Source organism: Pseudoalteromonas sp. c7(2019), assembly GCF_011378625.1.
GTDB lineage: Bacteria > Pseudomonadota > Gammaproteobacteria > Enterobacterales > Alteromonadaceae > Pseudoalteromonas > Pseudoalteromonas arctica.
The window spans coordinates 57672-102604 of the sequence record NZ_WTKS01000016.1 but is presented as its reverse complement, the minus strand read 5'-3'; the positions used below and the strand labels follow the sequence as shown (position 1 = coordinate 102604).

The window sequence follows — 44933 nt, the reverse complement described above, 5'->3', positions numbered from 1 at the left end:
AGTTGGTGCCAATGCTAATGAAACAATTAACGTATCATTGAACAACATAGCTGCAGATAATCTAGGTCAGAATGCTATTAAAGGTGGTGGCACTGTATTCAATAATACGGTAGCCGCAGGTACGGCTTTTAGCGACTCTACAGCAGGCTCTGCTGCGGTTGTTTTATCTGGTCCAAAAGGTAATACAACTGAAGATTTAAGTCTCATAAATGCCCAGGAAACAGCAGACGCAATCAATGCAGCGGCAACTGGTATAAAAGCTCAAACATCAGTGACAGCAACAATTACAGCGTTGTCATCAGCTGATACGGGAACACTGACTGTTGGTGAGAAAACTTTTGATTTATCATCATATAACGGAAGCGCGTCTGATTTAGCATCTGACCTTGGTAAAGCTGGGATAAACGCAACGTATGACGCTGATGCTGGCAGCATATTAATTGAAGAAACTGACGTAGCAGGTGTATTACTGGTTGGTGATGGTGCAAGTACTGCTACATTAAACGGTACACTTGGTGATGCAGCTGGTGCTGTAGTAGACTCTCAGGTTAATCTGACGTCATCAGATAAGTTTACTGTTGGTGCTACCGGTGGTGAGATAGCAACCGTAGGTAACTCTACATTAGATGAAGTAGCAAAAATTGATTTAAAAACAGCAGTAGGTTCTCAAGATGCACTTGCAGTTATTGATGCTGCGTTAGCAGATATCGACTCGCAAAGAGCTGACTTAGGTGCTGTTCAAAACCGTTTTGACCACACAATTAGTAACTTGGCTAATATTTCTGAAAATGTATCTGCTTCACGTAGCCGTATTCAAGATACAGACTTTGCAACTGAAACTGCACAAATGACGAAAAACCAAATCTTGCAACAAGCAGGTACGTCAATCTTGTCGCAAGCGAACCAGTTACCACAAACAGCACTTAGCTTATTAGGTTAATAAGTTAGAGTAATAGCTTAATGGTTAGCTAACTAATACATAAAGTCAGTATTAGTATTTTAAAAAAGGAGGTGGCTTTAGCTACCTCCTTTTGTGGTTTAAGAATATAAACTAAGCTATTGTTGGTTTAATTAAGTACAAATAGGAATCTGTTATGAATACAATTACTTCAAATGCAGAAATTACAACATTACCGACTCCCATTGCTGGTGATGATAAGCAAGTAGGGCAAGCCGCTAGTTCTTTAACTGAGCGAGCGGTTGATGATGTAAAGCAAACGGAAGCGCTCAATCAACAAAAGCTACAGCAAAATCAATACAAAAATAATAATCAAGATGAAAAAGCTCAGCCGTTAGAGCGCGAACAGCTAGAACAAATGGCGCAACAATTGCAGGACTTTATGGGCGAAATGAACCGAAGCTTGCAATTTAAAGTTGATGAAGATTCAGGCCGCGATGTGATTAAAGTCCTAGATAAAAACAGTGGCGAAGTTATTAAGCAATACCCTTCTGAGGAAGTATTAAGCCTAGTTTCTAAACTGTCTGAATCTGCTGGAATTTTGATCGACCAAACAGTTTAGTGAGTGGTTTCAATTACTAACACTAAGTTAGTTTATTTTTGAGTATTTAAGAGGTGAAGTATGTCTATTACATTTAATGGGTTAGGTTCTGGATTAGCAGTGTCAGATATTGTTGATGCGCTAGTTAATGCTGAACAAGCACCTGCTGAAGCTCGCTTAAATACTACAGAAAGTAAATTAACTACGGATATTTCTGCTGTTGGAGCGCTAAAGTCAGCGCTTGAAAAAGTACAAACCTCAATGGAAGCATTGGGTGATAGCGACAAATACCAACAACGCAGTACATCAGGTAATGATGATTTTATATCTATAAGTGCGGACCAAGATGCTCAACCAGGTGGTTATGATGTAAAAGTTAACAACTTAGCCACGGAGCATAAAATACTGTCGCAAGCTTTCGATGCTGATACAGCGGTAGGTCAGGGAACAATGACCCTAACCTCTGGTGATAATAGCTTTGATATTGAAGTATCAGATACTGCGACACTTAGTGAGATTCGTGATGCGATAAACGACAGCAACGATAATGACAGCATTAATGCGACTATCATTACTGATGATAGTGGCCAGCATTTGGTTATGTCCGCTAAAAATAGCGGTGCAGAAAATGAAATTAAAATAGAAATTGCTGATATTGATGGTAATAACACAGATGTAAATGGTCTTTCTCGTTTGGCATTTGACTCTGCTGGTGTGCAAAATACGAGTGAAATAATTGCAGCAACTGATGCATCAATTACCATTGATGGCTCGCTAACTGTAAGTAGTTCATCTAATGAATTTGCCGGAGTGATTGACGGTATTACAATAACTGCTAAAAAACCGCACGATACAGATGACGACATAAGCGACATATCAGTTACCGAAAATAATAATAATATAAAAGCTGGTTTAAATAGCTTCATTACTAGTTACAATGAGTTATTAGAGCTTAGTAATAATTTAGGTGCATCTGGTGAAAGTGGAGCCGGAGTAATGGCTGGTGACTCACTACTTCGTGGTGTTATGTCAAAGCTCCGTAGTGAAATAACTGAATCAGTTGATTTAGGCGATGGTAATTCGTTATCGCTTTCGCAATTAGGTGTTGAAACAGACCGCTACGGTGTTTTAACCCTAAATACAGAAACACTAGATGAGCAAATAGACGCTAATGTAAATTTAGTGCAACAGTTTTTTGTAGGTGATGACGATGATGGCTTTGCACAGTCGTTTGATGAGCTAATGAGCTTTTATACAGATTCCGATGGTATTATTCAAAACCGAATAGACAGTAAAACAAATCAGCTAGACGATTTAGATGATGATCGCTTGGACCTTGCCAGTAAAATGGAGTCGCTATCGTCTCGACTATATGCTCAATATAATGCGATGGATTTATTAGTAGCGAGCCTTAATAACACCAGTAGTTATGTTCAAGCTCAATTAGAGAACATGCCAGGCGTAGTTAGGCAATCAAATTAATAACTGGGTTAAAAGTATTACGAGTCAATAAAAAAACCGCTAAGTTTAAATTTAGCGGTTTTTTATTGTGTACTGCTCTTTAATTCAAATAGTAAGCTATAGCCATGTATTTAGTTAAAATGAAGGCCATTTATTAAACCTTTTTACTAGATGGCTTTATAAGCTTTTATCGCCTTTCCTGATTTTTTATGTTTAATAATAGCTTTTGATGATTCGTTTTTTGCACTATTCGCTTTAACTAAAATGGTATTTATACGAAGCTGAATTAATTCTAATTGCTCTGTACTTGGACCTTCGCTACTTTCGCACCATTGCTTTAGTTCAGTATTTAAAGTGTCTAAAAAAGGCTGAGCTTCGTCTGCATTATCATCATTTACTAACACTTCAATTTTACTAAGCAACGTTTGTATGAGCTCAGAGTAGTTGGTTAGTGGCTCTGAAGATGTTGGCGATTCCATAATTAAAATTAAACTGCAGGGTTGCGTTGATCTAGCGGGATGTTATCCCAGCCTTCTTTAATTTCTTTAACAATACTTGATACTTCAATAATTGCTTCAATATCGTTGTTTATGTTCGCTTGCGTTAAACGGCGCTGGCAGTAATCGTAAAGTGCCAATAAATTGTTAGAAATACTAGGGTCTTGTTCTACTTCTAAATTGAGTGCGTCTTGCAGTGCACCAAATAATAAAACACAGGCTGAAATGTTTTCACCTTTTTTTTGTATTTCTTTGCGCTCAATAAACCCTTTTGTTGCTGCTAAGCGACCGATAATATTACTGAATATAAGGTTTATTTGTTCGTAAGGAGCCATTTCGGCAATACTACTAGCACGAACTTGACCGTATTTTTTTACTGAGACATGAGCCATGGGAAAATCCTAAAATTTAAAACGATAAAATTATGTGAAAGCTAATATAAAAACTTATATAAAAATCTAATAAAGCTTTTATACTTTTATAAAAACAAAGCAATATTAATGCCAAGCATTTTCACTTATTTATGTATCGGCATTTGTAACTTCAACTTAAATTTATAATTGAGTTTATTTACTAACAATAGCATTTTTATTGCCGAGTAAATTAATTTTTAAGGCTAAGTTGTATTTAGGTAATCATTAAGTAATCACCGAGTAATAACTAAGTTAAAACTACAACTCATACTTAATGATTAACTATTAAGTATGATTGACTTAACTAGCCCGTCTGTTTTTTGGCGTTTATGTCAAAAAACTGCCGCTATCACTTGCATCCATGCTGAACTGGCTTACAATTTAACTAATTATACAAATTAGTGAAAGTACGGCTCGCTAAATATGATCTTGATTTTAGATAATAATAACAACCGCGCAATAGGATTAAATGCTTCACTTGGCTTTATTGGTGAAGCTGTTCAACTATTAAGCGAAGACTGCTTTGAGCAAGAATGCAAAAAATATCAGCAGCAAGAATGCATGATTATTTTAGGAGCGTTGCAATCACTTGACCACGAAAGCTTAATTAAACGCTATCCAACATTACCGTTTTTATTAATTGGCGAAACGCTAAAACCACTATTAAGTATAGCTAATGTGGTGGGGCTTATTTGCGAGCCATTTAATCACGAAGTGACAACTCAGTTACTTCACGATTGCCAGCAGTATCAGCGTATGCTGCCTAATGAGCATAAGCATACTAAACCGCATAAAATTTTTGATGGGCTAGTTGGTGAAACAGATGCCGTAAAAGATGTTCGCTTTTTAATTGAACAAGTGGCAAAAACCGACGCTAATGTTTTAATTTTAGGCGAATCAGGCACAGGTAAAGAAGTGGTTGCCCGTAATGTACACCTGCTTTCAAAGCGTATTAATGGACCGTTTGTACCAGTTAACTGTGGTGCTATACCGGCAGAACTGCTCGAAAGTGAACTATTTGGCCACGAAAAAGGCGCGTTTACTGGTGCTATATCGGCTCGTAAAGGGCGGTTTGAACTAGCTCAAGGCGGGACGCTATTTTTAGATGAAATAGGCGATATGCCACTGCAAATGCAAGTTAAGTTGCTGCGAGTATTGCAAGAACGCAGCTACGAACGTGTTGGTGGTACAAAGGCTATCCAAGCTGATGTACGCGTTATTGCAGCCACGCATCGTAATTTGGAAACAATGATTGAAGAGGGTAGTTTTAGGGAAGATTTATATTACCGCTTAAATGTATTTCCTATCGAAAACCCATCACTGAGTGAACGTGCTGATGATATTCCGCTGCTTTTAAAGGAGTTAATGCGCCGAGTTAACGACCAAACAGGTTCTACCGCTAAGTTTACCGAGCGCGCAGTTGAGAGCTTAAAAGAACATGCTTGGCCTGGTAATATTCGTGAGCTTGCTAATTTGGTGGAGCGTATGGTTATTATGTTTCCTGAAAAAGTGGTCGATATTCCCGATTTACCTAATAAATATCGTTACATTGAAGTTGAAGCCTACGAGCCAGAATATCCTGAAGAGTTAATGGAAAAAGACGCCTTTAACGACATATTTAGCACCGGTTTTAGCGATTACGAAAGTGAGCCTGACGCTGAGTTTAGCCAAACGGGTAGTGGGTTATTGCCAGATGATGGTATTGAACTTAAAGATTATTTAGCCGAGCTCGAAATAAGCTTAATAACCCAAGCGTTAGAGCGCTATGATTACGTTGTAGCTCGCGCAGCCGAAATATTAGGTGTTCGCAGAACAACACTCGTTGAGAAAATGAAAAAGTATAATCTTTCAAGAGATTAAGGTTTAAAAGCAGCTGTCAGTGTTTAGTTATAAATTGGCCAAACACAGTAGATAAAGAACCCCTCGTTTTGTAGGTGCGGTTTTATACCACACTTTACTTAAAAAATATTAGCAAGAGCGCGAAGTAAATTCGCACCTACACGGTTTTTACTTTTGTTGTAGACGCTAGACTTGCTCGCGTGAAAAGCGTAGCTTTTAATCATTTAAATAAAACGTTATTTCACAAAGAGAAAAAACGAGGATAAATGAGAAACCATTGTCAACTTACGCGTTACTTCTCTAAAGCGCAGCGTCTCTTAACCTCTTTGTGAACAAATCACTTTTATGGCTTTTAATCACTTACTACTAAAAGCCTCAATAATTTCTTCTTTTCTAAAACAATCATTACTGTGATCGTTAACCATACCGCAGGCCTGCATATGAGCGTAAACCGTTGTAGGGCCTAAAAACTTAAAACCCCGTTTTTTTAAATCTTTCGCAAATGCGGTTGATGCTTCTGTAATTGCCGGGTAGTCCTCAGCGTTATTTAAATTACTTATAATCGGTTTATTATCGACAAACTGCCATTGGTAGTTACTAAAACTTTCAAATTCTTCTTGTATTTCTATAAAGCGTTTAGCGTTGTTAACAGTTGCCTCAATTTTTAAGCGATTGCGCACAATCCCCTCATTAAGCATTAATCTCTCAATATCATCTTGTGTGAATTGTGCCACTTTATTTACATCAAAATTAGCAAATGCTTTTTTATAACCGCTGCGTTTTTTTAAAATTGTATACCAGCTTAAACCCGCTTGCGCTGATTCAAGCGTAATAAATTCAAACAGCTTTGTATCATCATAAAGAGGCACACCCCATTCTTCATCATGGTAAATAACGTAGTCGGGTTTAGTGGTGTCGAGCCACGGGCAACGGCACTTTATTTGCTCACTCATTATTATTCCTTTTTGTGTGCGTCATTTTTATGTCGCTCAAATTATTGATGTAACTTAATGATAAATATGTAAATAAATTTTGGTATAAATCGTGCATTTAGACATGTATCTACATCAATTCGAGATTTGATTATGGCCCTTGCTAGCGTGCTAAAACCACAGTTTTTTTCTGCAAATCAGTATAACCCATGTTTACTTCAAGAGGAGTACATTGGTGAATTAAGCGATCTGCGCAAGCAAGCAAGTTGGCTTTCGCATTTGGTTGATACCATGCCAGCAGGCGTGGTTGTACTTGATGGCAAAGGGTTGATTGCAAAAGCGAATCAAATAGCGATTGATATGCTTGGCGAGCCACTTGAAGGCGAACGCTGGTTTAATGTTATTCAGCGCTCTTTTAGGCCACATCAAGATGATGGCCACGAAGTGTCTTTAAAAGACGGGCGCCTAATAAAGCTTGATATTACTGCTTTAGCACCAGAGCCTGGGCAACTTATTTTAATGACGGATTTAACCGAAACCCGCCGCTTACAAAAACGTGTTGCACATATGCAGCGATTAAGCGCGCTGGGTAAAATGGTTGCGTCACTGGCGCATCAAGTCCGTACGCCGCTCTCAGCCGCTATGCTTTACGCCGCTAATTTAGGATCAAAACGCTTACCCGAAGCATCTCGCGATAACTTTCAAACAAAGTTAATGTCGCGTTTAAAAGATTTAGAAACTCAAGTAAACGACATGCTGTTATTTGCTAAAAGTGGCGATCAGCAAGTTGTTGAGCAAGTTTCAATGCAGCAGCTTTTAACAGAAGTTAAAGCAGGTGCTGATGCGATGGTTGCACTTAATGAAAGTGAGCTGGATGTAAGCTTACCAGAGCCAGATATACAAATAGTCGGTAATAAAACGGCATTGGCCAGTGCTATTCAAAATCTTGTGCACAATAGTATTCAAGTTATTGGCGGCGGTGCAAAAGTAAAAATTAGCGCACAAAGAGATTTAAAAGATTTAGATATGGTTCGTATTAGTGTGAGCGACAATGGCCCAGGTGTTGATTTAAGCCAAAGCGATAAAATTTTTGAACCATTTTTTACTACAAAAAGTCAGGGCACAGGTTTAGGGCTTGCGGTAGTAAGTTCGGTAGCTAGTGCGCACCAAGGTCGTGTTGATGTGACTAATAATACGCAGGGTGGTGCCTGCTTTAGTTTGTTACTGCCTATTAAGGCAACATCTAAACTAGAGGGTTCATTATGAGTAACACTATTTTAGTTGTCGAAGATGACGCAGGGCTTCGTGAAGCCTTAATAGATACCCTTGAAATGTCGGGTATTGAATGTGTTGCAGCGAGCAGTGCTGAGCAAGCAATGTTACTGCTTAAAAAAGATCAATTTTCGCTTGTTGTAAGCGACGTGCAAATGGGCGCAATGAGTGGCCTGGATTTACTACGCAGTATTAAATTAAACCACCCTGATTTACCTGTATTGATGATGACGGCGTACGCCACAATTGACGATGCGGTAGAGGCGATGCGCCTAGGTGCAATTGACTACATGGCTAAACCATTTGCACCTGAAGTGCTGTTAAATATGGTGAGTCGTTATTTGCCTGAAAAAGCAAAAGAAACCGACGGACCTATTGTTGCTGACCCAACTAGTATTCAATTATTGGAGCTTGCGAGTAAAGTAGCACGCTCTGATGCAAGTGTAATGGTACTTGGCCCAAGTGGTTCAGGTAAGGAAGTACTTGCTCGTTATATTCATGATAAGTCAAGCCGTTGTAATGAGCCATTTGTGGCGATTAACTGCGCGGCTATTCCTGAAAATATGCTTGAAGCCACGTTATTTGGTTATGAAAAAGGAGCTTTTACGGGCGCGATTCAAGCATGTCCGGGTAAGTTTGAGCAAGCACAAGGCGGCACTATTTTACTTGATGAAATTACTGAGATGGACTTAGGGCTACAAGCAAAGCTGTTACGCGTACTGCAAGAGCGTGAAGTTGAGCGTTTAGGGGGGCGTAAAACAATTCAGCTCGATGTACGTATTTTGGCAACCAGTAATCGTGATTTAAAAGAAGCCGTGTCTGAAAATCAGTTTAGAGAAGATTTATATTACAGGCTTAATGTTTTTCCACTAATGTGGCGACCATTGTGCCAACGCCCTGGCGATATTATTGTATTGGCTAAGCATTTAATTGAGCGCCATATAAGTAAAAGCAAAGAGCCTATGGCATATTTAGATAAAGGTGCCGAGCAAAAGTTATTGGCTCACGCGTGGCCTGGTAATGTGCGCGAGCTTGATAACGTTATACAGCGTGCACTTATACTGCGCACGGGTAACACAATAAATGAGCATGCTATTTTTATTGAAAACTTAGCAGCTAATAACTTTGTTATGGAGCCATCATTGGCGCCGGCGCAAACAGTATCGTCAACAGAATTAGCTCACGCAGATAAAGGCGTTGATAAAAGCACGCTAAGCTCTGCATATTATGATGAAAAATCACATGCCGAGGTTGAACCTAAGCAGGGCTTGCTAGCGGCAGACACCGGTAGCTATAAAGATGAGCTTAAAGACAAAGAGCATCGTATTATTTTAGAAACCCTTGCACGCTGCCAAGGCAAGCGTAAAGACGTTGCCGAAACATTGGGCATAAGCCCACGAACTTTACGTTATAAACTAGCGCAAATGCGCGATTTAGGTATTTCACTTCCAGCATAACCTCCTATAAACCCTAAGTTTGCGCTGCGAACTTAGGGTTGTCAAAACTCTGACTAACACAAATTAAAGTTAACCTATTGTATTTTAATGATTAATTATTTGGCATGCTTTGTGCTTTATTACTTGTAAGAGTTCACTGCGTGTCAGAGATAAATTATGAAAATTCAAAACAGTGCTGTATTTCAAGAAATGCAATCAATGGCTTTAGAAGCCGGCCGTAATAATCAAATAAATAAATTGCCGACTCAAGTTCAGCCTACTTCTACTTCCCAGTTTGGCGACATGCTAAGTGATGCATTAAATACAGTGCACGGTCTACAGCAAGATGCAGGTCAAAAAGTAAAAGCGGTTGAGATGGGGGATCGAAGTGTATCGCTTGCTGAGGCGATGATTGCTTCTCAAAAATCGTCAGTTGCTTTTGAGGCTACAGTACAGGTTCGTAATAAACTTGTTGAAGCTTATAAAGAAATCATGAACATGCCTGTTTAATTAGGTAGTGGAGAATTATTGTGGCGCAATCTAACCAATCTACAGACCTAGCACTTGCTGGTGGCGGTATTGACCAAAGTGGTGGTGATGATCAACAAGAACAAAAGTCAGGCTACTTAAGTGCTTTAAATGGTGTTGATGTATTGCGCCAAGTAACATTGGTTATAGCATTGGCTATTTGTTTAGCTATCGCGATTTTTATTATTATTTGGGCTCGTCAGCCAGATATGCGCCCGTTAGGCAAAATGCAAACTGAAGAGCTTATTCAAACGCTCGACTTTTTAGATGCGCAACAAATTGAATATCAACTAGATGGCAACGTTGTGTCGGTTGATGAAAGCGAATACCAAAATATTAAATTGTTAATGACCCGCGAAGGGTTAGAGCAAGGGCCAGCGTCGGGCTCTGATATAATTATGCAAGATATGGGCTTTGGTGTAAGCCAACGCTTAGAGCGCGAACGCCTAAAACATGGCCGCGAGCAACAACTTGCCCGCACCATTGAAGAGCTTAATAATATTACTCGCGCTAAAGTATTGTTAGCCATTCCTAAAGAAAACGTATTTGCCCGCAGAGAGAAGAAACCATCAGCTACAGTTGTATTAACGCTTAAGCGTGGTCGCTCACTCGACCGTGAAGAAGTAGACTCTGTTGTTGATATGATTGCCTCGGCAGTACAGGGTTTAGAGCCTATGCGAGTTACTGTTACCGATCAAAATGGTCGATTATTAAATTCAGGTTCGCAAAGCTCATTAGCAGCACGCTCTCGTAAAGAATACGACTTAGAACGTAAGCGCGAACAAGAGTACCTTGAAAAAATAGACAGTATTTTAATACCGGTTGTTGGGCTTGCAAACTATACAGCTCAAGTTGATTTGAGCATGGACTTTAGCTCGATTGAGGAAACTCAAAAGCGTTATAACCCAGACCTACCAGCGGTTAGAAGCGAAACCACATTTGAAGAAAATAACATTGGCGGCCTAGCTGTTGGTATTCCAGGTGCGCTTACAAATCAGCCACCGTTAAACTCGAACATTCCTGAGGTTGCGGGGCAAGGTGGTGCAGGCACAGCTACGTCACCAACACGCAGCCACAAAGAAGCCACGCGTAATTATGAACTCGACACTACAATTTCTCATAAGCGTCAGCAAAGTGGTGTAATACGTAGAATAAGCGTATCAGTTGCTGTTGACTACATTGCTAAAGTGGGAGAAAACGGTGAAACAACCATGACTCCACGCTCGGTAGAGGCATTGTCAAATATTCGTCGCTTACTACAAGGTGGTGTAGGTTTTGATATGCAACGTGGTGATGCACTTGAAGTCGTAACAGTGCCGTTTGTACGTGAAGAAACAAATTTAGCAATAGAAGTGCCACTGTGGGAACAAGACTGGTTTATGAAAATAGCCCGCCTTGTATTAGGCGCCTTAGTTATCATTGTATTGATAATGGCAGTAGTAAAACCAATGCTTAAACGCTTAATTTACCCAGACGATACACTAGAAGAATACGACGAAGATGCATTAAGTTCAGGCGTAGATATTGGCGACAACACGCTTGATATGCTAAATAAAGACTTTGATTCTGCTTCGGTTGGTTTCTCAAGTGATGGTACACTGCAGTTACCGGATTTACATGGCGACGAAGATTTACTTAAAGCAATTCGTGCCCTTGTAGCTAACGAACCAGAACTATCATCACAAGTAGTCAAAGCGTGGTTAACAGAAGATGACTGATCAAGAACAAAAACAACTCCCGCCAGCCTTTGATGTTGATAAGCTAGATGGGGTAGATAAAGCCGCTATATTACTTTTGAGTTTATCAGAAGAAGATGCCGCGCAAATCCTTAAACACTTAGAACCTAAACAGGTGCAAAAAGTGGGTATGGCGATGGCTGGGTTACAGGACTTATCACAAGCTAAGATTAGCGCTGTACATAACTTGTTTATAGAACAAATTCAAAGCTTTAGTACCATTGGTTTTCAGTCAGAAGACTTTATTAAAAAAGCGCTTACAGCAGCCCTTGGTGAAGACAAAGCCGCTAGCCTTATTGACCAAATTGTTATGGGCTCAGGCGCTAAAGGCTTGGATTCATTAAAATGGATGGACTCTAAGCAGGTAGCAAACATTATTCGTAATGAGCATCCGCAAATTCAAACCATTGTATTATCGTATTTAGAGCCAGAACAGTCAGCTGAAATTATTGCTCAGTTCCCTGAAAAAGTACGCTTAGATTTAACCATGCGTATTGCAAACCTTGAAGAAGTTCAGCCAGCAGCACTGCAAGAGCTAAACGAAATCATGGAAAAACAATTTGCCGGCCAAGCAGGTGCACAAGCCGCTAAAATGGGTGGCTTAAAAGCTGCTGCAGATATTATGAACTACCTAGATACCAATGTAGAAGGGCAGTTAATGGACTCTATTCGTGAACATGACGAAGAGATGTCGCAGCAAATTCAAGATCTTATGTTTGTGTTTGAAAACTTAATGGATGTTGAAGACCGCGGTATTCAAGCAATCCTACGAGAAGTACAACAAGACGTATTAATGAAAGCAATTAAAGGCACCGACGATGCCCTTAAAGACAAAATACTGGGCAATATGTCTAAGCGTGCAGCCGAAATGCTTGCTGATGATTTAGAAGCTATGGCACCTGTTCGTATAAGTGAAGTAGAGGCGGCGCAAAAAGAGATTTTATCAACAGCGCGTCGTTTATCTGACTCAGGTGAAATTCAGCTGGGCGGCGGCGGTGGCGAGGAGTTCCTGTAAACTATGAGCAAACTCAAAGGACGCACACTTCGGGCTGATGAAGCAGATGAATTATTAAAAAACTGGGCTATTCCAGATGTAGCACCAGATGAGAGCAGCTTTGGCAATCGCTCTACGGCTTACGGCACACCGCTTAGTGAGTTGTACAAAAAAGAATTAGCCGAAGAAATGCCTATTGATGAGCCACAAGAACCAGAACTCCCTGCGCTTACCATGGTTGAGCTTGAACGCATTAGACAAGACGCGTACGAAGAAGGCCTTAAGCAAGGTCATGAGCAAGGCTACATAGACGGTTTTGAAAAAGGCGTTGGCGAAGGTAAAGAAGCAGGCTACAAAGAAGGCTTAGAGCAAGGTAAAACACAAGGCCTTGAAGATGTAAAACCATTAATTGAAGAGCAGTTAACAAGTTTAAAAACCATTTTAGAGGGGTTAACTGCACCGCTAGATAAAGTGGACGAACAAGCCGAGAAGCAATTAGTACAACTTGCTAGCATGTTGGCGGAAGCTGTTATTTATCAAGAAGTAAAAACATCGCCTGATGTAATTTTACATACGTTAAAGCAAAGTATTGATTCACTTAATGCGGAGCAAGAAAAAGTACGAATCCATTTAAACCCCGAAGACTTAGAACTCATAAAAGAGAGCTACGGCGAACAAACCATTATTGATAATAACTGGCAATTAATGGCAGAGCCCACTCTTGAGCGCGGTGGCTGTGAAGTTAAAACAGCGCAATCGTCACTCGACATGACCCTTAAAACACGTGTCAAAGAAACGTTGGATAGTTTTTTGCATAATAGTGGTATCTAACTATTTTATTGGCGTGTTATGTCAACTCAACGTGCACCTTTAAGCGAACGCTTATCTCAATATCAACAACATATTAAAACCCCGGCGCCTGCTGTGGCAGGTATTTTAACGCGTGTTGTTGGCCTTACCCTTGAGGCTAGAGGTTTACGTGCACCCGTTGGTAGCCAATGTAAAATAGAAACTATGAACGGCTTTGTAGACGCCGAAATAGTCGGTTTTAACGATCAAACTTTGTACTTAATGCCTAACGACCACATCTCTGGTGTATTACCTGGTGCGCGTGTTATTCCTCAAGTAAATAATTTAGGTTTACCTGTAGGGATGAGTTTATTAGGCCGCGTGGTGGATGGTTTAGGGCGACCGCTAGATGGCTTAGGTAAAATTAATGCTGAGCATCATTTAAAGTTTGCGCAAAATACTATAAATCCGCTTTCAAGAAGACCAATCACTAAGCCTATGGATGTAGGTGTGCGTGCTATTAACTCGGTTATCACAGTAGGGCAAGGCCAGCGTATGGGCTTGTTTGCAGGCTCTGGTGTGGGTAAATCAGTACTACTGGGTATGATGACCCGAGGTAGCGAAGCTGATGTCATTGTTGTTGGCTTAGTGGGGGAGCGTGGCCGCGAAGTAAAAGAATTTATTGAAGAAATACTCGGTGTAGAAGGGCGCAAACGCTCAGTTGTTGTCGCAGCGCCTGCTGATTCATCACCACTTATGCGTTTAAAAGGCTGTGAGAGCGCCGTAACTATTGCAGAGTATTTTAGAGATCAGGGTTTAAACGTATTATTGTTACTCGATTCGGTAACGCGTTATGCAATGGCGCAACGTGAAATTGCACTTGCTGTTGGCGAGCCGCCCGCTACAAAGGGTTATCCGCCTTCGGTGTTTGCTAAATTACCTGCGCTGGTGGAGCGTGCTGGTAATGGCGGTGAAGGGCAAGGTTCAATTACTGGCTTTTTTACGGTGTTGAGTGAAGGCGATGATATGCAAGATCCTATTGCTGATGCAGCGCGAGCTATATTAGATGGCCACATTGTACTATCGCGTGATTTAGCTGACAGTGGGCACTATCCCGCTATAGATATTGAAAAGTCGATTTCGCGTGTTATGCCTCAAGTTGTTTCTGAGCCGCATATGCAACAAGCCCGAGTGCTTAAACAAGTGTATTCAATGTATCAACAAAACAAAGACATGATTACGTTAGGCGCTTATCAAAAAGGGACCGATCAAATGCTCGACCAAGCTATAAATATGATGCCAAGAGTGAATGCATTTTTACAACAAGGTATGCGAGATGTCATTAGTTACGATGATGGTCTGCAAGGTCTTGCTCAGTTACTAGGACAAGCATAATGGCTAAAAACAAACTCGATTTATTGCTCAAAATTGAAAATGATAAAGAAGAAAATTTGCGCATGAGTTACTTACAAGCTAATCAAAACTTGCAATCGAATCAACAAAAGCTACAAGGTTTAAACAATTTTAGACTTGAATACTCTCAGCAGTTACACCTAAAAGGTAAGTCGGGTTTATCTAGTGCAGGGTTTGGTCAGTACCATGCTTTCATAGCTAAAATTGAAGAGGCAATTCGGCAACAAGCAAGTACCGTAAATACCGCTAAGCAAGTTGTTACTCAACGTAAAACTCTATGGCTTAAGCAGCAAATTAAAGCTAAAGCAGTTGCCAAACTAATCGAAAATCAAAAACTCAAAGCAAATGCGTTAATGGCAAAAAATGAGCAAAAAATGTTAGATGAGTTTTCAGCTAATCAGTTTTTTCAACGTCGTAAAGCTTTGTAATTTAGGCACGTTAATTGCTTTGTTACTTAGTGGAATTCAACTTTTGGCGGTATGCGGTGGCATATTGCCGTAATGGTATTAGGTGATTTATGGCGATGAATAACATTTCGTTTTTAGTTTCTTCTGAAAAAGATTCACTGTTAGCTTTTAAAGACAATAGTTTAGCTAATGGCGAAGAAAATTTAGGCGATGAATTTTTAAGTCAGCTAAACGAAGCGCATAACTCTATGGAGCCATTGCTTAAAGGCAATAAAAATCCCGATGCCGAAAATTCGATTGCCATACCTAAGCATAAACAGCCAGAAGAAAATGAAAATCTGAGCGTAAAGCTAGATGAAGTAACAACAGACGAAGTTACTTTTGTGTCTGTTGAGATGCTTGATCAAATTAATTCAGCACAAGCAATGAGCACTTCGGTCAATAAGCCGTTCGATGCAACTAACAGTTTAGAATCAGAAAATGCAGAGCTAGAAGCTATACAAGCAGAGAATACCGAAATAGAAAACACAGAAATAGAGAATACAGAAATAGAGAATTCAGAATTACAAAGCACACCAATAATTGCATCCACTAATACAAGTGATAAAGTATCGGCTAAAGAAGCGAATACAGCCAGTGTAGTGCAAAATTCAATTGCCACTAATGTAGACTCTAAAACGGCTAAATTAACTGATTCAAAAAGCGATAACTTTAGCTCACTATCTTTGAATTCGTTACCATTAAATGAAGGCAAGCATCGTAAAAGTGGTGTTGCTGAAGCTATTGAAGGGCCATTAAATTCTATAAATAAAAAGCCCGATGACAGCATTGGCCCTATATTAGAAAAACCTGAAGTTGCATCAATGAGTTTTAAAGAGCAGCTAGGACAAAATAAGTCTGCTGATGAAAATAATATAGTTTTGCCAACACTCACCGACAAAGCGGGCGTTACTCAGTCTTCTTTAGCCGCAACTGAAGCTGATAATAATGCAGCAATAGATACGTTAATGACTAAAGATGCAAGCTTAATTAAAGCTAATGATGTTATTGCTAGTTTAACGCCTGAGCAGCGCTCACAACTTAACGCGCAAGTTAAGGTATTAGAAAATACTGATTCAACAAGTAACGCAACTAGTAGCACTTCAAATCTTAAGCAAATGCTTGCGCAATTTATTACTGATAACGAAAAAACGCAGAGCACGAGCACAAAACAATCTTTTAGCGCAGAAATCAATTCACTTAATACAACTGAAAAACAAAGCTTATTAACGCAGTTAAACGCTTATATTAAAACAGAGCAGCCTAAAGGCGAGCAATTGGCAGTGCTTAAGCAAACAGTTAATGAATTAAAAGCTTCAATTGAAATAGGACTTGCCGATACCGCTAAGACAGACTCAAAAACGTTTGTAGCGTCAGAGACTCCTAACACAGTATATAATCCACAAAAGTTAAGCTTAAAGACATCAACAAACGAAGAGGCTGATTTAAATAAAGCCGTAACAACCTCAACTAAGCGTGATGATTTATTAAAATCACTTGAAGAATTACAAAAAGATGGCCTTAAAAAAATAACTGCAGAACAAACTCCTGTACGCGTGGCACAAGTATTTACGCAAATTACAGCTGCTTTAAATACTCAGCAAGTGAGCACATTAAGCCAATACGACTCATTAAGTTACGAGCAGAGCTTACTTGATACCCAAATAATACAAACTCAACAATTACAAAGTACATCGCAAGTTAAGCAAGTAAGTATTGATCCTGGTGTAATGCAGGCAATTAATATTGTTAAAAGTGATGCAGCTAAATTACTGCAAGAGCGCGTTAGCTCAATGCTGAGCATTAATAATAAAGAAGCAGAAATTCGCCTAGATCCTCCCGAAATGGGCAGTATGCAAATACGTATTCGTAGCGATGCAGAACAAGCGCATATAAACTTTGTAGTACAAAACCAGCAAGCCAAAGAAGCACTTGAACAATCAATGCCGCGCTTACGTGAAATGTTAGCGCAACAAGGATTAGAGCTTGGTGAAAGTACTATTTCTTATGGGCAATCAGGTGGTGAAACTGCCGAGCAAAGTGAGAGTGGACCCCAAGGTAATATGGCTAATAATAAGTCAGTTAATGATGAAAACGACGAGCAAGCAAATAACACTGCACAAAGTTCTCGACAACAAACTTCATCATCAATAGATTACTATGCCTAAGTGCTGCTATTATAATAACTAAAACAAGCAAGTACCTTTGCGATTAAAGGAATCATGATGGCTGAAGAAACAAGTTTAGAAATTGAAGAAACCGGTAAAAGCAAAAAGAAACTAATAATAATCATAGTAGCTGTACTACTTATTGTAGGCGGTGCTGCAGGTTACTTTTTTATGTCGGGTTCGGATGCGCCAGTTGAAACCTTAGATGAAGAGACTGCGATGTCAGCAGATGCACCTTCTGCTGCAGTTGGTGATTCAGCTGAAATAGGCAGTGCTTTATATGTGTCAATGCCACGCCCATTTGTATTTAACGTTCCCGGTTCAAGTCGCGACAGAATTGTGCAAATTAAAGTACAGTTACTAGTACGTGGCGAAGTAAATGAAGAAACAGCCAAAAAACACATTCCACTAATAGAAGGGACGCTACTAAGCGTGTTTTCTACTACAACTGCTGATGAGTTAAGTACGAGCTCAGGTAAAGAAACACTTCGTTTTTCTGCACTTGAAAAGGTACAAAAAGCCTTAATGGATGTTGAAGGCAGCAAAGTAATTGAGCGGGTATTGTTTACCGGCTTTGTGATGCAATAAGGGGTTAGCGTGAGCGATTTATTATCCCAAGACGAAATTGATGCGCTATTGCATGGTGTTGATGACGTTGAAGAGGAAGATATACACGACGGTGAAGATGGCGGGGGAAGTACGCTTCAGTACGATTTTTCTTCGCAAGATCGGATCGTGCGTGGTCGTATGCCGACGCTGGAAATTGTTAATGAACGCTTTGCTCGTCATATGCGAATTAGCCTATTTAACATGATGCGCCGCACCGCAGAGGTGTCTATTAACGGCGTGCAAATGATTAAGTTTGGCGAGTATATTCATACTTTATTTGTTCCAACCAGTTTAAATATGGTGCGTTTTAGACCTTTAAAAGGCACTGGCTTGATTACCATGGAAGCACGACTTGTGTTTATATTGGTAGATAACTTTTTTGGTGGTGACGGGCGTTATCATGCAAAAATAGAAGGCCGAGAATTTACCCCAACAGAGCGCCGAATTGTACAAATGCTCCTTAAAATAATCTTTGAAGATTATAAAGAAGCTTGGGCACCGGTTATGGATGTATCGTTTGAATATCTCGATTCTGAAGTAAACCCAGCTATGGCTAATATTGTAAGCCCAACTGAGGTTGTGGTTATTAGTTCTTTCCATATTGAGCTCGATGGTGGCGGTGGCGATTTTCATATTGCACTTCCGTATTCAATGCTTGAGCCAATTCGAGAGCTGTTAGATGCGGGTGTTCAGTCTGATACTGAAGATACTGATTTACGTTGGAGCAAAGCGCTTCGCGATGAAATAATGGATGTAGAGGTTGAAATATCAACTCAGTTACTTGAAGTTGATTTAACCTTAAAACAAATTATGGAACTCAAAGCCGGTGATATTATTCCGGTTGAAATGCCTGAGCATATAACCGTATTTGTTGAAGAACTACCTACATTTAGAGCCAAAATGGGTCGCTCTCGCGATAATGTTGCGCTTCAAATTAGTGAAAAAATTAAACGACCTGATTCAGTTAAATCTGAGCTGCATGTATTTACCAAAGGCGGCAAGAAAATTGACTCAGATGCAGAATTAGCAGAACTAGAAGATGATTTACACCTCTCTGACGGTGTAGACTTAGACTGGTAATTGATTAAAAGGTTAAAAGTATGAGCGATGATCAAGACACAATGGATGAATGGGCAGCAGCATTAGCAGAAGCCGAAGCTCCAGATGATAGTAGCGAAGCACATGTTGCAGAGCTTGATGAGTTAAGTGATTCAAAACACGAAATGAGTGGCGATGAAAAACGAAAACTCGACACTATTTTAGATATCCCCGTTACTATTTCAATGGAAGTAGGACGCTCTAAAATTAATATTCGTAACTTATTGCAACTTAACCAAGGCTCTGTTGTTGAGCTTGACCGTGTTGCGGGCGAGCCGCTAGACGTGCTAGTTAACGGTACTTTGATAGCCCATGGTGAAGTAGTTGTAGTAAACGACAAGTTTGGTATTCGCTTAACTGACGTGATAAGCCAAGTAGAGCGGATCAAAAAACTACGATGAGCTTATTAATTGCTTTAACGAGTTCCGTTTTTTCAAAAGCAGATGTGGCAACACCCACTGGAGATATACTCTCTATGGTGCTGTCGCTTGTAATGGTGCTAGTACTGATTATTGTGCTGGCATTTTTTGTTAAAAAGCTTAATCCAAATTTAGCAAACAGCGATGAATTTAAAGTAGTCAGAAGTCTACCTTTGGGTTCTCGCGAGCGTTTAATGGTTGTTGAGATAGATAATGCTCAGCATTTACTTGGTGTAACTCCCCACAGTATTAATTACTTACACAAGTTAGAAACCCCATTAAGTGAAAAAGAACTACCTGAACTCGCTAAACGATTTGGTAAACTTTTAAACCCGCAATCAAACCAAAATAAAAAGAATTAAACCTATGACAAAGTGGCTGCTTATTATTTTTGCCATGGTGTTTGTACCAAGTGTAAGCGCAGAAGGAATTGATGCGCTTACTATTACAACAAACGCTGATGGCACACAGGATTACTCAGTAACGTTACAAGTTTTAGCAATTATGACGGCGCTGAGTTTTATACCGGCTGCCATAATTATGATGACCTCCTTTACACGAATAATTGTTGTACTCGCCATTTTGCGCCAAGCAATTGGCTTACAGCAAACACCGTCAAACCAAGTATTATTAGGGATGTCGCTTTTTCTAAGTATTTTTATAATGTCGCCTATTTATCAGCAGGTAAACGAGCGAGCTATAGAACCTTACTTAAATGAGCAGGTTACTTCAGTACAAGCTTTAGAGCTGGCTAAAGAGCCAATGAAAGCCTTTATGCTTTCTCAAGTGCGTCTCAAAGACTTAGAAACGTTTGCTAAAATTGCCGGTTACGATCAGCTAGATTCGCCACAAGACACACCGTTAATAGTGCTTATACCCGCCTTTGTAACCAGCGAATTGCAAACCGCATTTATAATAGGGTTTATGTTTTTTATCCCATTTTTAATTGTTGATTTAGTGGTCGCCTCGGTATTAATGGCGATGGGTATGATGATGCTTTCACCCATGATTGTGTCCTTACCGTTTAAAATTATGTTATTTGTACTTGTAGACGGCTGGAGCTTAGTGATGGGGACTCTAGCCAAAAGTTTTGGTTTAGGGACTTAGTATGCAAAGCATTAACATGACCCAACAATAGGAGTACAACATGGAACCGGAAATTTTTGTTGATATCCTAAGTGACGCTCTTTTTTTAGTTATTAAGCTGGTGTCTGCAATTGTAGTCCCAGGCTTAATTATTGGTTTAGTGGTTGCTGTGTTTCAGGCCGCAACGTCTATCAATGAACAAACATTGAGCTTTTTACCTCGTTTATTAATTACCATTAGTGCGCTTATTGTGGGTGGGCATTGGCTTACTCAAGAGCTAATGGACTTTTTTACTCGCCTAGTATTACTTATTCCTGAAATTGCAGGTTAAGCGTGGAATACCCCTTTGCTGTCGTTATTCAATGGTTGAGCGATTTTTTGTTGCCGCTGGTACGCATTAGCTCAATGATTATGATTATGGCTGGTTTGGGGGCTAAAAATGTTCCTACACGTATAAAAATGGGTTTATCGGTTGTTGTAACTTTTGTTGTAGTTCCTGTTTTGCCCCCAGCTACATTCACTAATTTATTTTCGTTTGAGATGATTTTAGTCGTTATTCAACAAATGCTGATTGGTGTTGCTATTGGTTTTGCATCTATACTTTTACTAAATACTTTTGTGTTAGCAGGGCAAATACTCGCGATGCAAACCGGTTTAGGTTTTGCTTCGGTTATTGACCCCTCTAATGGCGCAAGTGTGCCTGCTGTTGGCCAGTTTTTCCTTATTTTGGCGACGCTATTATTTTTTGCTTTTAACGGACATTTAATGATGATTCAAATGGTGGTGCATAGTTTTCAAGTGCTACCCATTGATGGTACATGGTGGTCTGTAGATCATTACTGGGACATAGTGACCTGGGGCGGCTGGATGTTTACTACAGCACTTGTACTCTCACTTGCACCGCTTACCGCGATGCTCGTTATTAATATGTCGTTTGGTATTATGACGCGTGCAGCACCGCAATTAAATATTTTCTCTATTGGTTTTCCATTTACCTTGGTAGCGGGACTTATTATTATTTGGGCAACACTAGGTAACTTTGTTACTCAGTTTGAGTTTCAATGGTTAAAAATGGTTGAGCTAATGTGTACTTTAGTTGGTTGCTCACCTTAGGAGAAAGTCATGTCTGAAGACTCAGGACAAGAAAAAACAGAAGAACCCACATCAAAAAAGCTTGAAGAATCTAAAAAGAAAGGCCAAATAGCGCGCTCAAAAGAGCTAGGTACCATGTTTGTACTTATTTTTTCGGCTATATCACTTTTGATGTATGGGCCAGAAATTGGTAAAGGTTTATACAATGTAATGGGCCGAACCCTTAGCTTAAATCGTAACGAAGCCTTTGATACTACTAAAATGTTTGCCGTATGGGGAGAGGTTGCAGACGCTTTAATGTTTCCTATGGCTATGTTTGTATTAATTATAGTTTTGGCTGCATTTATTGGTAATACGTTACTAGGTGGTTTTAATTTTAGCTGGGAAGCCGCTGCACCTAAAGCAAGTAAAATGTCGCCAATGAAAGGCTTTAAACGTATGTTTGGCCCGCAAGCGGCTATTGAGCTTGTAAAGTCACTTTTAAAATTTGGTTTGGTTGCAAGTTTTGCTATATTTTTAATTAATACCTATTTTGATGAAATACTGCATTTAAGTTTAGAAAGTGCACCAGGTAATATTATCCATGCCTTAGAGATTTTAGGCTGGATGTTTTTAGGTCTTTCGTGCACTTTAATTATTATTGCGGCTATTGATGCACCATTTCAAAGTTATAACCATAACAAACAACTTAAAATGACAATGCAAGAGATTAAAGATGAGTATAAAAACTCTGAAGGTGACCCACAAATAAAAGCGCGTATTAGGCAAACTCAAAGGCAAATGTCGCAAAACCGTATGATGCAAGATGTCCCTGACGCTGATGTTATTGTTACAAACCCAACTCACTACTCAGTAGCATTAAAATACGATACAGAGCGCGCAGGAGCGCCAATAGTGCTTGCTAAGGGTATCGATGAAATGGCGATGCAAATTAGAAAAGTAGCAATAGGGAATGAAGTACCTATTTTAGAATCCCCCATGTTGACCCGAGCGCTTTATCATACTGCTGAAGTAGGAGAGCAAATACCCGATCAGCTATTTACTGCAGTAGCGCAAGTTTTAGCGTATGTATTTCAGCTTAAGCGCTTTAATAAAGGGCGCGGAAAACGCCCAACTAAACTTAATAATAAGCTCCCAATCCCCGATGCCTACAAGTATTAAACCGTTAACTTAGTAACTTGGAATAGTTATTGCAAATTCTACGTAGTGTCAATTTTTTGAAATTGTAGAATTATGAGTTTTAAAGCGGTATTACAACAACTTAACAGAGACAAAAAAGACTATGCCAAAGGGGTAGGTACTCCTTTGCTTGTGCTTGCTGCCTTGGGAATGGTGATCTTACCGTTACCGCCATTTTTACTCGATATCCTTTTCTCGTTTAATATTGCCCTCGCATTAGTGGTTTTACTCGTGACTGTTTACACGATGAAGCCGGTTGAGTTTGGTATATTCCCCTCTGTATTACTAATCGCTACGATTATGCGCTTAGCGCTTAATGTTGCCAGCACTCGAGTTGTATTACTTGAGGGTCATAACGGTGGGGATTCTGCTGGGAAGGTAATTGAAGCGTTTGGCTCCGTAGTTATTGGTGGTAACTACGCTGTTGGTTTGGTCGTATTTTTAATTCTGATCATTATTAACTTTGTGGTAATTACTAAAGGTGCTGGGCGTATTTCTGAGGTATCTGCACGTTTCACCCTTGACGCAATGCCGGGTAAACAAATGGCAATTGACGCCGATTTAAACGCTGGTTTTATCAGTGCTGAGCAAGCGCGTGACCGCCGCGAGGAAGTAACTCGCGAAGCTGATTTTTACGGCTCAATGGATGGTGCGAGTAAATTTGTAAAAGGCGATGCCATTGCAGGTATTGTTATATTAATCATCAATATTGTTGGTGGTTTATTTGTCGGTATGATTCAACATAATTTGAGTTTTGGCAACGCAATGGAAGTATATACATTACTTACCATTGGTGATGGCTTAGTTGCTCAACTTCCTTCTTTACTGCTTTCAATTGGTACCGCGATTGTTGTAACACGTCAAAATGAGTCGCTCAATATGGGTGACCAATTTAAGAAACAACTAGGTAACGAAAAATCACTCTTTATTGCTTCAGGTATTTTGATCATCATGGGTTTAGTGCCTGGTATGCCGCATTTTGCTTTTTTAAGTTTAGGTGCGTTATTGGGTTATTTAGCTTACTACACACAGCAAACTAAGCTAAAAGCCGCTGCAGCAGAAGCCGAAGAGGCCGCCAGTGGCGGAAGCGCTGCAACAGGTATTGCCAATAAACAAGAGCAAAAAGAACTTGGTTGGGATGATGTTCAACAGGTTGACGTAATTGGCCTAGAAGTAGGTTATAGATTAATTCCGTTAGTGGACCAATCACAAGGTGGTGAGCTACTTAATCGTATTAAAGGTGTACGTAAAAAGCTTTCTCAAGAGCTTGGTTTTTTAGTACCACCTGTTCATATTCGCGATAATTTAGAGCTTGACCCTAATGCTTACAGAATAACGCTAATGGGTGTTTCAACCGGTGAAAGCGAACTTAAACATGGCGACGAGCTAGCAATTAACCCAGGGCAAGTATTTGGCCCAATTAAAGGGGTTGAAACCAAAGATCCTGCGTTTGGCCTTGATGCAGTATGGATCAAGCCTGATCAAAAAGATGAAGCGCAATCACTAGGTTATACCGTTGTAGATTCAGCAACTGTAGTTGCCACTCATATTAGCCAGTTATTAACTAACAGTGCGGCGTTGTTACTAGGGCATGAAGAAGTTCAAAACCTGCTTGATATGCTTGCTAAAAGCCATCCTCGCTTAGTAGAAGGACTAGTACCTGACGTGTTGCCATTAACTGCAATTGTAAAAGTACTGCAAAATTTATTGAATGAAGGTGTAGCTATTCGCGATATGCGCTCAATTGTTCAAACCCTTGTTGAGTATGGTCCGCGTAGCCAAGACCCTGATGTATTAACGGCTGCAGTGCGTATTTCTCTGCGTAGGTTAATTGTTCAAGATGCGGTTGGTATGTCATCAGAAATCCCTGTCATAACCTTGGCACCTGAGTTGGAACAGATGTTGCATCAGTCATTACAAAATGCAGGCGATGAAGGTGCCGGTATTGAGCCTGGACTTGCAGAGCGACTTCAAGTGTCATTGACACAAGCGCATCAAAATCAAGAAATGGCCGGTGAACCTTCTATATTGCTAACGTCAGGAATGTTACGCACTGTGTTATCTCGTTTTGTTAAGTACACCATTCCAGGATTGAGAGTGATGTCTTATCAAGAGGTACCAGACGAAAGACAGATCAAGATTGTTAGCTCTGTAGGCCAACAATAAGATTTTAACAGGGGTTGAATCATGAAAATTAAACGTTTTTTTGCTAAAGATATGCGCACAGCACTTAAAGAAGTTAAAGATGAATTAGGTGTTGATGCGGTTATTATGTCAAATAAGAAGCTGGCTAACGGTGTAGAAATTGTAGCGGCAGTTGATTATGACAAAGCAGCCCCTAAAGTAGCAGCGCAACCACAACGTACTGCAGAGCCGCGTGCTCAAGCACCACAGCAAAGTATGCATAATTTTGTAAAACCAGAGCCTCAGCGTGCCAAACCAGAGCCGCAAGCAAAAGTGGCTGACAGCCTACAGGCTTTATTAGAGCGCCAATCACCGCGTCCTCGCTCCCCTGAACTTGCATCAATGTTTTCACAATCAGGTATTGATACTACCGATAACTATCAAGAACCAGTTATGGAACAGCGTACTAAAAATATGTTTGCTCCTGAAAATGCAGCGCCAGTTCGTCCACAAACTCAAGCGGATAGCTTAGGTTTTGATGATTTAGACAGCGACTTTGATGATTTAGATAGTCCAGTAACTGCTCGCCAACAAACACCCAATAATGAAAGCGAAGAAATGACAACAATGCGTGAAGAAATGAACGCAATTCGTCAATTGCTTGAGCATCAAGTATCGGGCTTAATGCAGCAAGATATGGCGCGTCGCGATCCAACACGCGCTTGCATGGTTGACCGCTTAGTCGGTATGGGTATTGATAAAGAAGTCGCGCAACAAATGGCATGTTTTGTACCTGATGATGTATCTCGTAAGCAAGGTTGGAAAGCATTGTTAACGATGGTCGAAGATCAAATGCAAACAACCAATAATGAAATACTTCGCCAAGGTGGTGTATATGCGTTAGTGGGTCCAACAGGTGTTGGTAAAACAACAACAGTTGCTAAGCTTGCAGCTTTAGGCGCACAAAAATATGGCGCTGATAAAGTGGCCTTAATAACCACTGATACATACAGAATTGGTGCATATGAACAGCTTGCTACTTACGGCCGTATTATTGGTTGTGGTGTAAAGCAAGTTAAAGATGCTAATGAATTAGCTGAAGTTTTATATCATTTACGAAATAAACGTCTAGTATTAATTGATACAGCAGGTATGAGTCAGCGAGATTTACGTTTAACTGAGCAGTTAAACACGTTAATGCGTAACCAACGTGTGGATATTCGCAGTTACTTAGTACTAAGCGCGACGGCACAAATTAATGTATTACAAGAAACAGTACGCCACTTTAAAAAAGTACAGTTAAGTGGTTGTATTTTCACTAAGTTAGATGAATCATTAAGTTTGGGTGAGATAATTAGTATTGCGATTCAAAATCGCCTTCCAATAGGGTATCTTACTAACGGTCAACGAGTGCCAGAAGATATTCGTGTTGCAAATGCTGAAAAACTAGTGAAAAAGGCTGAGCAGTTATATTTAAAAAGAACAAAAGCACAACATTCAAGGCACCAAGCAGTGGCGCCAAGTACAGTAGGGATGTATGATTAACACAGTATTAGATCAAGCAAGCGGCCTGCGCAAAATGAGTCAAAACAATAACAACGGCGTAAAAGTTATCGCTGTAACCGGTGGTAAAGGTGGGGTAGGGAAAACAAATGTTTCTCTAAATACCGCTATTGCACTAGGGCAACAAGGTAATAGAGTATTAGTGCTGGATGCTGACTTAGGTTTAGCAAACTGTGATGTGATGCTTGGTTTACGTGTAGAGCGCAATTTATCACACGTTTTGTCAGGTGAATGTGAGCTTGACGAGATTTTAGTTGAAGGGCCTGCTGGTATTAAAATTGTACCCGCTACATCGGGCTCGCAAAGTATGGTTGAATTATCGCCATCTGAGCATGCCGGGCTAATTCGTGCATTTAGCGAATTGAATACCGAATTTGATATTTTAATTGTAGATACAGCCGCTGGTATTTCAGACATGGTGCTAAGCTTCTCACGAGCAGCACAAGATGTAATGGTTGTAGTGTGCGATGAACCAACATCAATAACCGATGCTTACGCACTTATTAAAGTATTAAGCCGCGAGCACGGTGTTTATAAGTTCAAAATTGTTGCCAATATGGTCCGCAGCATGCGTGAAGGCACTGAATTGTTTGCAAAACTATCTAAAGTTACCGATCGCTTTTTAGATGTTTCAATGGAGCTAGTAGCAACGGTTCCTTATGACGAAAATATGCGCAAAGCAACACGTCGCCAAAAGGTGATTGTTGAGCTCTTTCCAAGTTCGCCAGCCGCTCTCGCGTTTAAAGCGCTGGCGACAAAAGCAGTTAAATGGCCAATACCAAATCAACCATCTGGGCATTTAGAGTTTTTCATTGAGAAACTAGTAAACGGCTAATTATGACAACATTGGTGAATAGAGCTATGGGATATCAATCAACACAAAACTTAAATGTGATTGTTGAGAAACATGCATCACTTGTTAAAAAAGTGGCATGTCATCTAATTGCTCGATTACCACCTAGCGTTCAGCTTGATGATTTAATTCAATCAGGAATGATAGGTTTAATAGAAGCTTCAAAAAACTTTGATGCAACAAAAGGCGCAAGCTTTGAAACCTTCGCCGGTATTCGTATTCGCGGGGCTATGCTTGATGAAATGCGCCGTGGTGATTGGGCTCCTCGTTCAGTACACCGTAAAAGCCGACAAGTTGCAGAGGCAATTACTGGGCTCGAAAGCAGTCTGAATCGCGAACCAACAGATACAGAAGTTGCTGAAAAACTTGAAATTTCACTCAATGAGTACCATCATATTTTAAATGATGTTAATACTAGTAAAGTATTAGGCATAGAAGACCTTGGTGTAGATGAGGATGTTATTACTCCCGTAGGCCAAGATTTAGCGCTAGACAAACCTTTTAATAATGTTAAAAATGATCGGTTTAATGAGTCTTTGCTAAATGCAATAAAGTCATTACCAGAGCGTGATGCAATGGTACTTTCTTTATACTATAACGATGAAATGAATTTAAAAGAAATAGGACATATACTCGATGTAAGCGAATCGCGTGTAAGTCAGATACATGGTCAGGCGATGATTAAGCTTAAAGCTAAAATCAATGACTGGATAAACTAGTAGTAAGTAAACTAAGGTTAATACCTCACTGGGGGATGTTTTGGATAAAAACATGAAAATTCTTGTAGTTGATGATTTTTCAACGATGAGACGAATTATAAAAAACCTATTACGTGACTTAGGTTTCACTAACGTTCAAGAAGCTGATGACGGGTCTACAGCTTTGCCTATGTTACAAAATCAAGTGTTTGATTTTGTGGTTACAGATTGGAATATGCCGGGAATGCAAGGTATTGACCTTTTAAGAGCAATTCGTGCAGATGATAAGTTAAAACATATCCCTGTATTGATGGTAACGGCAGAAGCTAAAAAAGAACAAATAATAGCTGCAGCGCAAGCTGGCGTTAATGGTTATATTGTTAAGCCATTTACGGCTGGAACATTAAAAACTAAATTAGAAAAAGTATTTGAACGCTTAGGCTAATGATGGGGGAGAGGCTTATGTCAGCACCAGCTGCGCCTCAAATAACGTTAGAACAAGCTCGTCAACTCGTCATTTATTTAGAAAACGATGAGCAAGATAAAGCTAATCAGTTGATTTTAGAGACAGCTTCGCAAGAGCAGTCTAAATTATTTGCTGAAGTTGGGAAGTTGACTCGTCAACTGCACGAAGCACTTAAAAGCTTTGAGCTTGATACTCGCTTAACTAACATAACGACAGATGCGATTCCAGATGCTAAAAAGCGGCTTAATTATGTTATAGAAATGACAGAAAATGCGGCTAATAAAACAATGGATGCTGTTGAGGCTAGTTTACCTATAGCTCAGCAACTTGCAGATGAAATATCTCATATCAAACCGACATGGGATCGTTTAATGAGCCGGGAGATTGAGCTTGGTGAGTTTAAACAACTTTGCCATAGTATCGATAAGTTTATGAATAACTCTCATCATAAAACGGATGAGCTTCAAAGCTTAATGACAAATGTACTAATGGCTCAAGACTATCAAGACTTAACAGGTCAAGTTATTCGCCGTGTTATAGAACTTGTTAGAGAAGTAGAAGAAAGCTTACTTCATCTTTTAACAGCGTTTGCTGAACAAGATGACAGTGACAACACAGCGAATAAAGTAGAACAACAAAAAATAAAAGAACCAGTTGCCACACAAACTTTAGCAGGTCCTGAAGGCCCTATTATTGATAAAGAATCGCGTAATGATGTTGTATCTGATCAAGATGAAGTCGATGATCTTTTATCAAGTTTGGGCTTCTAAGAGGAGAGTAACTGCATGTTTGAAGTCGATGAAGATATTTTACAAGACTTTCTTGTAGAGGCAGGAGAAATCCTAGAGCTTTTATCTGAACAGTTAGTTGAACTGGAAAATAATCCAGAAGATACCGAGTTACTAAATGCCATATTTAGAGGCTTTCACACTGTAAAAGGTGGTGCAGGCTTTTTAGCTATGACAGAACTTGTTGATGCTTGCCACGGCGCTGAAAACGTATTTGATTTACTACGTCAAGGCGTGCGAACGGTCAATTCAGAGTTAATGGATGTTATTTTACAAGCGCTCGACACCATTAATGAAATGTTCGCGACTATCCAAAATAGGGATAAGCCAGAACCAGCAGATCCTGAGTTACTTCAAACCCTCCACATTTTGGGCCTACCTCCAACAGAAGCCGAGCTTAACGGAGTCGCTTCAGAAACTGACGTTGAACAACCTCTTGATGAAGTAGTTGATACGCCAATAGCTGATGAGGAAGATCCATTTGCATTTGATGAAATGTTTAGCGGAACTCCTTCGGTTAGTGATGCTGAAATAAACGAAATCACTGAAGATGAATTTGAAAACTTACTTGATGAACTACACGGTAAAGGACAAGGTCCTGCAGTTGAAAAGCCAGTAGCAAGTAGTAGTGATTTTAATGGTGATATTACTGATGATGAATTTGACAGCTTATTAGACGAGTTACATGGAGTTGGCAGTTTTGGTGAGGTTGCGAGTAAAGCACCTGAGCAAAGTAGTGTAGTTAAAGCACCTGTAGAACCAGCTAAACCAGCGTCAAATACTGCTAATTCATCAGATGATGAAATTAGTGATGATGAATTTGAAGCGCTTCTTGATGAACTTCATGGTAAAGGCACTGCACCTAAATCAATAGAAAGCACTCCAGCTGTGAAACAGCCCAATATCCCAGCTAAACCAGCTGCAAAAGCGAGTGTGCCTGTAAAAAAACCAGAACCTGTAAAAGCACCCGCTTCTAAACCGGTAGAAAAACCGGTTGCTAAAGCAGCGCCAGCAACGCCTAAAAAATCAGCGCCACCAGCAGCAGAGACGACAGTTCGCGTAGATACAAAACGACTTGACCAAATTATGAATATGGTTGGTGAGTTAGTACTTGTGCGAAATCGTTTGGTTAGTTTAGCGACCAATTCAGACAGTGAAGCAATGGGTAAAGCAATCTCTAACTTAGATGTAGTGACTGCTGATATTCAAGGCGCGGTTATGCAAACGCGAATGCAACCAATTAAAAAGGTATTTGGTCGTTTCCCTCGCGTAGTACGCGATTTAGCACGCAGCTTAAACAAAGACATTGACTTACAACTTGTAGGTGAAGAAACCGATTTAGATAAAAACTTAGTGGAAGCACTAGCCGATCCGCTTGTGCATTTAGTACGAAACTCAGTTGACCACGGTATTGAAATGCCAGCTGTTCGTGAGGCTGCCGGTAAGCCTAGAACAGGTAATGTTACTTTATCAGCGTCTCAGGAAGGCGACCATATTTTGTTGACCATTAAAGATGATGGCGCTGGTATGGATGCTGAGAAACTGAAAAAAATAGCAATTAGTAAAGGCGTGCTCGATCACGATCAAGCGAGTCGACTTTCTGACACTGAAGCATACAACCTAATTTTTGCACCTGGCTTTTCTACAAAAGAAGAGATATCTGATATTTCAGGTCGTGGTGTTGGAATGGATGTGGTGAAAACTAAAATCACCCAATTAAACGGCTCTGTAAGTATTCAATCTGAGTTAGGTGTAGGTACTATTTTAGAGATAAAAGTACCACTTACCTTAGCCATATTACCGACCTTAATGGTAATTGTTGGCGCACAAACATTTGCGTTACCACTTGCAGGTGTTAGTGAAATATTCAACTTAGATTTAACGAAAACAAATGTGGTTGATGGGCAATTAACAATTATTGTGCGTAAAAAGGCAATACCGTTATTCTACCTCGAGCACTGGTTAGTTAAAGGCTCAGATCGTTCACAGCGAAAAGCAAAAGGCCATGTAGTTATTGTGCAAATTGGTACGCAGCAAATTGGTTTTGTTGTTGACTCATTAATTGGCCAAGAAGAAGTAGTGATTAAGCCGCTTGATGCGTTACTTCAAGGAACACCAGGTATGGCAGGTGCTACAATAACTTCGGATGGTGGCATTGCACTGATTTTAGACGTTCCAAACATGTTAAAACATTACGCAGGCTAATAATAAAGTAGGTATATATTTAATATATACCTACGCATAAATTTAATAAGAGAGCTAAATGGCCGTTAAAGTTTTAGTTGTTGATGATTCAAGCTTTTTTCGCCGCAGGGTAAGCGAAATTCTTGAGCAAGATAGCGACATACAAGTTATAGGCTTTGCTGTGAATGGCAGAGAAGCTGTTGAAAAAGCAGCTCAGCTACGTCCAGATATGATCACTATGGATGTCGAAATGCCTGTGCTTGATGGTATTAGCGCAGTTAAAGAGATAATGGCGAGTAATCCAACCCCGATCTTAATGTTTTCATCACTAACACGTGATGGCGCAACAGCAACGTTTGATGCGCTAGATGCTGGAGCAATGGATTTTTTACCGAAAAAATTTGAAGACATCGCTCGCAATAATGAAGACGCTATAAAGCTTTTACAAAATAAAGTGAAAGATATAGGGCGAAGACGTTTACCGCGAACGTTTAAAGCTGCAACACCACCTAAGCCAGTAATATCAACTAAACCGATAACAAGCTCACTTTCGCAAAGAACAAACACACTAACGCCTTCGATAAAACAACCCGATAGAAGCTTTCAAAGAGCAGCCCCTACAACATCGTCAGGTTCAAATATTGCCTCAATGCGAGCAAGTGGAAAGCAATACCAGCTTGTGGCTATTGGCACTTCTACAGGTGGCCCTGTTGCACTACAAACTATATTAACTCAATTGCCTGCTAATTTCCCTCATCCTATTTTGCTTATTCAGCATATGCCAGCTGCTTTTACACCTGCATTTGCGGCACGTTTAAATGGTCTGTGCCAAATAAAAGTGAAAGAAGCGCAACAAGGTGACCGCTTACAACCAGGAACTGCTTATCTAGCGCCTGGCGGACAGCAGATGATGGTAGAAGGGCGTGGTGCAAATAGAACTCTGCGCGTATTTGAAGATCATAGCGAGAGAATAAGTTATAAACCGAGTGTAGATGTAACTTTTGCCAGTGCAGCAAAAACGTATCAAGGCGATGTGCTTGCTATCGTTTTAACAGGCATGGGCGCTGATGGACGTGACGGTGCAAGAATGTTAAAACAAACGGGTGCAACCATTTGGGCACAGGATGAAAAAAGCTGTGTTGTTTATGGAATGCCTCAAGCCATTGCTAATGCGGGGCTTTCGAGTGAAAGTTTAGCATTAAGCGATGTTGCAGCACGTATCAAGAGAGAGGTAGGTTGTGGATAAACTCTCAATATTTGGACTATTTGTAGCACTTGGTGCAATAGGTCTAGGTTACTCTTTAGAAGGCGGCGTTGTTTCTGCTTTATTTAATGGTCCTGCCCTTATTATTGTATTAGGCGGCACGCTTGGTGCTGTTATGTTGCAAACATCAGCAAGTACCTTTAAAAAAATGCTAAATATGAGCTCTTGGGTTTTTGTTGCGCCACAATATGATATTGAAGATGCAATAGAGCAAGTTAAGCGGTGGTCTCATAAGGCACGTCAAGAAGGTTACTTAGCGCTTGAAAACGAAGCGCTAGCTCACCCAGATGCATATGCAGCAAAAGGTTTAAGCTTGCTTGTAGATGGCTGCTCAGAGCAAAAACTACGTGACACGCTTGAAATTGATTTACTGCTAGAACGCGATCGCTTGCTTGAAGCCGCACGTGTTTATGAAGCGATGGGGGGCTACAGTCCTACCATTGGTATTTTAGGTGCTGTGCTTGGTTTAATACAGGCAATGTCGTTTATTACCGATCCACAAATGCTTGGTGCAGGAGTTGCAACGGCATTTATTGCGACCATTTATGGTGTTGGTTTAGCTAATTTATTGTTTTTACCTATGGCAAATAAGTTAAAACAGCGTGTAGAGCAAAAAATGCTTTACCATGAAATGCTTGCCGAAGGTGTGATTGCAATAAGCGTTGGTGAAAGCCCAGTAAATATAGAATTAAAGCTTGAAGCCTATCGTGTAGAGCGTCCTAATTTAGTGGACGAATAACATGCTACGCCGACGACTGCGTCACTCTGCTCCTAAAAGTCAACATACAGAGCGTTGGCTTGTATCGTATGCCGATTACATGACCATTATGTTTGCTTTTTTTGTGGTGCTGTATGCGATAGCGATCAACAAAGAAGAACAATTTCAAATATTGTCAGACTCCCTTGAACACGTTTTTGATAAATCTGCCCGCCAGCACTCCCAGCAAGGTGAGGGCGTCAATGGTAATGGAATATTGACTGATAGAGTGACACCTGAACAAGAAGTTCTTTATGGTGAAAGTATTTTAAAAGAAGAACAAGGTCCAGAGTTACTCGACGGTCAAAGTGATACAAGTAACATACAACAAAAATATTTAGGAAAACCACTCGATAGCTTACTTGCTAAGCTGCAGTCAGCGCTTATTGATGAAATTCGTGATGGAGAAGCCAGTTTAGAGCTTAATCAAGATTGGCTGATTATAGAGCTAAGCTCAGGTATGTTATTTTCAAGTGGTAGCTCAGTTGCACACTCTAGGGCAAAGCAAGTCGTCAAAATTGTTAAAGATATTATTGCTCCAGTAGATAACTATATTAGGGTGCGTGGCTATACTGATGATGAAAGTATTCGCAATGAAATATTTCGCTCAAATTGGGAACTCTCGGTTGCTAGAGCAACATCTATTTTAGTAGAGTTGGAAGCATTAGGTATTAATTCTGCCAGAATGGCGATAGAAGGTTATGGTCAATATTCACCTTTTGTAAGTAACGATACAGAACAAGGGCGAGCAGAAAATCGTAAAGTTGTTATTGCACTTTCTAAGTATGGTTTACCGCCAATACAAGACATTAAAGGTGATGAACAGGCCGTCAAGCCAGTAGTGGCAGAGCCTGAAATTGAGCTCCCTTCAGATGACGATACAATAAAAATAATTCGTTTGCCTCATGGTGGTATTCGCATAACAACGCGCAATGAACAGTAATTAGGATGTAATGTGAAGATTTGGACTGTCGCAAATCAAAAAGGTGGTGTTGGTAAAACAACAACAGCAGTGAGCCTTGCTGGTATTTTAGCTTTGCAGGGTAAGCGTGTGTTGCTTATTGATACAGACCCTCATGCATCACTCACTTATTACTTTGGCATTGACTCAGAAGATTTGGAAGCCAGCGTATATGATATTTTTGCGCGTGGCACGAGCATGCAAAGTGAAGAGATACTTCAAGCTTTATGCCCATCAACACTTGAAAACCTAGATATTTTACCCGCAACAATGGCGATAGCCACGCTTGATAGAAGCATGGGTAATAAAACAGGTATGGGATTAATACTAAAAAAAGCGCTTGCAAAAATCAGTGAACATTACGATTATGCCATTTTAGATTGCCCCCCAGTTTTAGGGGTGTTAATGGTTAATGCGCTTGCAGCAAGTGAGCGAATTTTAGTGCCAGTGCAAACGGAATTTTTAGCACTGAAAGGGCTTGATAGAATGATGCGCACTATGGAATTAATGCAAACCTCTCAAGCGAAAGATTATCAATATACTATAATCCCTACTATGTATGATAAACGTACTAAAGCATCGTTAGAAGCATATAAAACACTGCAAAGTACGTATGGTGATAAAGTCTGGCCAGGTGTGATACCGGTAGATACTAAATTTAGAGATGCAAGCTTTGCGCAAAAAGTGCCTGTAGAGTATTGTCCTCGTTCGCGTGGTGTATACGCATATAAAGCACTGCTAGAATATTTAATTGAACAAGGTTAATGAATGAGTAAGCAATTATTTGCTAATGAAAAAGTAATGAAACAATACCTAGGGGCTTTGTTATGTGAAGACGAGCCTGTAGATAACCTTGAGCCAGTCGCAAAATTACTTGAGCAAATGCCACATGACTCGCAGCAAGAACATATTCATTTAAAACCAAAAGAACAGATAAAAGCGGCAGAAAAAATATTTGATCAAGACTTACTTAATTCTGAAATTAAGCCAATAGTTGAACCTATTTTTGAAGCCGAAAAAGTTAATAAAGCCATTGACGATGAAGTAATAGAGCCGATAAGTACGATTACAGAAGAACCAGAACCACAGATTATAACCACTAGCCAATCTGACTATTTTGATGGTGAATTTCAGGCATTATTTTTTGAAGTTGCTGGTTTAACATTGGCTGTGCCATTAAAAGCATTAGGCGGTATACATCAACTAGGTGAAGTAAATCATTTATTTGGTAAGCCAAAGTGGTTTAAAGGCGTTATGCTCAACAGAGAAGAAAAGCTTAATGTTGTTGATACTGCTCGTTGGGTAATGCCAGAAAAGTATGATGATAAATTAGAGGCGTCTTTAGATTATCAGTATTTAATTACCTTAGGTGATAGCCAGTGGGGCTTATTAGCTGAAAAGTTGATAAATAACATTACATTGAGTAAAGAAGATGTAAAATGGCGTACAAATAAAAGTAAGCGCCCATGGCTTGCTGGTGTTATAAAAGAAAAAATGTGTGCTTTAATAGATGTAGATAATTTAAATATATTATTAGAGAAAGGCTTAGATAGCCGTCAGTAGTAATGACCATTACGGGGTAATAGCATGAATCAAGATAAATTACTGTCAGCAAATAAAAACGCAGATAATAATGATGAAATTTTACAGTGGGTTACGTTTAAGCTAGAGGAAGAAACCTACGGCGTAAATGTAATGCAAGTACAAGAAATACTTCGTTATACAGAGATAGCCCCTGTACCAGGTGCACCTTCTTACGTTATTGGTATTATTAACTTACGCGGTAACGTTGTAACTGTTATTGATACTCGTGCACGTTTTGGTTTGTTAGCTGCTGATGCAACCGATAATTCTCGTATATTAATTATTGAAGCTGAAGAGCAAGTTATCGGCATTTTAGCCGACAGCGTATCTGAAGTCGTTTATTTACGCAGCTCTGAGATCGATAGTGCACCAAATGTTGGTACTGAAGAAAGTGCTAAGTTTATTCAAGGCGTTTGTAATCGTGATAATGAGCTACTGATTTTAGTCGATTTAAACAAGTTACTCAGCGATGATGAATGGGATGAGTTAAGCGATATATAAGCTTTACCAAATAAATTATGCTGTTACTTAGTATAGCTATATCAGCGTTAGCGGTAGGACTTATATCGCTTGCGCTAATAATTGCATTAAAAAACAAACAAGTGAATGAAGTTAATGCTGTATTACAGCAGCTTAAAGATAGCTCAGAGCAAACTCATATTTTGCGAAGTGAAATTTCAGAGCTTAGAACAGGGCTTTTAAGTATTGGTAAGCGAGTGCTTGAGGTTGAGCAACAAAATCAAGATTTAATACAACAACAAGCTGCGCAGAAATACGATGACCCTGATGCTAAAATTTACTCTCGTGCAGTAAAAATGGTAGAGTTAGGTGCGGACCTCGATGAGGTGATACGCGAATGCGAATTACCGCGAGCAGAAGCCGAATTACTATTTTCACTACATAAACAAAAAGGCGCTTAGCGCCTTTTTAGTTATAAGCGTGTAAATAATCTCACGCTTTAATATTTAACTTACCTTGAAAGTCTTGCCAGCCTGGCGGAAATTGACCTCTTAATACATACGAAAACGCAATAAGCTCTGCAATTACATAATAAAGCTCTTTAGGGATTTCTTCCCCTAAGCTTAAATGCGACAACGTTTTAGCAAGCGCTGCATCTTCGTGGATCATAATTCCTTTTAATTTTGCCGCTGCAATTATTTCGTCAGCTAACTCACCAAACCCTTTTACGCTTACAGTGGGGGTGTTGCCAGCTTCGTATAAAAGCCCAATGGCTGACTTATTAATAGGTGTATCACTCATTACTAAACCTTAATATTAATAATTGCATGAGATTTATAAAATGCCTGATTATTTGCATCGCCTCGCTTTAAGTTGAGCTCTCCAACCTGTAAACCATGCTTAGCTAGTTTGGATCTTAAATTATCTAAGTGAGGGTGAGCAATTGCGCTTACTTCTTGGCTTGAGGCTAATAGCTGGCAATCGAGTGCTTTATCCATTAACTCAGCGGTAATCTGTAACTGCCCAATCTGTGCATAATCAAAGTTTAACCTGACAAACCATACATTTTTATCTTCTAATTTATCTGCGCTTGGCTTTTTATATTGCCCCAATGTTATTTCTGTTTGGGCGGCCTCAGGCGGCAATTTCATTGGTAATAAAAATTGTGCAAGCGGGTTTGTGTCTGGTTGTTGATTTGGTGTTGAAACACTTACTTGGGTAAGTGTGTTTTTAACTTGTACGATTTCGCTAGCCAATGCTTGAACTTGAGCTTGCTGCAGTTGCTCAAGTATTTTTGCTCCCGCGTTTCCTGTTTTAAAAGTAGGTATGAGTACTTGTAAAAGTGCATCTAAGCCAGTTTGGTTATTAAAGCTTATCGGTGTTACTGATTGGCTAATTATAGGGGCTGCTAAAATACTCACTGCAACTTGTTCAAGTCCTTTAGTGAAGCTACTTTGTAGTATATCACCCGTTAATTGAGATGGCTGTAAGGTGGCTAATACTTCACGCTGTATGGTCGCAGGGTTAATATTATTACTAGAGACCATGCGATTAAATGCTTGGTTAATTAAGCGAGTTAAATCGGGCGTTTCTTTTGTTGCTCTATTTGTAATATCAGTAATTTGACTACTTAAAAGCTGTTTGTTACCAGCTACTCTATCCATAGGGATTGTGGCATCAGGAAGCTTTAATAGTGTGCTTAATAGCTTTGCTTCTATTGGTTGTAGCATTTGACTACGAGAGGCAATATTAGATAACGGCTCTGCTAATGGGAGAATGTTTTTAATCGTGGCTGGGTTTACACTGTTTTGATTGTTGCCGTTTATTACTGGTTGCACTGAAGACGTTGTTTGCCCTTTAGTAACAACTTCACTTGTAGGCTTAATTAACGTATCAATTTTACTGTTAGTACTAATACTCCGAGCACTCAATTGACTCGCGTTTAAATTACTTGGCTTAGCGCTCGCCACTTCATTTTGAGTAATGTTACTTGTTATTGGCGTGTAGGTTGTTGCTGTGTTTGAAGGTGATTGCCAAACACTAACACTTCCTTTTATTTGCTGAGTTAATTGTACAAGTGGCGGGAGTCTTGAAAAGTGCTCTGGTAAAGTATTGCCCGTATTACTATTTAACGCAGTACTTACATTTTGAGTAATGTTAACTCTATTTAACGGTGATACTGTTAATTGCGTAACTAAGCCCGGCCTTTGTATCGCAGATGATCCAGACGGCGGCATTAACTCAGATTTATTTGCTGCTGCAAAGGGCTTATTTTCAAAGTATTTAACCGCATCATTAATTCGCGTTTTTAAATCACTAAAGCTATTTTGTAGCCACGATTTTATTGGGCTATTAGGTGTAAGCAGTGGGCTTGCTTTAATAGTGGACGCAGAAAAAGGTATTTCAGGGACACTGCTTTTTTGAGCTAAAAGTAACTCGTTAAACGGTTTAGAAAATGAGTTATTAAGCGTTACTTTTATATTATTAGTATCGGTCTTAATAAGTAATTTATCAGCCTGATTTACTAAATTCACTTTAATGGGCGTGCTAGGTAGCTCACTAACTTGTTGATTAGTAATAGGCGTCGTAAACGAACCTGACTTTTGAGGATGAGTCAAAATAGCTAGTTTAGGTGTTGCTTGAAGTTGCGCACTAGGTAATAAGGCCACGAGTAATTTAGTAAGTTTAGTTTGGCTAAGTGGTTGCGTATGAATTGTATCTGCAAAGCGATTAATAACATTAAGCTGTGCGCCTTTGTTAGTAGTGCTAACAACTACTTTTAAAGGCTGCTCGGTTAAAAGTAACTGCGCTACGTCTTTATTTATGGCAATACTGGCGTTAAGTTTATCAATTACTAATTTTGGGGTAGGGGACATAACCACTTGTAAATCCATTGGTTTGCTTTGTACCTCAGTGCCCGTGCTTACATAATTTAATAAACGCTGTAATTGTACTGGTTGATTTAAAGTAAGGGTTGTAGTGTTTGGCGTGATGTTGAGCTGTTTGCCATCGGGATTAAGTTGTATGTTAGCACTGGCTATTTTTTGTAAATTTTGAGGTGCGCTTGTAGTGCCAAGTCTTAATGTCTGCCAATGTTTATCAATAAATACATCAAGCGTAATCGAGTCTTTCGAAAATTGAATGTTTTTAGCCGCAAGCGCCTCATTAGGTAATTGCGATAACTCATTGGTTTGAGGGTTTGTCGATTGATTGATGACCAATGAATTAGATAATGTTATTTGCGTTGGCGTATTCATTATTTTAAATCAAGTTTTCTCTATTTTAAGTGAATCGATTTTAAAGCAATATTCGTATTACCCTATCATTATGGTAGACTAACGCCTAATTTTTGGCAGAGAGAATCGTCATCTTGTTACACATTAAGTCCGTCACCTGCATCAAGCAAGATCGTTGTTTGTTTGCGGATCTTAATTTTAGCCTTAATAGCGGTCAAATCATGCAATTAGCGGGTCCTAATGGGGCTGGTAAAACATCGCTATTGCGTATTATCGCAGGCTTTTCTGTGCCTGATGAAGGAGCTGTTTTATTTCAAGAACAGCCTATATCTAAGTATTACGAAGAGTATGCCAGAGAACTACTCTTTATAGGCCACAAAACAGGTGTAAATACTCAGCTTAGTGCAGTTGAAAATGTTCGTCATTGGTTACAAATTAATGGCTACATAAACCAGCCTGACTTGTATCCCATTTTAGCGCAACTTGGCCTTGTTGGACTTGAAGATGTACCGGTTAGAATGTTATCTGCTGGACAACAAAGACGTGTAGCTTTGGTTAGGCTTTGGTTAAGTGATGCTAAATTATGGGTACTTGATGAGCCATTTACCGCACTTGATAAAAGCGGTGTTGCCTTTTTACAGCAGCGATTTACCGAGCACTTACTAAACGGTGGAGCTATTTTGTTAACGACCCACCAAGATTTAACGACCCATTTTAGTAACTTGCAAACGGTTACACTGGAGTATCGTCACTAATGACTCGTCAACATTCTTATTGGTTGCTATTTAGTGCGGTATTTACCAAAGATGTAAAACTTGCGTTTCGCCAGCGCGCTGAAATTGTAAATCCTATTTTGTTCTTCTTAATTGTAATTTCATTATTTCCGTTAGCAATCGGGCCTGAGCCTGGTTTACTAGCGAGAATGGCACCGGGAATTATTTGGGTTGCCGCATTACTTTCTACCATGCTGGGCTTGGATAAGCTGTTTAGAGATGATTTTAATGATGGCTCATTGGAGCAGTTAATTGCATCGTCTTACCCGTTATCGTTAACCGTACTTGCTAAAGTGGCTGCTCACTGGGTGGTAACAGGTTTACCGCTTGTATTAATGACGCCGCTATTTGCATTGTTGTTAAACCTAGAAAGTACGGCGTTAACAGCGACTGTTTTAACATTATTATTAGGCACTCCACTATTGAGCTTTATTGGCGCAATAGGCGCAGGGCTTACTGTAGGATTACAAAAAGGGGGTATTTTGATGAGTTTACTCGTACTGCCTTTGTATATTCCTGTTTTGATTTTTGCAACGTCGGCTATCGATACCAGCACCATGTCGCTGGATTATAGTGGGCAGCTTGCCATCCTTGGTGCAATGTTACTTATTGCTATTATTAGCGCACCAATTGCCATATCGTCAGCTTTAAAAGTGAGTGTAAGTTAATGTGGAAGTGGTTACATCCCTATGCTAAAGCAGAGCGTGCATACCAGTTATGCAATACGTTACTGCCTTATTTTGCCGTAGTTACTGTAGTTAGTATGATTGTTGGATGGGTATGGGGGCTTGGTTTTGCACCTGCCGATTACCAACAAAAAGACAGCTACCGTATCATCTTTATTCATGTTCCTTCTGCCATTTTGTCTATGGGGGCTTACTCATCAATGGCTATTGCAGCTGTTGTTGCACTTGTATGGCAACTACGAAATGCCGAACTTGCCGTTATTGCTATAGCGCCTGTTGGTGCTTGTATTACTGCTATAGCGCTTATTACTGGCGCTGCATGGGGTAAACCTATGTGGGGTGCTTGGTGGGTATGGGATGCGCGTTTAACGTCTGAACTTATTTTATTATTTTTATATCTTGGCGTGCTTTCGCTTTACCATGCATTTGAAGATAAGAAGTCAGCAGGGCGTGCGGCTTCTATTTTAGCGATTGTGGGCGTAATTAACTTACCTATTATTCATTACTCAGTTGAGTGGTGGAATACGCTACACCAAGGCGCAAGCATTACAAAACTAGACACCAAAGCAATAGACCCAAGTATGTTTTGGCCACTTATGGTTAATATTTTAGCCTTTGCTGCATTTGTAGGAACAGTGACTTTAATTCGTCTTAAAAATGAAATTTTACAACGCGAAAAGCACCGACCGTGGGTGCGTTTGTTGTTAAATAAGGGGTAATTATGCAGTTTGACTCTTTTTCTGATTTTATTGCAATGGGAGGCTACGGGTTTTATATCTGGCTTTCTTTTGGTACATGCGCCCTTATTTTACTCGGTATTTTAGTGAACTCTTTAAGAGATACCAAACGTATTATGGCTTCAGTTGAGCAACAAATAATACGTGAAGCGCGAATTAAAAAAGCTAAACAGGAACAAGCCTCATGAATCCAAGACGTAAAAAACGCCTATTGGTAATTATTGCCGTACTGTTTGGTATTGGTGGATCAATTGGTTTAGTGCTTTATGCACTTCAAGAAAATATTAATCTTTTTTATACACCAAGCGAACTTATTGATGGCAAAGGGCCTAATAAAGAAAAACCATTCATTGGCCAAAAGCTACGTATTGGTGGCATGGTTGTACCAGGCACGGTTGAGCGTAATGAACAGAGCTTACAAGTAAGCTTTAAGCTAATTGATACAGGTCCATTAGTGACCGTGCGTTATCAAGGCATATTGCCAGACTTGTTTCGTGAGGGGCAAGGCATTGTAGCGCAGGGCGTATTAATCGAACCTAATGTTATTGAAGCATTTGAAGTGCTTGCAAAGCATGACGAAGAATATATGCCAGCAGAAGTTGCAGAGGCAGTTAAAGGTATTAAGCACGAAAAACCAAAATACAACTTAGATAGTGGTAATTAGCTATGATCCCAGAAATTGGTTATTTTTCTTTAACGCTTGCCATGGTGCTAAGCGTTTTACTGTGTATTTTTCCTCTTTGGGGCGCGCATACCGGTAATCTTCGATTAATGCGTGCAGCTCCCTCTTTAGCAATTGGGCAATTCGCTTTTGTTTTAATCTCTTTTGCAGCACTTATTTACGCCAGTGTAACGGATGATTTTACCGTATCGTATGTGGCATATCATTCAAGTAGTACACTGCCTTGGTATTACAAAATCACCTCTACATGGGGCGGCCATGAAGGCGCTATTTTACTGTGGTTAGTAATGCAAGCAGGTTGGACTGCCGTTGTCGCTGCGCGTTCTAAATCATTACCTTGGGTACTACGTGCTCGCGTATTGGGCGTACTTGGTTTTTTAGGTGTGGGTTTTATGATGTACACCTTACTACTTTCAAGCCCGTTTGAGCGCCTACTTCCTTATTTCCCTGTTGAAGGGCGTGATTTAAATCCGTTACTTCAAGATCCGGGCATGATTATTCACCCGCCATTACTGTACATGGGTTATGTAGGGCTATCAGTTGCTTTCTCTTTTGCTATTGCTGCGTTGTTAACCGGTAAGCTTGATAACACATGGGCTAAGTGGTCACGTCCGTGGACAATGACTGCATGGGGCTTTTTAACTCTAGGAATCACAATTGGTAGCTGGTGGGCATATTCAGAGCTTGGCTGGGGCGGCTGGTGGTTCTGGGATCCAGTCGAAAACGCATCATTAATGCCATGGCTTGTTGCAACAGCATTACTACACTCATTAAGCGTAACCGAAAAACGTGGTGTATTTAAATCGTGGACCGTACTACTTGCTATCGCAGCATTTTCATTAAGCTTGTTAGGCACCTTTATTGTACGTTCGGGTATTATTGTATCGGTGCATGCTTTTGCAACAGACCCTGATAGAGGCTTATTTATACTCGCCTTTTTAGGCATCGTTGTAGGTGGTGGCTTAGCGTTATATGCACTGCGTGTATCGCAAGTACATAGTGAAGGCCGATACAAGTTTGTATCACGCGAAGTGGCGTTATGGCTCAATAATATATTTTTAGTAGTTGCTACATTAATCGTATTGCTGGGTACGTTATTACCTATGGTTCATAAAGAAATGGGCTTGGGCAGTATTTCTATTGGCGAACCGTTTTTTAATAAGATGTTTGCAATAATTCTAGTACCATTTGCTATTTTGATGGGGATAGGGCCATTTTTACGCTGGAAGCAAAATAAATGGGCTTTCTTACAAAACAAAATATTAATGGGCGTATTAGCCAGTGTAGTGATTACCTGTGCTTGGTTGTTTTCAAGTTACGATTTAGTAAAACCACTTACGCTACTAGCCACTACGCTTGCGGTTTGGATTGCCATATCAACTGGGATCGACATTTACACTAAATCTGCTGTGCATGGCACCTTAAAAGAAGGTTTAAAACGCTTAGGTGTAAGTTACTGGGCTATGGTGCTTGGGCATATTGGTATTTCGTTTGTTATTGCAGGTGTAACGCTTACATCTGCGTATTCAGTTGAGCGTGACGTATCGATGAAGCAAGGCGATACAGTTCAGCTTAACGAGTATGAATACCGTTTTGATGGTGTTAAAACTATTCGCGGGCCGAACTACAGTGGTCATGCTGGTGTTGTATCGGTGCTTAAAAACAATGAGCTAGTAACACGCTTACACGCCGAAAAACGTAAGTATGATATTGGTATGCAGTTTATGACCGAGGCGGCCATAGATGCAGGCTTTACACGTGATTTATACTTAGCGTTAGGTGAGCAGTTGAGCCAAGGTGCATGGTCACTTCGCATTTATCATAAACCGTTTGTTCGTTGGATGTGGATTGGTGGTGTGCTTATTTCCCTAGCTGGATTTATGATTTTATTTGATAAACGCTACCGTACATCAGCTAAAACAACGCGTAAGGCTGCATCGGAGAGTGTTTTATGAACCGTAAGATTTTAGCTATTGCGCCGCTTTTGGTGTTTGCTTTTGTGTGTGTATTTTTATACCAAGGTCTTTTTGCTAACCCTCGTGAAATTCAAACGGGGCGGTTAGGCCAAGAAATGCCAGCATTTAATTTACCTGATTTAATGCAAGACAATAAGCCGTGGACTAACGAGTCGTTAAAAGGTGAGGTTTACTTACTAAATGTGTGGGGGACTTGGTGCCCTACATGTTTAGTTGAGCTTGGCTATTTAACTAAG

General features: G+C 40.0%; 47 protein-coding genes (1 of these 47 only partly in view). 42 read left to right on the top strand and 5 right to left on the bottom strand.

Annotation, left to right across the window (positions count from 1 at the left end):
• From GQR38_RS16640 to fliD, 3 genes are all read left to right on the top strand, one after another.
• Nucleotides 1-940 (top strand): flagellin (locus GQR38_RS16640; protein WP_165737993.1); only part of this gene is annotated, 940 nt, incomplete at its 5' end.
• Nucleotides 941-1094: 154 nt separating this feature from the next.
• Nucleotides 1095-1520, top strand: coding sequence for a flagellar protein FlaG (locus tag GQR38_RS16635; RefSeq protein WP_101216695.1), 426 nt, complete (start codon nt 1095-1097; stop codon nt 1518-1520).
• 60 nt (nt 1521-1580) lie between these two features.
• Entirely contained in the window at nt 1581-2981 is a 1401-nt protein-coding gene (gene fliD / locus GQR38_RS16630; RefSeq protein ID WP_165721585.1) for a flagellar filament capping protein FliD, read from the top strand.
• A 146-nt stretch (nt 2982-3127) separates the two neighbouring features.
• On the opposite strand, the gene GQR38_RS16625 is transcribed toward fliD, so the two are convergent.
• Both GQR38_RS16625 and fliS read right to left on the bottom strand, forming a co-directional pair.
• Nucleotides 3128-3439 (bottom strand): hypothetical protein, encoded by a 312-nt coding sequence (locus GQR38_RS16625; protein WP_165721586.1) that lies wholly within the window; start codon nt 3437-3439, stop codon nt 3128-3130.
• An 8-nt stretch (nt 3440-3447) separates the two neighbouring features.
• A complete protein-coding gene (gene fliS, locus GQR38_RS16620; RefSeq protein ID WP_024608173.1) occupies nt 3448-3849 on the bottom strand; it encodes a flagellar export chaperone FliS in 402 nt (133 codons plus the stop codon).
• Between the two features lie 444 nt (nt 3850-4293).
• Between fliS and GQR38_RS16615 the strand changes: the two genes are divergently transcribed.
• Complete coding sequence (locus GQR38_RS16615; protein ID WP_165721587.1) at nt 4294-5730, top strand: sigma-54-dependent Fis family transcriptional regulator; 1437 nt, start codon at nt 4294-4296, stop codon at nt 5728-5730.
• A 335-nt stretch (nt 5731-6065) separates the two neighbouring features.
• On the opposite strand, the gene GQR38_RS16610 is transcribed toward GQR38_RS16615, so the two are convergent.
• Nucleotides 6066-6662, bottom strand: coding sequence for a DNA-3-methyladenine glycosylase I (locus GQR38_RS16610; RefSeq protein WP_165721588.1), 597 nt, complete (start codon nt 6660-6662; stop codon nt 6066-6068).
• A gap of 132 nt (nt 6663-6794) precedes the next feature.
• Here GQR38_RS16610 and GQR38_RS16605 point away from each other — a divergent pair, with 132 nt between their 5' ends.
• From GQR38_RS16605 to GQR38_RS16455, 31 genes are all read left to right on the top strand, one after another.
• Nucleotides 6795-7907 (top strand): ATP-binding protein, encoded by a 1113-nt coding sequence (locus tag GQR38_RS16605; protein ID WP_007581877.1) that lies wholly within the window; start codon nt 6795-6797, stop codon nt 7905-7907.
• On the top strand, nt 7904-9370 hold the full coding sequence (locus GQR38_RS16600; protein ID WP_101216690.1) for a sigma-54 dependent transcriptional regulator: 1467 nt from the start codon (nt 7904-7906) through the stop codon (nt 9368-9370). Before GQR38_RS16605 ends, GQR38_RS16600 begins: the two co-directional genes overlap by 4 nt.
• 156 nt (nt 9371-9526) lie before the next feature.
• Complete coding sequence (fliE, locus tag GQR38_RS16595; protein WP_008168784.1) at nt 9527-9859, top strand: flagellar hook-basal body complex protein FliE; 333 nt, start codon at nt 9527-9529, stop codon at nt 9857-9859.
• A 20-nt stretch (nt 9860-9879) separates the two neighbouring features.
• Entirely contained in the window at nt 9880-11595 is a 1716-nt protein-coding gene (gene fliF / locus GQR38_RS16590) for a flagellar basal-body MS-ring/collar protein FliF (protein WP_007581880.1), read from the top strand.
• Entirely contained in the window at nt 11588-12628 is a 1041-nt protein-coding gene (gene fliG / locus GQR38_RS16585) for a flagellar motor switch protein FliG (protein WP_007581881.1), read from the top strand. Before fliF ends, fliG begins: the two co-directional genes overlap by 8 nt.
• Before the next feature lie 3 nt (nt 12629-12631).
• A complete protein-coding gene (gene fliH / locus GQR38_RS16580) occupies nt 12632-13438 on the top strand; it encodes a flagellar assembly protein FliH (RefSeq protein ID WP_165721589.1) in 807 nt (268 codons plus the stop codon).
• 18 nt (nt 13439-13456) lie between these two features.
• Nucleotides 13457-14791, top strand: a complete 1335-nt coding sequence (fliI, locus tag GQR38_RS16575) for a flagellar protein export ATPase FliI (RefSeq protein WP_024589949.1) — start codon at nt 13457-13459, stop codon at nt 14789-14791.
• Nucleotides 14791-15237, top strand: coding sequence for a flagellar export protein FliJ (gene fliJ, locus GQR38_RS16570; RefSeq protein WP_024589948.1), 447 nt, complete (start codon nt 14791-14793; stop codon nt 15235-15237). The genes fliI and fliJ overlap by 1 nt, the downstream gene beginning before the upstream one ends.
• Before the next feature lie 89 nt (nt 15238-15326).
• Entirely contained in the window at nt 15327-17423 is a 2097-nt protein-coding gene (locus GQR38_RS16565; protein WP_165721590.1) for a flagellar hook-length control protein FliK, read from the top strand.
• Between the two features lie 57 nt (nt 17424-17480).
• Nucleotides 17481-18011: a flagellar basal body-associated protein FliL gene (gene fliL / locus GQR38_RS16560; RefSeq protein ID WP_007585800.1), complete on the top strand. Its 531-nt coding sequence runs from the start codon at nt 17481-17483 to the stop codon at nt 18009-18011.
• Between the two features lie 9 nt (nt 18012-18020).
• Nucleotides 18021-19112, top strand: a complete 1092-nt coding sequence (fliM, locus tag GQR38_RS16555; protein WP_024608166.1) for a flagellar motor switch protein FliM — start codon at nt 18021-18023, stop codon at nt 19110-19112.
• 20 nt (nt 19113-19132) lie between these two features.
• Nucleotides 19133-19531: a flagellar motor switch protein FliN gene (gene fliN / locus GQR38_RS16550; RefSeq protein ID WP_007585803.1), complete on the top strand. Its 399-nt coding sequence runs from the start codon at nt 19133-19135 to the stop codon at nt 19529-19531.
• Nucleotides 19528-19911 carry a flagellar biosynthetic protein FliO gene (fliO, locus tag GQR38_RS16545; protein ID WP_010553903.1) on the top strand — a complete coding sequence of 128 codons (384 nt, stop codon included), beginning with the start codon at nt 19528-19530 and terminating at the stop codon, nt 19909-19911. The genes fliN and fliO overlap by 4 nt, the downstream gene beginning before the upstream one ends.
• Before the next feature lie 4 nt (nt 19912-19915).
• Complete coding sequence (gene fliP, locus GQR38_RS16540) at nt 19916-20656, top strand: flagellar type III secretion system pore protein FliP (RefSeq protein ID WP_007585804.1); 741 nt, start codon at nt 19916-19918, stop codon at nt 20654-20656.
• A 40-nt stretch (nt 20657-20696) separates the two neighbouring features.
• Nucleotides 20697-20966, top strand: a complete 270-nt coding sequence (fliQ, locus tag GQR38_RS16535) for a flagellar biosynthesis protein FliQ (RefSeq protein WP_002959325.1) — start codon at nt 20697-20699, stop codon at nt 20964-20966.
• Nucleotides 20967-20968: 2 nt separating this feature from the next.
• Nucleotides 20969-21748 (top strand): flagellar biosynthetic protein FliR, encoded by a 780-nt coding sequence (gene fliR / locus GQR38_RS16530; RefSeq protein WP_007585805.1) that lies wholly within the window; start codon nt 20969-20971, stop codon nt 21746-21748.
• A gap of 9 nt (nt 21749-21757) precedes the next feature.
• Nucleotides 21758-22888 carry a flagellar biosynthesis protein FlhB gene (gene flhB, locus GQR38_RS16525; protein WP_007585806.1) on the top strand — a complete coding sequence of 377 codons (1131 nt, stop codon included), beginning with the start codon at nt 21758-21760 and terminating at the stop codon, nt 22886-22888.
• Between the two features lie 72 nt (nt 22889-22960).
• Nucleotides 22961-25072: a flagellar biosynthesis protein FlhA gene (gene flhA / locus GQR38_RS16520; RefSeq protein ID WP_010553901.1), complete on the top strand. Its 2112-nt coding sequence runs from the start codon at nt 22961-22963 to the stop codon at nt 25070-25072.
• A 21-nt stretch (nt 25073-25093) separates the two neighbouring features.
• Entirely contained in the window at nt 25094-26575 is a 1482-nt protein-coding gene (gene flhF / locus GQR38_RS16515; protein ID WP_007585808.1) for a flagellar biosynthesis protein FlhF, read from the top strand.
• Complete coding sequence (locus tag GQR38_RS16510; protein WP_007585809.1) at nt 26568-27428, top strand: MinD/ParA family protein; 861 nt, start codon at nt 26568-26570, stop codon at nt 27426-27428. Before flhF ends, GQR38_RS16510 begins: the two co-directional genes overlap by 8 nt.
• A gap of 26 nt (nt 27429-27454) precedes the next feature.
• Nucleotides 27455-28165 carry an RNA polymerase sigma factor FliA gene (locus GQR38_RS16505; protein ID WP_007585810.1) on the top strand — a complete coding sequence of 237 codons (711 nt, stop codon included), beginning with the start codon at nt 27455-27457 and terminating at the stop codon, nt 28163-28165.
• A 40-nt stretch (nt 28166-28205) separates the two neighbouring features.
• A complete protein-coding gene (gene cheY / locus GQR38_RS16500) occupies nt 28206-28589 on the top strand; it encodes a chemotaxis response regulator CheY (RefSeq protein ID WP_008132609.1) in 384 nt (127 codons plus the stop codon).
• Nucleotides 28590-28606: 17 nt separating this feature from the next.
• A complete protein-coding gene (locus tag GQR38_RS16495; protein ID WP_007585814.1) occupies nt 28607-29380 on the top strand; it encodes a protein phosphatase CheZ in 774 nt (257 codons plus the stop codon).
• 15 nt (nt 29381-29395) lie between these two features.
• Nucleotides 29396-31603 carry a chemotaxis protein CheA gene (locus tag GQR38_RS16490; protein ID WP_165721591.1) on the top strand — a complete coding sequence of 736 codons (2208 nt, stop codon included), beginning with the start codon at nt 29396-29398 and terminating at the stop codon, nt 31601-31603.
• 58 nt (nt 31604-31661) lie between these two features.
• On the top strand, nt 31662-32828 hold the full coding sequence (locus GQR38_RS16485; protein ID WP_165721592.1) for a chemotaxis response regulator protein-glutamate methylesterase: 1167 nt from the start codon (nt 31662-31664) through the stop codon (nt 32826-32828).
• A complete protein-coding gene (locus GQR38_RS16480) occupies nt 32821-33585 on the top strand; it encodes a flagellar motor protein (protein WP_007585825.1) in 765 nt (254 codons plus the stop codon). The genes GQR38_RS16485 and GQR38_RS16480 overlap by 8 nt, the downstream gene beginning before the upstream one ends.
• A gap of 1 nt (nt 33586) precedes the next feature.
• Nucleotides 33587-34546, top strand: a complete 960-nt coding sequence (locus GQR38_RS16475) for a flagellar motor protein MotB (protein WP_165721593.1) — start codon at nt 33587-33589, stop codon at nt 34544-34546.
• Between the two features lie 12 nt (nt 34547-34558).
• The gene (locus tag GQR38_RS16470; protein WP_165721594.1) at nt 34559-35329 is read left to right on the top strand and encodes a ParA family protein; all 771 of its coding nucleotides are present in this window, start codon (nt 34559-34561) and stop codon (nt 35327-35329) included.
• 3 nt (nt 35330-35332) lie between these two features.
• The gene (locus GQR38_RS16465; protein ID WP_007585828.1) at nt 35333-36127 is read left to right on the top strand and encodes a chemotaxis protein CheW; all 795 of its coding nucleotides are present in this window, start codon (nt 35333-35335) and stop codon (nt 36125-36127) included.
• A 24-nt stretch (nt 36128-36151) separates the two neighbouring features.
• Complete coding sequence (locus tag GQR38_RS16460; RefSeq protein WP_002959294.1) at nt 36152-36649, top strand: chemotaxis protein CheW; 498 nt, start codon at nt 36152-36154, stop codon at nt 36647-36649.
• Between the two features lie 17 nt (nt 36650-36666).
• Nucleotides 36667-37068 carry a DUF2802 domain-containing protein gene (locus tag GQR38_RS16455; RefSeq protein ID WP_024589935.1) on the top strand — a complete coding sequence of 134 codons (402 nt, stop codon included), beginning with the start codon at nt 36667-36669 and terminating at the stop codon, nt 37066-37068.
• Between the two features lie 31 nt (nt 37069-37099).
• On the opposite strand, the gene GQR38_RS16450 is transcribed toward GQR38_RS16455, so the two are convergent.
• Together GQR38_RS16450 and GQR38_RS16445 are read right to left on the bottom strand one after the other, a co-directional pair.
• Entirely contained in the window at nt 37100-37408 is a 309-nt protein-coding gene (locus GQR38_RS16450; protein ID WP_024589934.1) for an EscU/YscU/HrcU family type III secretion system export apparatus switch protein, read from the bottom strand.
• A 2-nt stretch (nt 37409-37410) separates the two neighbouring features.
• Nucleotides 37411-39864, bottom strand: a complete 2454-nt coding sequence (locus GQR38_RS16445) for a flagellar hook-length control protein FliK (RefSeq protein ID WP_165721595.1) — start codon at nt 39862-39864, stop codon at nt 37411-37413.
• Nucleotides 39865-39977: 113 nt separating this feature from the next.
• On the opposite strand from GQR38_RS16445, the gene ccmA reads away from it, so the two are divergent.
• The 7 genes in view from ccmA to GQR38_RS16410 are tightly spaced (at most 2 nt apart) and all read left to right on the top strand, a layout consistent with a single transcriptional unit that may run on beyond the window.
• Nucleotides 39978-40598: a cytochrome c biogenesis heme-transporting ATPase CcmA gene (gene ccmA, locus GQR38_RS16440; protein WP_096058052.1), complete on the top strand. Its 621-nt coding sequence runs from the start codon at nt 39978-39980 to the stop codon at nt 40596-40598.
• A complete protein-coding gene (gene ccmB / locus GQR38_RS16435; RefSeq protein WP_002959286.1) occupies nt 40598-41284 on the top strand; it encodes a heme exporter protein CcmB in 687 nt (228 codons plus the stop codon). Before ccmA ends, ccmB begins: the two co-directional genes overlap by 1 nt.
• Nucleotides 41284-42021, top strand: a complete 738-nt coding sequence (locus tag GQR38_RS16430) for a heme ABC transporter permease (protein ID WP_007585844.1) — start codon at nt 41284-41286, stop codon at nt 42019-42021. The genes ccmB and GQR38_RS16430 overlap by 1 nt, the downstream gene beginning before the upstream one ends.
• A 2-nt stretch (nt 42022-42023) precedes the next feature.
• Nucleotides 42024-42227: a heme exporter protein CcmD gene (gene ccmD / locus GQR38_RS16425; protein ID WP_007585846.1), complete on the top strand. Its 204-nt coding sequence runs from the start codon at nt 42024-42026 to the stop codon at nt 42225-42227.
• Nucleotides 42224-42703 (top strand): cytochrome c maturation protein CcmE, encoded by a 480-nt coding sequence (ccmE, locus tag GQR38_RS16420; protein ID WP_007585848.1) that lies wholly within the window; start codon nt 42224-42226, stop codon nt 42701-42703. Before ccmD ends, ccmE begins: the two co-directional genes overlap by 4 nt.
• Before the next feature lie 2 nt (nt 42704-42705).
• The gene (locus GQR38_RS16415) at nt 42706-44676 is read left to right on the top strand and encodes a heme lyase CcmF/NrfE family subunit (protein WP_024608158.1); all 1971 of its coding nucleotides are present in this window, start codon (nt 42706-42708) and stop codon (nt 44674-44676) included.
• Nucleotides 44673-44933 carry the beginning of a redoxin family protein gene (locus GQR38_RS16410; protein ID WP_007585852.1) on the top strand. The gene runs 309 nt beyond the window's last position, so the window shows 261 of its 570 coding nt (coding positions 1-261); it begins with the start codon at nt 44673-44675; the stop codon falls past the right edge of the window. Before GQR38_RS16415 ends, GQR38_RS16410 begins: the two co-directional genes overlap by 4 nt.

Bases quoted from the DNA above. Each gene is read 5' to 3' on its own strand.
- GQR38_RS16430 (WP_007585844.1), top strand. From the start codon at position 41,284: ATGTGGAAGTGGTTACATCCCTATGCTAAAGCAGAGCGTGCATACCAG.
- GQR38_RS16635 (WP_101216695.1), top strand. From the start codon at position 1,095: ATGAATACAATTACTTCAAATGCAGAAATTACAACATTACCGACTCCC.
- GQR38_RS16450 (WP_024589934.1), bottom strand. From the start codon at position 37,408: ATGAGTGATACACCTATTAATAAGTCAGCCATTGGGCTTTTATACGAA.
- GQR38_RS16495 (WP_007585814.1), top strand. From the start codon at position 28,607: ATGTCAGCACCAGCTGCGCCTCAAATAACGTTAGAACAAGCTCGTCAA.
- fliL (WP_007585800.1), top strand. From the start codon at position 17,481: ATGGCTGAAGAAACAAGTTTAGAAATTGAAGAAACCGGTAAAAGCAAA.
- GQR38_RS16475 (WP_165721593.1), top strand. From the start codon at position 33,587: ATGCTACGCCGACGACTGCGTCACTCTGCTCCTAAAAGTCAACATACA.
- GQR38_RS16455 (WP_024589935.1), top strand. From the start codon at position 36,667: ATGCTGTTACTTAGTATAGCTATATCAGCGTTAGCGGTAGGACTTATA.
- fliP (WP_007585804.1), top strand. From the start codon at position 19,916: ATGACAAAGTGGCTGCTTATTATTTTTGCCATGGTGTTTGTACCAAGT.
- GQR38_RS16600 (WP_101216690.1), top strand. From the start codon at position 7,904: ATGAGTAACACTATTTTAGTTGTCGAAGATGACGCAGGGCTTCGTGAA.
- fliI (WP_024589949.1), top strand. From the start codon at position 13,457: ATGTCAACTCAACGTGCACCTTTAAGCGAACGCTTATCTCAATATCAA.
- GQR38_RS16465 (WP_007585828.1), top strand. From the start codon at position 35,333: ATGAGTAAGCAATTATTTGCTAATGAAAAAGTAATGAAACAATACCTA.
- fliN (WP_007585803.1), top strand. From the start codon at position 19,133: ATGAGCGATGATCAAGACACAATGGATGAATGGGCAGCAGCATTAGCA.
- fliG (WP_007581881.1), top strand. From the start codon at position 11,588: ATGACTGATCAAGAACAAAAACAACTCCCGCCAGCCTTTGATGTTGAT.
- fliS (WP_024608173.1), bottom strand. From the start codon at position 3,849: ATGGCTCATGTCTCAGTAAAAAAATACGGTCAAGTTCGTGCTAGTAGT.
- GQR38_RS16605 (WP_007581877.1), top strand. From the start codon at position 6,795: ATGGCCCTTGCTAGCGTGCTAAAACCACAGTTTTTTTCTGCAAATCAG.
- GQR38_RS16505 (WP_007585810.1), top strand. From the start codon at position 27,455: ATGGGATATCAATCAACACAAAACTTAAATGTGATTGTTGAGAAACAT.
- GQR38_RS16445 (WP_165721595.1), bottom strand. From the start codon at position 39,864: ATGAATACGCCAACGCAAATAACATTATCTAATTCATTGGTCATCAAT.
- GQR38_RS16510 (WP_007585809.1), top strand. From the start codon at position 26,568: ATGATTAACACAGTATTAGATCAAGCAAGCGGCCTGCGCAAAATGAGT.
- GQR38_RS16485 (WP_165721592.1), top strand. From the start codon at position 31,662: ATGGCCGTTAAAGTTTTAGTTGTTGATGATTCAAGCTTTTTTCGCCGC.
- ccmE (WP_007585848.1), top strand. From the start codon at position 42,224: ATGAATCCAAGACGTAAAAAACGCCTATTGGTAATTATTGCCGTACTG.
- ccmB (WP_002959286.1), top strand. From the start codon at position 40,598: ATGACTCGTCAACATTCTTATTGGTTGCTATTTAGTGCGGTATTTACC.
- GQR38_RS16460 (WP_002959294.1), top strand. From the start codon at position 36,152: ATGAATCAAGATAAATTACTGTCAGCAAATAAAAACGCAGATAATAAT.
- GQR38_RS16615 (WP_165721587.1), top strand. From the start codon at position 4,294: ATGATCTTGATTTTAGATAATAATAACAACCGCGCAATAGGATTAAAT.
- fliD (WP_165721585.1), top strand. From the start codon at position 1,581: ATGTCTATTACATTTAATGGGTTAGGTTCTGGATTAGCAGTGTCAGAT.
- GQR38_RS16490 (WP_165721591.1), top strand. From the start codon at position 29,396: ATGTTTGAAGTCGATGAAGATATTTTACAAGACTTTCTTGTAGAGGCA.
- GQR38_RS16610 (WP_165721588.1), bottom strand. From the start codon at position 6,662: ATGAGTGAGCAAATAAAGTGCCGTTGCCCGTGGCTCGACACCACTAAA.
- flhA (WP_010553901.1), top strand. From the start codon at position 22,961: ATGAGTTTTAAAGCGGTATTACAACAACTTAACAGAGACAAAAAAGAC.
- fliJ (WP_024589948.1), top strand. From the start codon at position 14,791: ATGGCTAAAAACAAACTCGATTTATTGCTCAAAATTGAAAATGATAAA.
- flhB (WP_007585806.1), top strand. From the start codon at position 21,758: ATGTCTGAAGACTCAGGACAAGAAAAAACAGAAGAACCCACATCAAAA.
- flhF (WP_007585808.1), top strand. From the start codon at position 25,094: ATGAAAATTAAACGTTTTTTTGCTAAAGATATGCGCACAGCACTTAAA.
- GQR38_RS16415 (WP_024608158.1), top strand. From the start codon at position 42,706: ATGATCCCAGAAATTGGTTATTTTTCTTTAACGCTTGCCATGGTGCTA.
- fliQ (WP_002959325.1), top strand. From the start codon at position 20,697: ATGGAACCGGAAATTTTTGTTGATATCCTAAGTGACGCTCTTTTTTTA.
- GQR38_RS16625 (WP_165721586.1), bottom strand. From the start codon at position 3,439: ATGGAATCGCCAACATCTTCAGAGCCACTAACCAACTACTCTGAGCTC.
- fliE (WP_008168784.1), top strand. From the start codon at position 9,527: ATGAAAATTCAAAACAGTGCTGTATTTCAAGAAATGCAATCAATGGCT.
- fliO (WP_010553903.1), top strand. From the start codon at position 19,528: ATGAGCTTATTAATTGCTTTAACGAGTTCCGTTTTTTCAAAAGCAGAT.
- GQR38_RS16565 (WP_165721590.1), top strand. From the start codon at position 15,327: ATGGCGATGAATAACATTTCGTTTTTAGTTTCTTCTGAAAAAGATTCA.
- fliH (WP_165721589.1), top strand. From the start codon at position 12,632: ATGAGCAAACTCAAAGGACGCACACTTCGGGCTGATGAAGCAGATGAA.
- ccmD (WP_007585846.1), top strand. From the start codon at position 42,024: ATGCAGTTTGACTCTTTTTCTGATTTTATTGCAATGGGAGGCTACGGG.